The following is a 57,671-nucleotide window of genomic DNA, read 5'->3' as shown; positions in this document are numbered from 1 at the left end:
CGATTTTCTTCAGATCCGGAAGCCGATCGCCGGGTTTTGACCAAGATTGGCATCAATCTCTCTGCATTCCTGCTTGGTGAGGCAATAGTTCGACACGCAGCGTTTGATCGAGCTGTTGAATACGCGCGAACAGGTCAAGGCAAAGTCGAGGATACCGTTTCGCGTCTCAGTAAATTGCCAACGCTGGCCGGCCGGGATCTGCATATCTTCGCGCTGCTGCCAGAGACAGTCGGTTCAAGCCGACATTCAATATTGTTCCATGCACAAGTTTATGGCGGCCCCGTAATTTGCCTGCGTCTTGCCGAGTTCGACGAGCCGCTGAAGGATCTCCCAAAGCCGATCGTTGTCTTGGTCGATTACCAGAAACACAAGATCGAAAAGACGACAGAAGAGGCGTACGAGGCGATGGCATCTGGCGCTGCTGGCGAGACGGAGGAGTGACGAGAAAAGGCGCTCCCTGCCATCTGGGATAGTCATCACGGTCATCGGCGGCATCAGTCGCCGGCGCCAACATCAGCAGCACGCGCAGTAGTGACGCGAACGCGTCGCAGGCAATGAGATCATCAACCACTCAATGAAACGTTCATCGAAAGCGCGATGTTGAAGTGATTTGTGACGCTGTGCGAGTTTCGACGCTGACGAAAGTTCCGCCATTCACCGAAAATCGCTGAGTTTAGCGGGACCCGATGCATGCAATCGGTGGTGCTATAACCTATAGCTATTTCGCCGACACCAGCAGCGCTGCAGGAATTATAGCGCGCTCCTTCCAAGCGTAGCAAGCTTGCGAGGCGAATCCGTCTCTTTCAATCATCGTCAATTTCGTACTTGCCTAGCAAGCGTTGGAAGCTTGTACGCTGCGCGGAGCTGGCACTGTCGCTTACGAGGTCGAAGTGCCTTCGGCTCAGGCGCCGCGCAGGGATAGCCCGACGAACGCGCCCAAGAAACACGACATGAAGGAGATGAAGGGCATGAAAGGCATGTAATCCCGGCGCGATCCAACCAATTCGCAAGAACAAGGACTGAAACGATGAAACATATCACGACGGCCGCATTTACGGTCGCAGTATTGACGCTTGCCTTTGCTCTCGCATGGGCAGGTGCCGGATCAGCCAACCACAGCCATGACGATTTATACGCCGCAGTCGAACCCGGCGATTCCACAAAGTCCGTAAGAGTGGTTCAGATCACGATGGGAGAGGCGGACGGGAAGATGTTCTTCACGCCCTCTAAGGTCGACGTGAAGCTGGGCGAGCAGATCAACTTCGCTCTGCGCAATGCTGGCGAACTCGACCATGAATTCGTCCCTGCTTCCACAGCGGACAATCAAAAGCATGCCGAGGCCATGATGAAGCATCCAAACATGGAGCACGACGATCCGAACGCTAAAAAACTGGCGCCCAAAAAGGCCGATGAGATCATTTGGAAGTTCAGCAAAGCGGGTGAATTTGAGTTTGCGTGCTTGATTCCGGGGCACCGGGAGTCCGGCATGGTCGGCACCGTGACCGTCAAGTGATGCCTATCGCAAACAAGCCAGACATTTCTACTGAAGCAAAGGAAGTCAAATGAAGATCGTGAAAGTCGCCAGCGTACTGGTTTCAATTGTGTTCTCTACGGCGCATGGGCACAAAGCGACGCAATTAGCGGCGAGATTAAGAATATCGATGAGGCGGCTGGGAAGGTCACATCGAAGCATGGTCCTGCAAAGAGCCTCGGAATGGACGAGCCGATGACCATGGTCTACCGCGTGAAGCATCCGGCAGTGCTCAAACAGATCAAGGTTGAGTTCGAGGCCGAGAACGGCGATTCTGGCTACACGGTGACCAAGCTTCAGAAGAAGTGACGACGCGCCGGAGGCGGCATGGCCGCCGCCGGCGTGACCATCGACCATTGTCGCCGTCGATGGCGTTACGCTTGCGTAGGCCGCGCGTAAGTTAGGGAAGTGGCTCGTCCCCTGTCACGTCGGCTCTACCGGAAAACAAGGCGGCCCTGACGCGATCCATTACCCTCGGACGTCCGATCCGTAACCGGTGTCCCGTTGCCTCGCCTCAGTCGTGGCCCCGTAGGTCTGGGGTTGAGCGAAAAGTGTCGGATACGCCTTTCATCAGGACGCCGATCTGACCTGTTCGACTAAGCTTGCGATGAGGTGCATAGTTTCGGTGTGCCAAAACTGTGAATGTGATCCCTCGATCCATCCGCCTCCGATAAAATACTCGGACGCGTTCACATTGGTGATGTCTTTATTGAAGGCAGTGGCCGGATATGGTGTATCGATCGAGAGCAAGTTGATTGAGCCGATGCGGTCGCGCGGCTCAATTGCACCGCTGCATCCGATGCCAGGTTCGCCCTCGCTAAGCGAATGCCAAGTGCACAGAGCTCTATCTGACGATGAGTTTGTTAGCACGATGGGTCCACATATGGGCCCCTTCAACAGCGCGTCAAACTCGCTCTCGAATGCCCTGCAGCCGGCAGCCATCTGCAGCACGCAGAGACTGTCTACGTTGAAGGCCGAGCCGGTCTCGCGATGTGCCGCCAGTACTTTCCGTTCTTGTGGTACCGGCGTCGCTGCCGCCTTGATCGCTGCAGCCAGGAACCGGCCACCGAACGAGTGGCCCAGACAATGCACATAGAACCCGTCCTTGGCCTTAAGTAGTTTGCGTTGAGGCGTGCGTTGGTTATCTCGATCGAGATAGCCGAGCAGCGAAGCTAGGAAGAACTCCGCCTCGCCTTGTGTGGTCATACGCTTTGCTCGATCACGGATTTTCTTGTACCCCGAGAGCGTAGGTAGCGAGCTCGAGGGCCAATGAACCGCGACGAATCCAGGCACAACTGTGCCGAGGGCGCGATAGCGGGCCGATTCACGCTGGAACCAATCCTCGAGATTAGCGAATAACCGCTTGGCTGTGGATACCGAGCGCAACTCGTCGTTTTGCCAGCCGTGCACCCAGACAAAGACGTCGGTAACGCCCTTTGGCAATGAGATCGTGCGCTTCAGAAACCTCTCCAACTCATCTGTCTCGACCGATCGGGCCTCGTCGCGATTAGGGTCACCAATCTCGATGAAGCGGCCGGTCTCGTCGAGGTATAGCATCGCGAACTTGGAGAAGTTCGCGCCGTCCAGCGTCAGATCGGTCATGAAGTAACCTTCTCCGCCCAGCGGATATGACAATCAGCTCCTGCATACAGGCTATAGACCAAGCCAAACGGATTGTTGCGTTTCCACATCTGTCGTGTGAGTTCACGCAGAACCATGCCAGCTCGTGGCGGTGGGTCGGTGCGCTGCAAGAATTCCGTGAAAAAGCGGTTGCCGAACTCGCCGGCGAAGACAGCCGGGACTTCAATCTGTGGTCCGACCACACAGGCGGCGCCTTGTTCGAGAAATTGCGATGCAAAGGAGAAATTTTCGCGTACCAATGTGCCGAGCTGACCACCTCGACAGGCGTTGATGAAGATGAGCGGGCCGCTTGGCTCGAACTTCTTCCTGAGCCGACGGAACCGGGCGACGTTTATTTCGCCATCGGCGAGATGCAAGGTGGGAGCGATTTCCGGGGACTTGGAAGTATTCGCCATATCTGCATGGCAAAGGAAGTAAACCACCTGCTGCTCGAACGGCGTTGCAGATAGTCCCTTTTCAAGCCCGAGGATTGTCGTCCATTCGGCGTAAGTCAACATGTTCGTGCTCGACTGAATAAAGTCGCGATGCCGCTTTATGCAGTTGACCTTAAACTCTGTATCAATGCGCTCATGCAGTGCCGCGCCAAAGTCAAGCTTGCCGTCGCGAGCGTTCAATCTGTCGCTGATTGGGTATTTGTTGGGATACTGCTCGACAACGTGTTGGAACCCCCAGAATCCGGATGGCTCGAAATTGCTGCCGTCGGAGGCAAGTTCGCCCTCCGGGTCAGGGTGCGTGTAAATCATTCGCCATGGAATGTGGAAATGCGTGGTACTGACCGTCAGCATGTTGCTCCCTGTCCGCGCGATCTCACGCAGATTGGCCGCAATTCTATCAAGCTTCCCGTCCTCGCTTCGCTCAAAGATGCTGACGAACAGGTCGTTGCCGGCCAGAGCTAACTTCGCACCAAGTGAGCGAAATGCCTCGTCTTCAACTGGCCTATGCCATTCGTTCTCATAAGGGTGATACGGAATCTGCCCCGCGCCGCTAGGGTGGTCACGCGTGGTCTCCAGGTCTTTGAGCGCCTTCTCCCATGCGCTCCGACACTCTTGGACGACATCAAATAGGCTATCATGACTCAGATTGATGATAGCGGGTTCGCTACGGCGATAACTCTTGTTGATCAGATATATTTCGAAGTAGCGGTCCTTCTGCTGGATATCAACCGCGCCGGCCTTCTCAAGAGCCAGTTCATGGTCGTAGCCCCGCGGCAGGCTGAAACCGTCTGAATTGTCTTCCTTCAGCGTGATCGAGAGGGGTGTTTCGGTCATTGCATGGCCGCCGTGCGTTGTCGCTGCACTTCCGCCACCATGACGGTGAAGCTTAGCGACTGGAGCTGTATCATCTGCTTGGCGAGATAGACTCTGACCGTAAACTCGTTACTGCCGGCTCCTCTTGCCGTAATAGAGAAGTCGACTGTTTCAGTGTCGCCGCGCTTTGGAAGCGTGAGTGGTTGCCAGCTTGGGTCAACATCGCAGTCGAGACAGGAGACTGCGACAATGAGATCTACAGACGCCGTCTCGCCCCAGTCCGGTTCAGGAAAATCGACCGAGGCATCTGCGAGATGCCGAGGGATGCCGATGTTGATTGAGACGCGGAAGGGTTCGTCGACCATCGGCCGCGGATTGCTAATCCAAGCATTGAGGTTGCGCTTCCCCTCGCGGCCGAAGAGTCCCCGGCGCCGTAGGAGGGCTTCTGTATCCGGTGAGCGCCCACGGAAAGCCATATATGCCTCTTCCGGATCGACCGAGCCTCCCGACGAGTAGATCTCGTCGTACAGGCGCTTTGCAATCTCGGGATCGAAGATATTGCCAGCCTCTTCGAAGGCGCCAAATGCGTCGGTATCCATCACCTCAGACCACATGTAGCTGTAGTAGCCGGCGGCGTAATGGTTGCTGGCAAAGATGTGGGAAAACTGGGTTGGCCGATATCGCGGCTCGATTTCTGGAGGCATGCCGATCTTCTCGAGCACCTTCCTCTCGAAAGCACGCACGTTCTGCGCGGCTGATGCAGGCCGGCTATGAAATTCGAGGTCGAGCATCGCTGATGAAATGAACTGGAGCGTCGCAAATCCCTGATCGAATGTGCGTGCACCGGCGAACCGCTGGAGCAAGTCGTCCGGGAGCGGCTCGTCGGTCTGGTAGTGCCGAGCGAATCGCCGTAGGACCTCTGGCTGCTCCAGCCAGTGCTCGTATAGTTGCGAGGGAAGTTCGACGAAGTCGGTGAACACCGAGGTGCCTGACAGCGAGGGGTAGGTCACGTTCGAAAGCATTCCCTGCAGGCCGTGGCCGAACTCGTGGAAGAGAGTGCGGGCGTCATCGGGCGACAGTAGCGAGGGCTGGCCGTCCGCGCCCTTGGAAAAATTGCAAACGTTGACGATGAGAGGTGTGACTTCGCCGTCGAGCTTCTGCTGGTCGCGCAGCGACGTCATCCAGGCGCCGGAGCGCTTTGAGGGACGGGCGTAGTAGTCGCCATAAAAAAGCGCCTTGTGCTTGCCGTCGCGATCCCTGACCTCCCAGACCCGGACGTCCGGATGCCACACAGGCACGTCCTTGCGCTCCTCAAAGGTAATGCCGAAGAGACGCGTGGCGCAGTCGAAGGCGGCAGCGAGGATATTGTGATGAGCTAAGTAGGGCTTGATGGCGGCTTCGTCGAAATTGTCGCGGCGGGACCGCAGCTTTTCCGCATAGTATCGCCAATCCCAAGGGGCGAGATCGAAATTGGCCTCCTTCTTGATCAGTGCTTGCATTTCGTTGCGGTCGGCGAGCGCCCGCGCTTGGGCAGGCTTCCAGACCTGCTCAAGGATGGCTTGCACCGCGTCGGGCGTCTTGGCCATGGAGTCCTCGAGCCGGTAGGCCGCGAAGGTGGGATAGCCCAGGAGATTGGCGCTCTCCTCCCGCAGCTTCAGTATCTCGACGATGGTCGCGTTGTTGTCGTTGGCGTTGCCGTTGTCGCCGCGCGCCGTGAAAGCCTTATAGACCTTCTCACGCAGGTCACGGCGGCCCGAACTCTTCAGGAACGGTTCGACCGAGGAGCGCGACAGCGTGACGATAGGTTTTCCAGCCAAGCCACGGTCTTTCGCCGCGGCTGCGGCGGCCGCGATAAAGTTCTCGGGCAGGCCCTGGCGGTCGGCCTCGCCAAGCTCCATGAACCAATTCTGCTCGTCGCCGAGCAGATGATGGCTGAAGGTTGTACAGTGTTGGGCGAGCTGCTCGTTGATCTCGGCCATTCGCGTCTTGGCTTCGTCGGAGAGGCCGGCGCCGGCGCGGTGGAAGCGGGTGTGGATTCGCTCCAGCAGGCGAAGCTGCTCCGGCGAAAGCTTGAGCACGCTGCGGTTCTCGTACAGCTGGGCGATACGGCCAAACAGCACGGCGTTCATCATGATGGGATTCCAGTGCCGCGCCATGCGCAAGGAGACATCCTTGTCGATCTCCAGGATGGCCGGATTGGAATGCGCCGAGGCCAGGTCGTAGAAAACAGCTGCGACCTTGGTCAAAAGCTTACCGGAGCGCTCCAGCGCCGTGATCGTATTGGCGAAATCCGGCGTTGCCGGATCATGGGCAATGGCCGCGATTTCGGCAGAGTGGTCGGCAAAGGCTTGGTCGAAGGCCGGCGGAAACTGCTCCGGCCTGATTTTGTCGAATGGAGGTGCCCCGAAAGGGGTCTGCCATTGCTGTAGCAGCACATTGTCGTTGACATGTGGGGAGCTGTGCTGAGGGGTTTCCGACATCCAAGATCCCAGTCTGGCGACGTGTAGGTCCGCCAGTTTATACCACAATGGGTTTTGTTGCCGATAGCCGAGGATGTGCGCTGGGACCAGTACGCTTACTGATTGAGGTAGCAGGCGGACCTACGGGTCTGCGGTGCACCGTGGTCATACTCGCGCAGGGAAGATCCTCCAAGATTTCTTTGGGATCAGACATGGATGTCGCATTGGTCGAGTAAATCGTTCGATATCACTTGGCCTACGGGCTTTTAGATAGAATCCTCGTGCTAAGCTGGCTATTTGGCTTAGCGCGCAAGTTGGACTAGCACTTGGTGGAGACCCGCTGCGCCGCAGCTAGCGACCGCGCTTATGCGCCGCGAAGGCCGTGCTGAGCTTCGCTGGAGCCCGACCAGGTGGTTCACGAGGTCTTCGACTTCGCGATCGCGGTAGCTACGGCGGCGTCTACGACCGCCAGGTCGCGGTGAACCCTTCCCACTGCCCGCCCTTGAGGCGTTCGAGAAAGTACCGATTCGCTGGACTTTTCTCCCTCCAGCGTCCCGCTATAGACGCCAAGGGCCAGGAGAATGTCGAGCGGTTGAATTTTCGCCAGGTCGATGACAAACATAGTGTCCTTCCCTCGCTACCGTAAGGCTGATCTGCCAAATGGCGCTCTTGACCCCAGATGACGTATCAGACCCGAGTGATGACGAACTTCAACAGCAGAAAATAGCCTACGAAGACGAAGGTCTTCGCGATCGCTTCCCCGCCGTTCAGATCATCCAGCGGCGATGCCGGCCCCACTCCGGTCGCGTATCGGAACAGCGGCATGGCCAACAGCACCGGGATCACGATCCCGAAGACGAGAACAAGTAGGGGCAATCCGAGTTGGGATTTCGCGAGCGGCTTCAGCCAGGCGGCCTGTGAAGGAACGAAATCGGTCTGCGGCAATGCGGGCGGCACCGTGCCATCGACGATGAACGCCGCAATATGCGGCCACTGGCTTTCCGCAATCGCCGCACTGTGCGTGCCGTTGGCAAAATCGGTTGGCTGCGTGACGTTGGGGTCCTTTCCCGCCTGCTGGAAGCCGTCGAACCCGGCGCCGCCGAGATCGAGCTTCTTCCAGCGTTCGACACTCTTAGGCAACAGCGCGACAACCCAATCGGCGGCAGCTCGAACGTTGTGGATTTTGGTGACGCGGCGGTCCCGCACCAGGCTGATCCAGTCGTAATCCGGTCTGACAACGCTGCCGGCGAAGAACACGTGCTTGAAGTTTGCCGCCGCATAGTCCTTGAGCGCGCGCGCGGCAAGATAGGTTCCGTTGGAATGGCCAACATAGCTGAACTCGGCCTTGGGAAATTGCGCCCTGCAGCCGACGTACTGATCCATCAGCCATTCAACTTTCTGCCGTCTGATCCACGGCAATATGAACGGCAGCATCGCGAAATACCCGTAACTCGGCGTGCGCGCCCGAATGCTGGGCGCGCTGGTGGCCGCGCGTTCGCGAACGGCTTTGGCGATGTGGTGCGTCCAGAAGCCGTCGTCACGGATGCCGTGCATAATGAACACCGCATCCGTGACGGTTGGATCGACCTGCGGAATGTCATCCGCCAGCAATGAAGGGTCGCTCGCGATTTTATCGAGATTTCGCCGGGGCAGTGTTAGCGAATCAATGAACAGCTGGCGCCGCGCGATGCCGTCGGTCGTACCATCAAAGACCGTTGCACGGTCGTGATTGGTGTTGAGCATTTCAACATAGAAGTAGCGCCGGTCGTGCGACGGCGACGACGGGTCATGGCCGTCGACCGAGATATCAACCAGATCCAACGGCGACGTGAAACTGTCTTGCCGGCCGACCAGCTGAACCACGATCGGGTCCTTGGTGCGGGGTACTGGCGGCTCCAAATCGATCCCGGCCTTCCTCTTAGCCCTGATGTCTGCATGCCATCGGCGGTAGGCCAGCCAGTGCAGGCGGGTCTGCACGATGAAGGGCGCGCCAAGGCGCGCGTCAAAGAGGGTCGGGCGCCAGTCGCCAGGCGACAGATGACCGATCAAGCCGAGCAGATTGAGAATAAAGGACGAGTACCAGTCGGTGCGCCCCGTGACCTGCCAGCCGCGGTTGAACGCGCTGATGGTCACCAAGCGGTCGACCAGTGACGCCCACGGCCGCGACTCTGCCCCTTCGAACGTCGCCCCGCGCCGAAAATGCGGCGGATTGTCCGCGGCGGTCAGAAACAGCCGCCGCGCGAATACGCCGCCGAGGCTGAAGCCGACAATGACGATGCGCTTATATGTTCCATGCTGGGCGACGATGCTATTGATCGCACCCAGGAGATCGATGATTATTTTCTCCGCGCGAACGGACCTCAAGCGGTAGGCGTAGGGCAATTGCGGCGCGTAGACGTCGACACCCTGCCTCGCGAAGGCAAATTGTGTCGCTTCGATCACATATTCCATGGTTTTGGGGCTGCCGCCCCAGCCATGCAGGACAACTGCCAACACCTTGGCTGGGCCGTCATTCCACTTCTGCAAACCCTCGATCGTCACCGCTCGCTCCTCACCAGTTCGCATGACACTCGCGAGCTGCTCAACTATTTCAGCGGTTACCGGTGTTCTAGGGTGCTTCGCAGTAAAGTTTATCGCTTCGCGCGGACCTTGGTCCGCTACGAAAGGTTTGCCCGATAAAGCCTACGGCAATTTCTGGTTGACGCAAGTGAGCACGCACCGACCGCAACCGGCGAACTCGCGGTAGCCCAAAAGGGTCGCCGCCGGTCACCTATCGATAGAATCCTCGTACTAAATTGGTTGTCTGAATTGGCGCGGAAGCTAGTCTAGGGCATGCCGAGGTCGCGATCAACATCAGCTCCAAGGCCCGGCTCCCAGAAGCGACCTGACCCAGCGCAGCGCCCATAAGGCCCGCTATTGCAACGCAAACGGAGGTTCGGCGAACTAAGCAGTCAGCCTATACGGTAGCCAAATCGATGGTATGGCCGGCCTGTCTCACCTTGGCCTCGAGGTAGCGAAGGTTGTGCCGCCCGGCAAGAACCCCGGTGGCTCGAACGGCGGCTACTGCAATTCCCAGTCCCTCGAGTTGGGATCGCTTGTCTGGATTGTTGCTGAGAAGAGTAATCCGCGATAGGCCGAGTGCCCTGAGCATATCGGCGGTCGCCGCATAGTCGCGCTCATCCTCTCCGTGCCCCAGGATGCGGTTGGCGCTGAACGTATCTTGTCCCAATTCCTGGAGTCGATAAGCCTCAAGCTTGCGGTAGAGGCCGATCCCGCGCCCCTCTTGGCGCATATAAAGGAGGTAGGCGATACGTCGCCGTGGCAAGCGCCGATATGATGCTCCTTTCAGTGATTCATTTGCGTTGCGCGCGTGAGTTTTCAGCTATCCATACTGAAGATACTTGCCGGCCAACCGGGCGGTCGCGCGAGTATGGAAGTCGTCAAGCAGTACCTCGCAATCTATTACAGTAGCGGGCCAGAGTGGCCTGCCCCCATGACACGCATCGCCAGTCGTGCGCCGGACCTGGATATCTTCGGACAAAGGCTAATCGACCGGGAGGTGGGGTATTGGACCATCACGCCCGAAGGCCTGAAGGTCCTTGATACGCTTGAGCAGCTAGATCGGAGTGCAGCGCAAGGCCAGACCCAACCGCAAGCCGGGCAGCCGGAGTCTGATGAGCGACCGTCTTTGTCAACTACCCCGCCACGACCGATCGCGCGCCCGAACCGACCACGCCGGAAACGATTGAGCACGCGAAAAGGGCGGGCGTGACGGCGTGTTGCGCGCGGCCTTTGACGATGGCGCTACTCTTCGATAGATCGCGAGAGTTCAATTTGGAGATAAAGCCGTGGCAATGGGTACTGTGAAGTGGTTCAACCTGACCAAGGGATACGGCTTCATCCAGCCGGAAGATGGTAGACCTGACGTCTTCGTTCACATCAGCGCGGTCGAGAGGGCCCGGCTACACCGGTCTCGCGGAGGGGGCGCGCGTTAGTTATGAGCTGAAGACCGGTCGTTTGGGCAAGATGAGCGCCGAAGATCTACGCATTGGCTGATAGCACAACGACCGAGGAACCTGCCTTCGAGGAATATGTTGGGAGAACGCCATGACGAAAGACGTTACGTTCGATCCGATCGGGAAGGCTCGCGAACAGCTCAAGCTGCTCGAACGCGTGCCGGAGCCGGGAGAGGCCTTTCATGTCGCAGCAAAGGCGGCAATGCAACGAGCCGGTGTGCCGGACGAGACGATCGAATTTCTGGATCGCGAAGCGCGCGCTCGCTCTGCTGGAAAGTAGGTGCGCGCGGGGCCGGCCTGCCAGAACGGGAATGATATCTGCGTCATCGCGCCTTAGCTGACCCCAAGCGAGCCATAAGCGGGTGGATCGGGCCGGTCCAGCCTTCGAGGCGACGAGGCGCTGGCCGCCCCTATATGCTACACCGAAGCAATGCTGGGCGGCAGGACATTATTCTCTCTGAGATCGTGAACTGCCGGCTTGACAACCGGCGTCTGCAGCGCCTTTCGACGTCCGGTTGATATTGACAGCCTGCGCCGGCCGCTCTGCCAGGCCGCTCTCAATTGGTAAAACCGCTTTTGTCGGCCGGGTTGCTCGGAGTTCGGGCAACGATAGGGCCAAGGCAAGCCTCATGGGCTTGAGGCTGGTTTCGCCACGTCGGGAGACCGCAAAAAGCGCGGGATCCGCCGAGAAAATCGGTGCATAGGGCACGCCAACGCTTATTTCATACGCTATAGCATGTTTAGCCCGAGCTTCCGAAATGCATCATCCTGCCGGGTGCGGCGCACTCCGGCATATACCCAGCGATTGCTTGCGCGAAACGTCCGGAACGACGGCTGCTGAAATCCTGGACGCAGTACGACCTTGCCGCCGAAACGCGCTTGCACCAGGCCCTGGTCAGTGAGATCGATGCCGCAGAGCCCCATCCGACCCTGCTGTCGCTGCACAAGATCACCTCCGCGCTCGGCGTCCAGGTCGCAGAGCTTGTGCTGCCAACGGGCTCCGTGGTCGCGCAAGGGACGAAGCCGGCCTTGCGTGCACGGGGACGGGTGCCAGGAAAAACCGGGGGCGTCCCCCGAAACCGCCCGCGCGCTAACCGGTCCGGCCAGCTCTTGGTGACGGGCCCGCGCCTTCTATGAGGCTGGTCCTGGATCGGGTTTGACGGTCCGCCTGAGTGAAGTTGGCAGGAATGCGTCGATCTCGGCATCCGAAAAAGTCAGATCTTCCTTGTTCTGCAGCGCATCCTGCGCGCGCCCGTACGCAGTACTGCTTGTGTGGGGTGCAATGCGATAGATCTTGTGGAGCTGGGTCTGCAGATCGTCGCGGCGTTGTCGTAGGTCCGCCAGAGCAATTGTCGGATCGCGGCTGTCGGCCAACAGACTGAGATACGCTTCCCTTATGTTCCAGATGTCCGAGGCGGCTTCCCGGTGTTTCTGCGCGGCTTCTCCGGGATCGATGTCCTTGACGTAACTGTTGAGGACGAGCAGCGAAACCGCGAGCAAGGCCGTCGCGTAGGGGTAGACGACCGAATTCCGGTCGAAGACGACGCCGACCGCGCCGCCCGTCGTCAGCGCGGACAGCACGATTTGTCCGAGCTTGATGTGCCCGAGTCGGGACGCACAGCCCTCGGCCATCTTCTGCTGCGTCTTATGGCTGTATGCGCATCGGCCGTAGCACTCTCGGACCTGGCTCTCGAACGCGTAGCGCTCCGGGTCAGCCGGGATAAAGGGAGCCAAATACGTCTCTCCATTTTTGTCGTCGGGACCATTCGTGATTGTCGTCATTGTACTGGATCGCCTCCGTGGCGCGAAGATATGCACTGCGCGCCTTGCATTCGAACAGGCCCGCGCGGTGGACGTGGGAGCCGCTCCCGGGCGCGCGCCAGGCCGTCTTGTTCTGATCCTGTTTTGCGAGATAGTCGAAGAAATCGCGCGCCATGAAATCATGGTACAGGAACGACTTGTCGCGATACTGGTAGGCTTCGATGAACTGGTAGGCCAGCGTGTCGATCAGCATGCCGCTGATCGGCACCGCGCATTGGCGCGCCCAGATGCGCATCATCCGGGACAGATATTTCAGGTTCCGGTTGGTCAAGGAGTTACGTGTGTTGATCGCGGCAATCTCGGCCCTGGGATTGCAGACCTTCCAGCTGCCGCCGTTGTTGGCATTGGGATAGGTCCAGCTATCGCTGTTGTGGTTCTCGAACGCCGGCAGCACCTCGAAGGTCAGATTGTCGTTGAACGAGATCACGACGACCTGGCCGTCGCCGGAAATCTCCGAGGTCGGATACGTCTTCTGCATCGATCGCTTGACGGCCTGGAGCAGGGCGGATTGTCCGTTGCCCTGATGGCCGTTGTACTGGTGGTAGACCGCATTGGGCAGGATGAAGCCGATGTCGAGATCGCTGAGGCCCTTGGCGGCGGTGTCGCGGCCGTAGGAGCCGACATAGAGGCTGTGCGCGGTGTCGGAATTGGTGCTCCAGAAATCGGTGTTGAGCTGGCGGGTGATGCGCTTGTAGCGATACGAGATCGACGTGATCAGCTCGCTCGTGATCTGGTAGGTGTCCCTGAATTTTTGAAAGTCTTCCCCGACGCCCATGAATGCCCTGTTTCCCTAGGCCCGTTGCCGGTCGATGTGGGGAGGAGGTCTTGTCCAGGCAAGCGCGCACTGCCGCGCCGTCCACAGGTTTGGCCCGCCAGTCGAATCCTTGGCCCGGCCAGCGGCCGGTCCGGGGGGATGGCGCGAGGTGGAGGCGGCGGCTGCCGGGCCGCCGCGACCGCCAGTCCTTCCCTCAAGGTGCGGAGCGGGGAGCGCGAACGCGGGGAGGTGCGATGCAGCTGGGCCGGAAAATGGAGCGAATCGCACCCCTCGTTTGCCGGGTCGCGCGTCGCGCTTCTCGGAGCTTCGTCGTTTTTGAAGGGCTTCCGGGAAAAAGAAAGCGCCAAAGAAGGGTAAGCGGACTCCGATCGGCAATCGGGTGCAGTTCCTAACGATGATGGATCCGGACGTGATCGCGGACATCAAGCAGGTGGGGCTCGATGAGCATCGGGCAGCCTGGGACGTGATGGAGCAGGCCGCGAGGGAGTTTCTAAAGCGGCGCAGGAAGCGGCCTTGAGTCAGCCAAGAGGTATGGGCGAAGCGATCTTGATGACGGCGCGCACCACGTTTGCGACCACTCTTGCTGACCGACCTTCAACCAAAAATCCAAGATCCATCGAGTGCCTGGCGAAAACCGTTATGTTCGCGCTACCGGCGTAGGCAAGTTCATTGTCGGCCAGCGCAGCCTTCGCATGAAAGGTTTCATAGCCTTCTCCGACTCCGATCGTGTAGTCGAACGCTTCGATGCCGAGCGTTGCCAAGGTCGCGGCGTTGTTGAGAACAATGCGCGTCGCATCACCAGGTGTGCGGACGATGATTCTCCTCTTCGGCGCTCTGGTTCGGGCGAAAAGCTCCTGCGCGAACTCAAGTCCCTCCTGATTTAGGAACGGCGTCATGATCGTGAAGGTATCCACGGCCTTGTCTGCGACCGCTCGCAGAGCTTCGTTGGTAGAAACAAGTGAAGCGTAGGCCATCCCAGTCTGCGCAAGGGCCGCGGCGATGGCGCTCGGCGGGGGCGGCATGGTCACGATTGCGGTGGCCGTTTCCCGGAACGCATCGTGGGAGCGCATCGCGGCCGCACCTTCCAAGAAGGAAACGACGGCACGCGGTAGAGGGGTCGGTCCGGTCCTCCATCCGGAATCGGATGGCGTCAGCCAACCGCGTCTGACGAAATCGGCAGCGACGCGAGACAGCGTGGCTCTCGGCATAAATCCCAAGCTGGCGTTGTCGATGGTCCCGGCCGGACGATCGGCGATGGCTGCGGCCAACTGGGCGGCTGCCGCGCAGTCGTCGCCCAGTTCGCTGACCAGCGATCTCGACAGCGAGCTTCCGATCGTCGCGTTCATGGCGTGGCGTCCGCCCGCGTTCGCCGTCGCGCCACCTCATAGTAGCCCGTGAGCGCGCGTCCTTCGGTGTCCCAGCGTGGGAAACCGCGGCCGATGAGCACGGAGCGGGAAAGCAGTTCGTTGCGGGTGAGGCAGGCGGTCTCGGGGATGAGCAGGCAATCGGGGCACGCTCCGCCTCGGTGATTGCACACGCTCTCAGATCCGCAGCGGAGACTCGCAGGATCGACCATCCGGTCCAGCACTTCGTTGCCGTATGCAGGGTCACCCCGATCGCGCCACATCGACGACAGGTTGCCTAGGTCCATCGTCATGCCGCGGCGATAGACTAGGAAGGCAAGGTCAGGGACAAAGATGTGCTCGCCGAACGATCCTAGGTCCAATCCGGACATCGACGCAGAAATTCCCAGCAGATGGTGGGCCATCGTGTGCAGCAGCGTGTAGACATAGGGGTATGCCAGCCGGGGGACGCTGCGTTCGCGGCGATACTCGTCGAGGAAACGCGAAAAGCGAACGTCCTCGTCGTTGGCCATTCGTGCAAACTGCTCGATGAGGCGACCTCCCAGACGGACGCCGGGATCGGCTGCCGGCAACTGGATCTGGTTCGCTTCGAGCCATTCGAGCAGGCAGGCTTCGTTCAGGCGGACGTACAACCCCTCATTGGATTGGATGAGGCAGAGCACGGGATGAAGAGCTCGATCCCCGACCGGGACCTTGTCGAACAAGCGCAGCCGCACAGGCATTTCGGCCAATCCGGCCTTGTCCCTCATGACGACGGGGGTCGAGCTGGTGCGCGTGTAGCCGAAAGTGTATTCGCAGACCCGCACGTCGCGGACGAGCCGCATTTCCTCGATGCCCAGCAGGTCTTTACGGAGGCGCACCTGATCGAGCAGTCGCGCGCGCGCGTCCGCATCGAGATCGTCCGGAAACAGGAAGTCGTCGAGGATCGTCACGTCGACCGAGGCACTCTTGCCGTCAGGCATTTGGCGCCCTTGGAGACGCTCTTCGGTAAGGGTCTTGTGTTCGAGCGCCATGCGGACTGGATCAAACCGCCGGACATAGTCGCCCCGTTCGCGGCAGGCTCTATCGATGCCCTCCACGGCCTCGAACTGTCCGGCGAAGACCGTCTCGTTCCACTCGGCTTCTTGCCGAGCGATCATTTCCCGCTGCGCGGCGATGGCCGCGGGATCGATCTGGGGCATTCGCTCGAGTGTCGCTATGAGGTCTCTCACCCGCCGATACATATCCCATTGTGCAGACTGTCCGGCCGCCTCTAGCAGCGCTTCCTTTTCGGCGTCGTCGAGGTTGGTGGGGGGATAGCCGAATTCGGTAGACAGAAATGCGCTCAGGAGCGTCGTTTGCGCCGATCCCAACAGCTGGATGTACCGCTCCTGATCGAACACAAGGAGCCTGTCGCCGTGGACGTAGTAGGCGGCCGAGGCCCGGTAGGAGACGGGCTCCATATTGATCTCGGCCGGCAGCGCCTGATTTTGGGCAAGTAGAGGGCCGAGCTCTTCGAGTGTCGTCAGGTCCCTCTGTTGCATGGGCCTTGGCAGCTTGCAGTTTACGCACTGGAATTCCCAGTTGCCGAGCCGCCCCGGAGGGCGGTGAAGCAAGAAGCGATCGGAGCCGCACGACGTGCAGCGGTCAAGGTCGCGCACCTCACCGTCATACCACGAGCGGTAGTTCGGTGTGATCGGCTCCACGTTTCCGGACCAGTGAGCGTAGACGACGTCCAGCTGCTGCCAGTCGTTGGCGCAGCTGTCGGCGCCGGAGGGGCATGCATTCCGGAACCGGGCAGCTTCATCGGCGAGCCGCTCGACCCGGTCGCTGTGCCGGTGCAGTTTGCAACGAGTGCAGACGAACGAGAGAGGGAAGGGAACGTACCCAACCCTATCCGGCACCTGGAACGCGAGATCGCCGGAGCGTACTCGAACGGCGTCGTCGCTGATGACGCGTCCGTCGACCGCGAGGTTCAAGGGTACGGCATGCCGGAGGTTCGTGCCTCGCCTGGCCCTCGTTGCCCAAGCCTCGAAATATTCTTGGATCTGCTCGGAGATCATGCGCTGGGTGTTGGGGCGCAGCTCGTCTCCAGCCGTCCTATTGCCGGGGCTCGGTAGCGCAAAGCATGCTCCGGAACCCCCCTCGAACGTAAAGAGGCTGTGTGGTGCGTAGGCGGTCGCAAGCTGTCCACGCGACCTCTGCATCGTATCGGGCTTGCTCATGAGTTTTGTCCGGTGTCTGCACCGCTGTCGAGTTCGCTGTAGGCGCCACGCCTTCCGAGCGCGACGCCGCGGTTACGAATCATGGAGATGGCGTCGGTCAACTGTTCTTCCGTGATCGCCTTGTTGGTCTGCGAACGCCGGCTGCCCTCGATCCGTCCCTGAACGTCCACGTCCCGGAGGCTAGTCATCGGCCTCATAAGGTCGGTGTTGGTGGCCTTCCAGAAATCGTTGAGGCTGCCGGTGTAGTTCTTGCTGTCGAGCACCTGCCGAATGCGCTCAACCTCGGAACGGGCGAGATTGCCGTAATATTCTGGATTGGTAGGCGATCCGATCGGAGCTCCGATGCCGATGGCAGCGCCGACGAAGCGGACGCAGTCGTCGAAGTCCTGACGGGAACGCAGCAGCCTGGCTGCGGCCTCCACCGTGGAGGGAAGCGCCACCGGGCCCTTCTGATCGTCGGGCGCGGGAAGGAAGCGTTCGTTGTGCCTCACGCCGGCGAGCCAAGTCTGCACCATGGAAGGAATGGTCCGCTTGATGGCGCGATCAGCCCATCGTTCGACCGCGGGCGGAGAAATCATCCTCTCAAGAAGTCGATGGAAAGATTCATGGACCTCCACGATGAACCGGTCTCGCCGGGTCTGCGGAATGGGAATCAGCAGCGAAAAGCCGACGTGCGTGCGCCCGACGCGCGACGATGCCTGGATGTACTCGGCGATGTCCGAGGGCATGCCGGCGAAAGCCATCGCGTTAAAGAATTCCACGTCCACGCCGTGCGATATCGCCGATGTGGCCACAATTCCTCGCAGCGCCGTCGAGATGTCGTCGGCCATCGGATCGAACTTCGACTCCGCTTTACGGATGACGCCCTGAATGTCCGCGATGTCCACTCCGCCGGAGATCAGCTCCATGGAGAAGTCGGCGAGGGCGTACTGCTCACCCATGGCGGCATGGACTTCCCGCACCTCGGTTTCCAGCGCCGAGAGGATCTGATCGCCACCTTTCTTGTTGGTGACATACGTGAGCTCGATGCGGTGAAGATCGACGAGTTGCGCCAGCCGGTCGTATCGGCCGTCCTGCGCTGCCGATCGGAGAGCCGCAACTCGCCGCTCCGACCATGGCGCCGTCGAGACGCTGGATATCATCTCTTCGGCCGCCCTGGTTTGCTTGGCCGGGTCGGTCGCGCTCAGATCGCGCTGCCATCTCGTTATCGTTGCCGCATGCGCCGCCAGAACGGACAATGTCGTGACGGTGTGAAGCCGGCCGTTGGTCATGAGGCTCGCATAGACACGGCCCCAAGGAGCAGCCAGCTCCAACCCGCGAGGAGTGATCCCAGAAGCAGCCCTAGCTGCCGCTGCGTCGCCCGCCGGATCGAACGCCGCCATTCGGGTGTAGAAACCTTCGTGAAGGGCCGGACCGGGATGCGGAAACTGGACGACCCTGCGCTGGTAAAGTGCGCGCGTGTGTTTGGCGACGTCGGCCGCCGTTGCCGTCGCGCCCACTACGTGAGGAAGGCGGGGCCGACCCGGCGCGGATGGCACCTCCACCACGCGATTTCCCAACAAGAGCGCCAAGCGCGTCAACCATTGAAATAGCGCCGTCTCGAAGATGCCGCCGAACGTGCCGAGGCTCTCCTCGAGAAGGTGCATCTCGTCTTGGACGATCAGGCTCGGAAACGGATCGAAGAAAACCTCTTCCCCGGACCGGAACGAAGGTGCCACTCGTCTGTAGTCCGCCGGCGTCTCGTTCGCTTGGGGGCTGCCAATCATGTGCAGCAGCCCCAAGGGGCCACCTTGCACGTGCCGGGCCATGCCGAACATGCCGGCGACTTTATCGATGGTGCTGACGTTCTGGCCGAGGAGGGCCAGCTTGTCGATCGTCCCGAGCAGCACCGATGGTGCGGCCCGGTAGATGTCCGTGTCGATCATCAGGAACGGGAGCGGTTCGGCTTGGCCCTGCCGGTCGGTCGTCTCCACATTCCATTCGCACCGGGTGTTGAAGCAGACGATGCCCAGTCGATTGTGCCGCTCCGGATAGAACCGCAAGCCCGTGTCGCGCGCCGAGCTGCAGAATGGACAGCGGGGCAGCTTGTTCCAGGCCGCGTTTGCCGTGACGTATTCCCGGTCCGCCTTTTCCTGTCCGTCGAGGATCGCCTGTTCGTCTCGGGCGCGCGGACTGTCGACGACGGGAATGCACCTCATCTCGTCAGACAAGGTGCCCGATCTCGTTTCGGTCGCATTCGGCGTATTTCCGCTGCCTACCCAGAAGCCAACCTCGAACGGTGCGCCGCCCACCCCTTCGCGACGCCGAACCATCTCCGCCTTCGCCAGCAGCCGGGCGAGGCGCTGCGCCTGCTGCACGGTCAAAAGGCGTAGCGGATAGTGCATCATGGCCGTGACGCCGCGCGCCTTTCCGCGCAGGCGATCGATGAAGAGCGCGAAGACAAGCACGCCGAAGAAAGCCTCGGTCTTGCCGCCGCCGGTGGCCATGTAGAGAAGGCTCGCGGCATCTTCATCGAAGGCAGCATCGAACTCGTCCGCGTATGCAGGAACGCGCGAGGCGAAGGTCGGCACGTGGGCGAGTACGAATGCAAGCTGGAATAGACGCCAACCGGGCCTCTGATCCTGCGAAGAAGGGTTTGCTCTCGCAAAGGTCCGGTTAAGGAGTAGCCAAGCTCGGTACGGAATCGCGGCTTGAGACCCTGCGTCGCTGCGCCAAGCCTGCTGCGATCGAGCGACGAGGCGGATCCCTTTTCTGATCCGATCCGCCTCGCGGCGCCAGGCCTGCAGATCGTCTTCGAACCTCGTCCGTTGCGCAGCCTCGTCCGCTTCCGTCCCCTGCTCGCCCGGTTGAGTGATGGCAGTGGTTCTTGCCACCCGATCGATCCAGCGGTCCATCTCGGCTGAGAGCGCCTCGAGCGAAACGATTTCGGTGTCGGCGGAGGAGAGGGCCTCGTATTGAGTGACAACGTCCGAAATCTCGGTTGCCTTGGTGCGCGGCAACACGAAGCGTGGCATCCAGGTGGTACGAAGCCTACGATGTCCCTCGAAGGTGCCGAGATCTTCGACACCTCCATTGACGCCGATCGCCGGCATCGTCATGAAGCCGGCCAGATGATAACTGCGGCGGAAGCGCTCTAGGCGCATCGGACCCAAGGCGTCGACAGGAATGTCGACCGCGAGAGCAACGCCGAAAAGCCCGGACTCCTGCGCGGAGTCGTTCTCCTGCAGGTTTTCCAGCGCGATCCGCACGGAGAAGGCTCCATCGACCAGCGGGTCTGGCAGGGCCTGAGCGAGTACCTGGATATCGAAATCCGGTAAGAGGTCAGCCTCGGACGTAGGTCGCGCGCGCGCATCGGTAAGGAAGCGCTCCCAGTTCTCCCGCGACCAGAACGCCTCGGATGGAGGATTCAATTTCCGCCAGGCGTTCGCCTTGCCTTCCTCCGTTGCCAGCCAGCTTCGATAGGAAGTCTTGATCGCGGTCTCGAGCACCTGCTTGTACGCCAGCGAAGCGGTGGTCCAAGCCGCCGGGTCGCACGGAAGCGGCAGCGTCAGTGGGGCCAGAGGTACCGCCAATCTGATCCACTTCTGCGGCACGTCGTACCGCTGCGACATTGCGCTCGGAATCCGAAGTCGTTCCGCGCCCGTCGGAGCGAGAGGGTCGGTGGCTCCAGTATCAGGCTGTGCATCGTCGATCTCCGGATTGTCGCCGATCGGGGGAGGGGGAGCCCCGCGAGGCAGCGCGACGCCCATCGCCAAATGGACCTCGCGGGATATCTGCGATCGAATGCGAAAGCGCTCGCTGGAAGACGCACCTTGGGGGATCTCGGCCTTAGCCCTCTGGCGGATTTGATCCCTGATCTGCGTCTTGGCGGCCTGGCTGAATCCGGGCGGCGGTATGAGCCATCCGTTGCGCGCGAAGAGCTCGTCGGTCGTCGGCAGCGCGCGCACATAGCAGCTAAAAACCGGTTGGATGGCGAGAGCGCCCGTGGTGCGCAGCAGAATCCGGAAGTCGAGGCCGTGCGTAGCGATCCGTATGTCGCTGGACTCATCGTCGCCGTTCTCGTCGAGGCGGGGCAGAATGAAACCGCTTGAAAGCTTTCGTGCGGGGCGGTCGCCTACGACGATCCTGCCGAATTCGCCGTCGCCGCTGACGGCTTGACGTGTGCGCTCCAGCACCGCATCGCAGACCGCCTCCTTCAGCTCTTGTCGGTCGTCGGCAGACATGCCGGCCACAGCGGTCGGTTCAGCCATTGTCGCCCTCGAACGCTACCTTGTTGACGTCCTCGACCACGTCGACCGCCTCCATGACCTGCTGCCACAGTCCTTGCATCGACTTCCAGATGCCTGCGGATTCCGGATCCAGCACGAACTGGACGACGCGCTGATTGAACAAATGGCCTTCCTGAGCCCGATACGAACGGGCGGGAAGCACGGCGAACCTCCAGTAGAGCGACGACAGGCTCTCCTCGACGCCGACCGCCTCCATGAAAAGGCGAAATCTAGGCCAATCGCGTGCGGCCCCCGGTGCACGGCTGCCCTCCACTGTCGTCCGGGCGACATCCGCCTTCAGCCAGCGCTTGATGTTATTGATCTCGTCTCCGGTCGACGGGTCAATGGCGTGCATCTTGGCAAGCACGTTGCGCGCCTTGCTGGTCGTAGAATCGCCCGGCGTCTTCGCATAGATGTCCGCGATGTGGCTGTGATACGCCGCAAGCTGCTGTTGGCTCTTTCTCGAACCGGCGATCGCCATACGCAACGGCTCGCGGATGGAGGCGTCCAGCACTAGGATCCGCTGACCGGGTTGAACTTCTCGAGCCTGTATCCGCTCGAAGGGACGGAGCTCACCTGGCGAGAGAAGCAGAATTTCGCCGCCGGGACGATAGTCCAGACGCAGACCGCTCTGCATGGTTAGCTGGATCACCTCGCCGCGATAGGCTTCATCAGCCTGGGTGAGATCCACCTCGCGTTCTTTGATCACGCTGACCACGCTGAACTCAGCTTCGGCATGATCCAGCGACTCGTCCGATCCCCCCCGCTTTAAGGCGGAGACGAGCAGCTTTGCTCGAGGTGCGAAGGACTGGAAGGCGGATATGGACTCGATCGACGACAACTCCGCCGAAAGCAACGCGCTACCGGCGGCGTCGCCGATAAGGTAGCAAGACTTCAGTTGGCTCTTCGTCGTAAGAAGCGCTTGCACAGCTTCCGGCGTCGGGCCCACCACGATCAGGCGCTCCGGAGAGACCACCGCCAAGTGAGTTGCCAGGCTCCGGTGATCGACGACCGTACAGCGATAGCCGACGGCGCGATCGGACGCCATGAACACCTCGGCGACGCGACGGTCGGCGAGCGATACGGTAGTTCTCGACGAGTCCATCTCCGGGTTGGCGAGTAATTCCGCCAACTTAGCGGCCACCGGTGTGTCCTTCTCCCAATCAGCTACCTTAGCCTCGATCTTCTGAACGGCTCCCTTGATATCGCCGGCGAAGACCGGATGCAGGTCGCCGGCGGCGATCAGGTCCGAAAGGACCATTTTGGGGCGAAACAGCGCCCGTAGCGCCGCATCGAATTCGCCGTCTTCGTCGTAGATGATGTCGGCGATGTCCCTGGCGTCCGTCAACCCGAGTGGAAGGGAGGCGCAGCGCCTGACGAAGGCGAGCACGCGAGAAACGGACTCGGCGGCACGCGGCGCTCCTTCGTCCCGCATCCGGCGTCCCAGAGCGACTAGTTCCTTCCGTAGAGGCGCGAGAGAGGCATCCTTGATGTCGGCTTGGAACGAGATCGGAGGCAGCTCGGTCGGCATACCGGGTGCTTCCCCGAGCAACGTCGGGCTTTCCAGGTACAGTCCGATCTGCAGGGCCTTCACCTTCGGCCGTCGCATCTCGGCATGACTCTTTAGCAGCCGGAAGGCCCGCCGATGGATGAACGACTCCTCCGCCAGGACGAGGACCCCAGGCCTCCTGCCTTCGACGCCGTCGAGGGCGGTCAATAGGGCGTCGAGTCTCCGTTCCCAATCGTCCTCGATTTCCGACCGTCCGATGCGCGTCAGGTCGGCGACGATCAGGTCAAGTCCATGCCGGCGGATGCGTTCGGACCCGAGATAGCGCGTCAATCCCTCCGCTGCCTGCACGGGAGGCAGACCTAGCAGCGCGAACGGCGTGCGGGTCGGGTCTCCGATGGCGCCTACGTGCTCGACCAAACCTGCATTCGGTTCGCCCATCGACGTGTACTTTCGCACGCGCCGTAGGACTTGATCGGGAGTCACCTGATATGCGCTGGCGCCCTTTTTCCGGTCAGGAGCGAAGACTGACGTGGTTTCCAGGAGCGTCGGGCTCCGGACTACAATGGATTTGATGCTTGCAACTCGCGCAGCGCTGGGGCGGCTCTTCACCAGATCCTTGAGGCGCATCTCGAGCAAGCAGAGCGACTGGTGCGCAAGCGTACCAGCCTGCCAGTCGCTCTTTTTCGGGTCGTTGTAGGCGGCGAGCGATGCGCGGCCGATGTCGTCCGGGGAAACCAAGATCGAGCGCGCTGCCCGGAGAGCTCCCTCGCGCCAAGGCCAATAGCCGACTGTGGCATGGGCTAGGTGCCCAGATGCGCGCGCCTCCCGGAGGAAAATGCAGGCAGGTACGAAGCCGCCGCCGGGCCTCGAAGGCCATGCGATGATCGCTTTGTCGGCCGCGTCCTTAACGGTCTCGAAAGCGGCCTCGATGAGCGGTCTGCCGGCATCTACTGACATCCAGTTGGCCGGATCGGCGGTCGTGGAGTATCCGACAGGCGTGGCTGTAGAAATGCCAGGTCGCAGCAGCTGCGTGGCCGGGGCGGGTGCGCGAGCGGATTGCAGCAGAACGCGGGCGCGTTCGGCTTGCGCGCGCGACTGTTCCTGCCTAGCGAGCGGGTTAAGGTCCCGGTTGGTGCGCCCGAACCTGTCGTTGTGGTTCCTGGCTTTCATGCTGCCCTACGATTTGATGAAGGGCCCTCTGTCATCGAGTAGGCGAGCTCCACCGCGCTCTCGAAGTCGTTCGTTTTCTTGATGGCGCTTCGCAGATGTTTGGGGACTGGCAGCGGCAGATTGCGCAGTGCAGCGATGGAAACGCTCGATGTGCCGCCCACCCTTCGGAAGCGCTTGTCGACCGCATCAGTGTTCAACAGCCTTACCAGCAGTGAGAGGTTGGCACGGCCATCAGGAACCAACGCGATGGTGTGGTTTTCGCAAACGAACCCCTTATGCTTCTTCAGAACCTTGCGGGGAACGGCGGCGGCCACAAGCCGGCGCGGCTGCCGACTGTTCGTCGTGCGCTGTAGCAGGACGGACGGCTTGCGTATTATCCCGGAGTTCTCCTTTTCGAAGACGACAAAATCCGTGCCTTCGTCGTCTTTGCTGCGCGGCAGACAGGCCTTTCCAGGTTTGATGTTCGTGCCCCAGAACAGCGGGAACGCTTTTCCTACCTTCTTCCCCCGCTGCAGACGCTCGGTCTCGCGATTCCAAACGAAGGATCCGGCTTTCGGTGTCACACCGTAATCCTTGAGGCGACCGAGGCAGGAGTCGAAGCCGGTGCCTGTTCCCGGCAGGATCCAGGGGGCCGCCAGGCCCGCGTCGCTCGTCGTCACGACTCCGTCTTCCGCGAACTTCCAATCCCGGTCGAGGCGCCCAACTTTTGGGGCAAACGGCTTTGTCGCCGAACGCGAGGCTTCCTTGATCCGGAAGATTGAAACGCATGCGTCCTGCTGGACATCGTGGAAGACGTCTTTGCGTTCGAGAACGTCGATACGCAGTACGTCTGCCCGCGTACGGATGTTCTCACGCAGCTTCTCGAACAAGGGACCTGAAATGAAGCTCGACGGCGTCACAGTTGCGACAAGGCCGCCCGGCTTCGCCATCCGGAAAGCAAGGTCCGTGAATAGCGCATAGCGATTGACGTGACCCGGCGCGCAGAAGGCGCGCCATTCCAGAGGGATCTCGTTGCCGAGGCCAAGAATCCGGCCGTAGGGCGGATTCACGAAGACTCCATCATATCTTGCGATCTCGCCAACGATCAGGGAATCCCCAGTGCGAATTAGTCTGCTCTTGCCGCACTGAGACCCAAGCCGATCTTTCACTAGAGCCTCGCCCAAAAGGGCAAGATGGGGATCGATCTCGATGCCGGTGATCCTGGACTTTATGTCCCCGGCGCCGCACCCCAGCTCCGTCATCCGACCTGCCAGGCTGGACACGAACGCGGCGCCGCCGGCGGCGGGGTCGATGATCCGCGCCGTCGTCAGATCGAGGCCGGCCGTCTCCGCCTGACGTATGAGGTGACGGACGATCGCTGGCGGCGTGAAATAGGTTGCCTTCTCCCGCCTAGCGGAGGTGCTCATCAGTAGCGTGTAAAAGGTGCTGATCCAGTAATGACGGTCGTCCACGTCGAGTTTGCTCAACTCGTCGCGCAGAACCGTCGTGGCCCGACCATATCGGATCGACGCCTGTTGTGCGCTGCCCTCCAGAAGCGATAGCGTGAGAGCGAGGCGGGTACGCGCTTGCAGACGGTCAATCGAGGCGAACGCCGTTTCAATTTCTGAAATAGTGGTCCGGATGAGCGCCCGAATCCTCTCGGGCGCCGCGTCTCGCGCCAAAAGATGCGCAACTTCCGCGACCATCATCTCCCCCAGCCGAATCGCATTTTAGCCTCGCCAGCCCTAGACAAGCAAAGGTTTTACACAATTTACGGTGCACCTCTCTGGGGAACCAGATGAATCCTTGAGCTCAACCCAGCAAGCCTGCAGGCGCAATACCTGCAGCTGGATAGGAATGTGTCAATTGGGCGAACGATCAGATCCACGGATCTGATGCCATGTGCGAGAAGATGCGCGGCAGCCGACAAGCCCTTGCATGACGAATTTTCCCTTGGAAGGCGCATAGTCACTGCGGGCAACGCTCACCGAGCAGGTTGTTGATCACTGCATTGTTGGAGGAAACCTCGTCGCGCTATGTCAGAAATGACCCCCCTCGACTCCTTCGTGCTCGCACTTGCGCGCGAGAAAAAATCAGCCGGAAAAACCGAGCGGCATCAGCGGTCTATGAAATCGAGTCACTCTTAAAGGCGGAAATCGAGTCACTCTTATAGAGGAATCGAGTCACTCTTTCGGCGTCCGCACAGCCCTTGAAAATACTGGTGGGCCCGGCAGGACTCGAACCTGCAACCAGACCGTTATGAGCGGCCGGCTCTGACCATTGAGCTACGGGCCCGCCGCGACGTGGCTGCCAACGTGATACTCTGGCCAACACTCCGGGGAACACCATGTCGTTTGGGCATTACTTGCCGCAGGAGCTTATCGAAATAAACCCGTTGCAAACTTGCGGCCCTCGCGACGACTCTTCGTTATCATCTGTAACCTGATTTATCCAATCCGAAAGTGACTAGTTGGAAACTCGTGCGCTGGAGCAGCTAGTTACGACCAAGATGGAGTGGACGGCTCGGGCTGTACGCGCGGAAGGCTGGAGCGGGTGCCCGCCTGGTTTCGCCACTGTTTCGTGATTTCGCCGCATTGGTTCACTGATCAGCCAAGCCATACTGTCGCCGGCATGAAGGAATCCTTCAAAAACGCTGCTCAAATGCGTGTTTTCGAGCGCCCTGAGGCAGGCATCGCAGTAATCAATACCAGACATCGTCTATGTATGGAGCAAGCCGCGAGCGGGATCAGGCAAGCGGCTCTCCTGGTCGACAAGCCATTTGGAGAACGAGAGTCATTTAAGAATATGACGACTTTACGGGGTAATCGGCGATTTCACACAACACAATCAGCTGACACGGTGCGCACTCTTAAAGACGCCAGCTGCGAAATCTCTGTTGCTGCTCGACTTTAAAAAACGGCGCTCTACGAATCATGACGATGCTCGATGAAAACTTGGCTCGCATTCGTACTCACCGCAACAATATACACCGGTGTCGACGGCTGCTAAGGACGAGATTGTCGGATTTAGAACGCGCACTCATCGAGAGGCGCCTTGCAGACGAGCAGGCCGCGTTCAACTCTCTTTTTGCCAAGACCTTCCCGCTCATATTTTCACTTCCGAAAGATCTGGCCGATTCTCGGAACGCGCAAGGTGGCCAAGGTTGGGGGCACGCGTAAAATACTGAACAAAACTTTGGGCCGCACTCGAGTAAGTTAGACCCATTTGGTCAATCGCCGTTGGTGAAGAAAACGGTGCTGGGCGGTACGCATTTGGAGCCGCCGACCCCCGCACTGTTCACCGCTGCTTGCTTCTTTGTCCGAGTATCACCGGGGAGATTGGTGATTGAGGCGAAGTCGTATTACGTCGAACGGCGTCGGAGCCACGCCACTCAATTTTTGTCGCAACGTTAGTTGGACAACAAGAGGCTGGGATAAGCATTTGTCCGGGCCATGAAATCGCGAATTGCAGGATATCTAGCAGTCAACTGATTCGGTGTGGGTACAAGCGTTTCGGCCCCGTAATCAAGTTGCATCAGTTCGAGATAAAGTTGCCGATAGCGCTCGATCCTTATTGCCTTGCGATCGGGGTTAAAAAAGCTTGCTGGCTCTGGCTCGATAGGCACAAAGCCCAAGAGAAGCGAAGATCTCACCTTCTGCCCATCATCGGAAGCCGGCCTTGTATATGCGGCGGCTGGGGCCGGATCATCGATAAAGCTCGCGCCTAAGACGCGTTGCAGCAGATATATCCTCCTAGCCGAACGTTGGATGCTCTTTTTTTGATAGGGATCCTCAAGTGGTATGCAATGCGGGTTCTCCGCCTCGATCAGAATTCTGCGGGCGCCCATCTTCTGCGTGAATTTGGCGAAGAGTTGCTTCATCCTCTGGATGGGCACTCTTCCCCGATCGTTCGCGCGGATGGCAATGTATGGAACATACATCGACTGTGGCACCTTCGAATTTAGTCGAACCAAGCCAGCCCCAATTGCGCGTTGACTGCGAATGAGCAAGAAATAGCGAGCGATGCCAGGTCTGTGAAATAGCTCCTAGTCTATCGTCAGCCTCTAAGTCCGCTCCGTCAGTGAATGCCTCCCTGAGAATTGATCTTGCGCAGCGATACTGAGTTACTGACTCGACCGACACAAGGATATCGGATCCTCCGTCGTGATCGTCGGCTGACGCACTTCGTTTGTCGCACGTGTAGTTTGTCAGGTCGCGCGGCGGTGTTTGAGTAGACATGAGAGTCCAATTAAAAGATCGACATTGAGATAAGCTGCGCCCCCTCAGTCGTGCTCCTCTCGCGCATGGAGACGTTGTATCGTTGTGGGCACTTCAGCCACGAGACTCTAAGTTGGCTCAGAGCTTCACGGGGAAGCCATAAACATGAGTTTTCGAGGTGCGACCCAGCTGCGGACCACATTGAGCGGGCGGCCCCTCCGCGATAAGCCCAACGCTTCGGGGTCGCCCTGCATCACCGGGTGGTCGGGAGGGACGGTGATGATGGCCATGACAAAGCAAGCATTATGCCGGACCAGAATCGAGCGACTGGATACGGTCAGCGCGAGATGTGTTCGAGAAGGTGAGCGGTGCTGTGTCGATTTGCTCAATTTGTCTTCAAGGCGACAATCGAGTGGACTGTTCTGAACTTCAGCGAAGCATTGCGAGCTTGTCGATCGCTGCGCGGGCGTTCATAGGGGTACAGTTTTTAGCAACGGTGACGACGACTGTGCGGATGAACGTTGCGAAGCGCGCCCGACCCCGTGCCGGCGTGAATCGTCCCGATCGGATCGTCCGTGGCCCGGACTTTGACGAGCTCAGGGTTTGACGGCCTCGCACCTTGCCGATCGGCCGGGCGCAAACTTAAGTATGGCGACCAGACCCGAGTGCGGCGAAACCATCCCTGGTGCTCAGCGCGATCAGATTGCACGCGCGGCACCGCAGCTTGCGCGCGTCCTCGATCAGCACCACTCTGGTGGCGGCGATTTCGATGATTAATGCGTTTGTCACGGTCCGTTCGCCGCTTGGGCGGCATAGACCGACAAATCTTCACGACGTCTGGGCGGGATAGGCTGAGATCTGCGCTGCGACCACGTCCGCGCACAATCCGAGATCATGGATCGAGTGATGCCTGCCACAGAAGATCAGTTATTCACGACGTGTCGGACTGCGATGCGATCAATAGCTGTCCATTAGCGAACAGCGCCAAAACCTGCCTGTCGTTCCAAGCGAATAGGTGTATCTTGGGTCCGCAATCTCGCGTGTCGTGAGAGTGCCTGCACAGCCGAAAACGGAAACTACGTCTGCGTAATGTGAGCCCAGCTGTACAGCAGCTAGCTCCAGCTCTGTGACGCCGCAATGCTCGGCAGGGAGCGACCGATCGTCAACTGACCTGTAATTCTCATCCAGGTCATCAGGCGCAGGCGGATCGCCGATAACCCCAGTGGACGGAGCGCTAGCATGTGCTGGTCGAGGCCAGCTCGAGAGCTGGACCGCCTGCATGAGCAGCCATCCGGACGCGGTGATCATCATGACCCGCAGGATCGTTTGCCGATTGATGAGATGGCCGGTCATTGCGAACGGTTGAGATACCTTCATCGAATACATTCGTTGGAAGGTTCAAGGTAAGTAGGCGTCAGAGGCGCTCGCCAATCGTGATGACGCCATGTGCAGGAGTGAGATTCACTGATAGGTAGGACATGATGACGAGCCTAGCGCGATCGCAGTGGTCTCAAAATTTGGCCTAGTCAGGTGGTAATGGATGGGGCGGACTCTATGTCATCTAGACGGACACGGCGGTCCGCCCCTACATCACGGCGACGGCTCCGTAATGGTATTGCACATCAAGCAAGCTCTATGCCGAACTGAGAACCCCAGAACTTGCTGGTGCATCGAACTTGAAAATGATCCGAAGATAGTCAGTCGTATGCAGCGTCAATTCAAGATCTTGCGCGCGTTGTCTGCAAGAGAGGCTCTGCAAATTGCGACGCTTCAGTGAATCATTTTCTGTCTCTGCTGCGCTCTTAATGGCTGCCTTGCCATAGTGTGCCTGGTGAGCGCGTTACTTTCCGAGCGGCATATGAGTGCGAAACGGCTTGCGGTCTCACCCCGCTCGCAGGTACCCCTGCCGCGAGCGTTCTAACTGAGACCTGAAGAGTTGCCTGGCCGCACTGATTGCGGTCTGCATCGCGCGCCTAGGCGAGGCATCCTGCTCCACTCTATTTGGGCGCTTTGCTGGCCTGTCTGGGTGGAGGCGGCGAAACTCTAACTTACCCCGAAGGGAGGGCTGTCAAGCAAGTGACCAAACTCTGCTGAGCCAAGAGGGCTCCGCGGGGTGTCTCCTAAACCACGTCGCGATTTCCTTCTCTCAATAGAGCGATCTCTGGTCCTCGTTATTTTAAGTCCCTATTCGAAAGAGGTTGAATCGAGCGTGGCGTCAGGTTGTAAGCAGGATGCGAGAACGTCGGCCACTCGAACATTACAAATGAAAAATCAATGTCTCGCTCCACGTCTTGCGGAATGCTCGGCGGGCAACATTTTAGGATTAACGACAGGAGGTGACCGACGCAAGTCGGCGCTCTGGGCGGCCGCGTTCGTTTTCGCGTCTACATTTGTCGCCGAGCCACACGCTGCGCAAGCTGAGCCCGCTAGCGACAGTCTGAATTGGTTGTCCCGCACGAAATCAAACGGCGCCTCCGCAGTCGCCGTCAAAAGGTCGATCTCTCCGTTTTGGGACACGTGGATCAGAGCCGACATGACTGTGGCGCACGAGCCCACCACGACGTGGATTTGCTAGCGGAGAAAGCGGCTAACGGCGGCAACGTGCCGCAATCCTCTGGTATTTCCTGGGCTGCAGCCACCGTCCCCGGCCCAGGCTCCTTTTGGGACAAAACGCGGTGGATCCGCGCTTTGATTCGGGCGAGCAGAGTAGCAAGATCGCAACTTCGCTCATCAGGTCGGTGCCGCTGCAGAGCGATTATTCGCCGGCATTGCAGATTGAAGGCGGTCTGATCCAGAAGGGGCAGATGCCGCTCCTCGGGATGCTCGGGCAAGGGTCGCGCAATTATGAGACTCATCACTCGGCCAAAGTGACAATCACGGTATCGGCACGAGCTTTGTCGTTGGCCAAGCCATGTCGACCACCGACGACAAATGGCTGCGTAGCTTTGGGGCCGAGCAGACGCTCTTCAAGGGGGGGCACGATCTCCATCGACATCGGAGAGACCGCACAGATCCTCAATGAGGACGTTTCGTCAAGCGGCGGGCATAGCGTTCGGCAGGAAGCAGACCTCGCCATAGCATTCGGCGGTTAAATGGCGAGGTTTCGTTGATGGCTAGAGAACCTGCGGGAACGCGGAGCTATTGCCATTCGACGTGTCGTGAGTCCTGGCGGCTTCCAGACATTCCTTGGTGAGGTTCTCGACAATCTGAGGCGCGAAAGTGCCAGCCATTGCCGAACTGGCGCGGACGAAAGTGCAGCGACCAGCGTTTGTTAAGCTACCCCAGGATCCAAGCCGGGATTCACACAGCTCGCGGACGGCGAATCCTTGCTCACAATTGTCGGTGGATCCGATTGATGTGGCGACGGTGCGCCCGCGAGCGGGCGTGGCTCCGCCGAGATTGATGATGGTTCTTCGGGAGCCGTGACTCAGTACCGAAGTTGTTGTCGTGCACTTCAGCTCTATGATAAGCAGGGATTGGACCAGCTTTGAAAGGATTGCGTTATGAGTCTGACGCAGAGATTTGAGTTTCGGCAGTCGCTGGTGATAACGCCGCAGTTGATGCAGGCGATCAAGATGCTGCAATTGTCTAATCTAGATCTCACGACCTTCGTCGAGGAAGAGCTAGAACGCAATCCGCTGCTCGAGCCCGTTGATGACAATGAGCGCGCAACCAGTGATGTTTCTGACGAAACCAGATTATTTAGGGACCGCGAGGAAAGCGGAGGCGAGGACCATGAGCCCTTGGGCGTGACCGCCGAAACGTTTGACATCGGCCAGGAAGAATGGCCGAACTCTGATATCGGCAGCCGTGTTGAGATCGAACACAACGTTGTTTCTGAAGAAGCTGCCGAGGCGGGCGTTCGCAACACCCAGGATGCACCCACGAGCGTATACCCTGAATGGGGCGGCGGCGCCTCCGGTGACGAGGACTACAATCTCGAAGCCTTCGTCGCGGCAGAGACGACACTTTCCGACCATCTCGCCGAGCAGCTCGTGGTCGCGTTCACCGCGCCGGCGCAGCGCATGATCGGGCAGTATCTGATCGATCTCGTCGACGAGGCCGGCTATCTGCCGCCCGATCTTGGCGGGGCTGCCGAGCGGCTTGGCGCAACGCAAAGGGACGTCGAGGACGTTCTTACCGTGCTACAAAAATTCGACCCGCCCGGCGTCTGCGCACGTAGCTTAAGCGAATGTCTGGCGATCCAGCTTCGCGAGCTTGACCGCTACGATCCCGCGATGCAGGCGCTCGTCGAGCATCTCGATCTCCTCGCCAAGCGCGACATCGCGAGCTTGCGCGAACTCTGCGGCGTCGACGACGAGGATATCGCCGACATGATCGGCGAGATTCGCCGCCTTAACCCGAAGCCCGGCATGAAGTTCGGCTCCGCGCGCCTGCAGACCATGGTGGCGGACGTCTATGTGCGTTCGGGTCCCGACGGCGGCTGGCATGTCGAGCTCAACAGCGACACCTTGCCGCGTGTGCTCGTGAACCAGACCTATTACACCGAGCTGTCAAAGAGGATCGGCAAGGACGGCGACAAATCCTATTTCGCCGATGCCTTGCAGAACGCGACCTGGCTGGTGCGCGCACTCGATCAGCGCGCCCGCACCATCCTGAAGGTCGCGACCGAGATCGTGCGCCAGCAGGACGGCTTCTTCACCCATGGTGTCGCACACTTGAGGCCGCTCAACCTGAAAGCGGTAGCCGAGGCTATCGAGATGCATGAATCGACGGTCTCGCGCGTCAGCGCCAACAAATACATCGCGACGAATCGCGGCACGTTCGAGCTGAAGTATTTCTTCAGCGCACCGATTGCATCGGCCGATGGGGGCGAGGCGCATTCCGCTGAAGCCGTCCGCCACCACATCAAGCAGCTGATCGATACGGAGGAGCCATCCGCAACCCTGTCCGACGACACGATTGTCGAACGGTTGCGTGCGTCCGGTATTGAAATCGCCCGGCGCACGGTTGCTAAGTACCGCGAAGCCATGCGCATTCCCTCTTCGGTACAACGTCGTCGCGACAAGCAGAGCACCCTTGATAACGTCCTCTCCATCGCCCTGTCCGATCGTTCCCGCAACACCGAGCCGGCCTGATTGCGCTCAAAGCTAAAGGATGATCCGGACCTGAAGGCCCGCGTTAGCGCAAAGTGTGAAGCGGTTTTCCGGAAAGATCATGCGCAGACAACAACCTAAAGCGCGATGACGATTCTCCTCATCTCATCACGCTTTAGGCATCGATTAAGCGAGCCGTTGCCTCAGCTGCGAGACCTATGGGTGTATCGAGACTATTACGGGCCGTCAGCCAGGCTTTCGTGACTGGAGACAACTGGGATAGTCACATGATACCTGCCTATGGACAATCTCGTCGGGTGCATCAGCCGCATCTTTTGGTCAATGGTGCACGAGGACGAGCCGTGCACGGAACGAGTTTTGACAGAAGCTGAGATGAGGGATTTCTAAAAAAGTGGCATTCCAAGATCGCGTTTCGTGCGCCCGGAGAGAAGTGGAAAAGCGAGCTGAAAACAAACCCCGGCATTGCTGCCGGGGTTTCGTATTTCTGTTGAAAGCGTAGGACCTAGAAGTCCATGCCGCCCATGCCGCCGCCCGGGGGCAGGGCGGGGCCGGCAGCGGCCTTCTTCGGCAGCTCGGCGACCATGGCCTCGGTGGTGATCAGCAGCGCCGCCACGGAGGAGGCGTTCTGGATCGCGGTGCGGACCACCTTGGTCGGGTCGATGATGCCCTTCGAGACCAGGTTGCCGTACTCGCCGGCCTGTGAGTCGAAGCCATAGGCGTACTGATCCTTCTCCAGGATCTTGCCGACGATCACCGAGCCGTCTTCACCGGCGTTGATCACGATCTGGCGGGCCGGCCAGGACAGCGCCTTGCGCACGATCTCGACGCCGGTCTTCTGGTCGTCGTTCTTGGTGCGAAGGTTCTTAAGCTGCTCGGTCGCGCGGAGCAGGGCGACGCCGCCGCCCGGCAGGATGCCTTCCTCGACAGCCGCGCGGGTCGCATGCATCGCGTCATCAACGCGATCCTTGCGCTCCTTCACCTCGACCTCGGTCGCGCCGCCGACGCGGATCACCGCGACGCCGCCAGCGAGCTTGGCGAGACGCTCCTGGAGCTTCTCACGGTCGTAGTCCGAGGTGGTTTCCTCGATCTGCGCCTTGATCTGGGCCACGCGCGCCTCGATGTCGGCCTTCTTGCCGGCGCCGTTGACGATCGTGGTGTTCTCCTTATCGATTATCACCTTCTTGGCGCGGCCAAGCATGTTGAGCGTGACGTTCTCGAGCTTGATGCCGAGATCTTCTGAGATCGCCTGGCCGCCGGTCAGGACCGCGATGTCCTGCAGCATGGCCTTGCGGCGATCGCCGAAGCCCGGAGCCTTGACGGCCGCGACCTTCAGGCCGCCGCGCAGACGGTTCACGACCAGGGTCGCGAGCGCTTCGCCCTCGACGTCCTCGGCGACGATGACCAGGGGCTTGCCGCTCTGCACCACGGCCTCCAGCAGCGGCAGCAGCTCGTTTAGCGAGGAGAGCTTTTTCTCGTTGATGAGGATGTAGGCGTCGTCCATCTCAACGCGCATCTTGTCGGCGTTGGTGACGAAGTAGGGCGAAATGTAGCCGCGGTCGAACTGCATGCCCTCCACGACGTCGAGCTCGGTCTCGAGCGACTTGGCTTCCTCGACGGTGATGACACCCTCGTTGCCGACCTTCTTCATGGCGTCGGCAAGGAATTCGCCGATCTCCGCGTCGCCGTTGGCGGAAATCGTGGCGACCTGGGCGATCTCTTCGTTCGAGGTGACCTTCTTGGAGTTCTTCTGGAGGTCCGCGACGACGGCGTCGACGGCGAGGTCGATACCGCGCTTGAGATCCATCGGGTTCATGCCGGCGGCAACCGCTTTGGCGCCTTCCCGGACGATCGCAGCCGCGAGCACGGTGGCGGTGGTGGTGCCGTCGCCGGCCGCGTCAGCGGATTTGGAAGCGACTTCGCGCACCATCTGTGCGCCCATATTCTCGAACTTGTCGTCGAGCTCGATCTCTTTGGCGACGGTGACGCCGTCCTTGGTGATGCGGGGGGCGCCGAACGACTTGTCGAGCACGACGTTACGACCCTTCGGGCCGAGCGTGACGTTCACGGCATTGGCGAGGACGTCGACGCCGCGCAGCATGCGGTCGCGGGCGTCGACGCCGAATTTCACTTCTTTGGATGACATATTAGTTTCCCTGAGTTGTGTCATCTCACCCTTGGCGCCTGGCAGGCGTTCCTCAGAGGTGAGCGATGCGAGCGGGTTGAATTAAGCGACCTTCTTTTTGGCCGACACGTCGGTGAGAACGCCCATGATGTCGCTTTCCTTCATGATCAAGAGCTCCCGGCCGTCGATCTTAACCTCAGTGCCTGACCACTTGCCGAACAGCACACGATCACCGACGCCCAGATCGATCGCGATCAGCTTGCCGCTCTCGTCGCGGCCACCGGGGCCAACGGCGATCACTTCGCCCTGGGATGGCTTTTCCTTGGCGGTATCGGGAATGATGATGCCGCCAGCGGTCTTCTCTTCTGCGTCGATACGCTTGACCACGACGCGATCATGAAGTGGACGAAAGTGCATGCAGTCCTCCTAAAACATTTGCAGGAGTTGAGGATCTCAACCTTGTTAGCAGTCTGTGCCCGCGAGTGCTAACGCAGGCGCAGCTGAAATAGGATGGGGTATTTGTGGGAGCAAGGGCTGCCAGCAAAAAATCAGCTCTCATAAGCGAGTCTATTTGAATCATTAGCGTTGCTAACTGGCTCGCGCGCAATGAGCGCAGTGTGACTGTTCGGCCGAGGTCTGCGTCGATGTCGCGACGGATGATCTAGGCCTGGAAGAATCCCCAGAGATTAGTGCCTCGAGATTCTAAGTCATCGCTAATGCCATCCATCTGATTGACTGCTGGGATACCGGCTCCGACTGAAGCGAACGCTAGCGCTGATGAACGCGCTGGTAACAGGAGTTCGCCGTGGCTTGCTTCAGTGGACCGGATTCTCGTCGAGTTACCGCCATGTCCGCAACAGCGAGGGAGCGTGTACAGGTTCGATGATGCCCCCTCATTCTGACGATCTAGGAAATAAGCGCCTTATCTATCTTGCTCAATCGCTAACTTTGGCAGTTGACAACAGCTGGATGAAAGCGACGAGCCGCCGGCGGCGGCCTCTTCGGAGCTGAACGAAATGCGCGGGTTCGAACACAGGCATCACCGAGGGGAGACAAACCGCGTTATTGCGGAGCGGAAGCCTGGTGCAAATCCCGGCAAAAGCGGATCGACACGTCCCCTAGCTTCGTACCTCGGCCGAGCGGCCGCGCGAGGGAACTGATTCAACGCCAACACTCACGCAAAGCTCAATCGCACTTCATCTACTCTGCGGGGCGATGATGATCATATACGCATACGTTTCGCGTCCTACGATTGCAACTAGATCCGCGTCCGGGAGGCAAAGAGATGCAAGCGACCGCAGGTTCGCAGCACCTTCTTAAGACCGGTCGCGAGAAGAGTGGAGTGAGGGGCGGCACCGACGACTGGAAATACGCCGAGTCCGCCCCCGCATCACCCTTGGGAGCGGAGGTGACGCGACTTTGAAGGTAGCAAACAATCCGATCATGCAGCTACTGCAACTATCTCACACCAGGATGGCACGCATACGGGTTGAATCGGCCGCGACGTTAGGTTGTATGCTGCGGAGCCCTTGATTGTCCGTCCTGGCTATGCGCAGAAAACCCTGACTGTTGACGACGAGCGGAAGCGACGGACAAAGAAAATTGCAGACAAGCCGAAAGATGCGAGGCTAACATCGATCAGAAACAATAATTCGATTTCGTCGTTAGTAGGACCGCTCAAGGCGACCAACCCAGGTCTTCAATCTCGATAGTGCGTCAGCCGCCCTCTTTTCTGCTCCTAGGCTTCTCTTCTCGTTGGATAGAATTCATCCATGCTGCTCGATCGCAATGACCGCGCCAGATTGGTCAGGCGATCGGGACCCATCTCTTCCAAAACGCGGTTGCGTTCATGCCGGAGCCCTCGTCTGGTCTGAACTTGACTGAGCTCGTTAGCCTGAGTTCGGTCGGAGCGAAATTCAGGCCGCAACGAATCTAGTTCTCGTCCTTGTCTGTACAGATCCGACTGCGTCAGCCGCTCGATCATTGTTCGACGTCTGACAGCGCGGCACAAGTGTGTGAGATCCAAAACACTTGCGTGCTGTCGCGCCTTCTCGGCTCCTTTGCGAAGCGCGATAAGGCGCTGACAGCTCGCGGGGGATGCTGGCACGACCCTTGCTCCCTCTCACCGTAGGCCAATCGAGGCCAGTTGGAAGGAGCTGACCATGAGCAGCACGACAGGATCTTGGGCTTACGGAGAGAAAGCGCCCATGCCAAGTCAAGAGCAGACCAAAACGAAAGAAGTTCGTGGCTCTTCGAGCCGCGGCGGCTTTGGAGCTATGCCGCAGAATGCAAGAGCTGCAGCAAAAACCGCTAAGGGGCGCTGACGAAATCGGGCGCACGACTGCCCGGTTATGCAGGGCCGAAAGTGCGGTACCGCTGACCTCGCCCTGCCCCTTGACGGCAGGGCGAGGAGGCGTCGCTGCTTTGGCCATTTATAGGAGCTGGCAACCGCAGTTGCTCATTGCATCGCCTAGAATGAATGGGTTGGATGGGAATTGACGGGCCATTTGCGATAAAATGGAGCCCTCCAAAATACAAGATCAGGTGGATTTTGCTGCCTTTATGTCGCGAGTAAGCCACACCGATCTGTACAGGTACGAAACAGGCGGCCGTCAGATCTTCGTTTTCAACTCTCCTGAATTGGTTCGGCCCTTTTATGAAGACACTGATTGTGACGATATAAGCGAGCACCGCTACAGAAAAATTGTGAATGCATATGCTCCATCTGCGTTCCCACTGTTTTAAAACTGAAAGCAATTTCCGCCGGTCATGTGAAGCCGTACGATACAATTCTAGCTGAGCTAAGTCAGAGCGCAGCTGGCTTTCAAGAGCGTGTTCCGCCATTCGTCGCAGATCAAAGCACGATCGAGATCTCACATGAGATCAAACGCTGGATGCTGATCTTGATGGCCAAATTGCTTTACAATTTCGATATCTCCCGCCACGCCGACGAGTTCATCGTGAGAGAAAGTTTTATAGAGGAGTGGCTAGCGAATGTAGAACACGCCGATTGCTGGCCAAGAGGAGGAGAATCGACAGCGCGATCGAAGAGAATGAAAAGAGTTTCATAACGTTGCATTTCATAACGTTGCACTTGAAATCTCAAAGATCAAGTTCACTCATTACGACGAGAAACCCAAAATGCCGGGAGACCTGGTCGCGTATGCGATGATCCGTACGCTGATAAACGCTTTCCACGCATCCGCGACCTCCATAGCCTGGACCTTGATGCTTATTTCGGGAAGCAGTGTCGAAGAGGCCCTGTTTGAAGAAGCGGCGGCAGTCGGACCCGAGTTCGATTTTCGGAATTTTGGATCAGCTTCCAAGCTCCGGACGGCCTTGACGGAAAGCTTACGACTCTATCGTCCCGCGTGGATGCAAGGCAGACACGTACGGACGACTCACATCGTGGCCGAGATGAACATTCCTCAGGGCAGCGCAGTCATGGTTTGCGCGTACTCGCTGCATCGCAATGCAAAATATTGGAATCGTCCTGGGGAGTTTCTGCCGGAAAGGTTTAATGAACGCTCGACCTACGACGCCCGATGCTACCTGCCCTTCGGCGGAGGACACCATCTGCCCCGCATCTGGACTGTCAATTCCAATTTGAAATTGATTCTTGCTTACATGATCTGGCGGTTTCGCTTCACAGTGCATGGAATCGCATGTAAGCCTCGCGGGCTAATTGGGCTGAGATTGCATCCAGGTCTTTGGCTCAAGCTTAGGCCTCGACAGTGAACATCCGCTTTGAGCGGCGGGTGAAGCTTTGGTGCACGTCATGGATTTTCATGAGTGCACCGCCGTCGACGCGATCAACCTACTTGTCACGTCAAAGTGACCGCGAAATGGCTGCTAAACTTGCTGGAATCTCGCAGTCGTGCCTGTTTTAGGACTGATTGCTCTGGGAGCGGCCAAGCCCCTCAGGCGGGTGTGCCGCCTGACCTTGATAGCGCAATGGTCAAACACTTGATCAAGCTAGCCGTGGCAAACGGTTTAGCAAGAAAGCAAATCCCGCCAGCCTCGATTGCTCGAGCGCGGACCGCATCGTCTGGGAAGGCCGTGATGAAGATGAACGGCATGCGATGACCGAGGCTTCGCATATGCCTCAGCAGGTCAATTCCGCTCATCAACGACATTTGGACGTCGGTAATCACACAGGACGTCTCTGTCAATTCCGCAGCGCTCAGGAACTCCTCCGCGGAGGCAAAGGCGTGGACCAAGTATCCGTACGATGCCAGAAGGTTGCTCGTGGCGCCGCGAACGGATGGATCGTCGTCGATGACTGAAATGACGGAATGCTTGGGCAAACTGTTTGCTCGAGATCCGGGAAACTGCTCGCCGCGGTTGCGGCCGGCGTTGGAAAGTGAGGGCTCGAAGCAGAATTGAAAAGCATACTTAGGTTTGTACGTTCCCCTTTGGTCGAGAAATCCCGAGAGCTTCACTTATTCTTATGAGGTCAGCCAGCGACTTCGCGCCCATTTTGCGCATGACCTGGCCGCGATAGATTTTGACGGTAATCTCTGCCAGCCCGAGCTCGCCCGCCACCTGCTTGTTCAGCAGGCCGGAGGCGACCAGGGCCAGAACATCGCGCTCGCGTGGGGTCAGACTTTCGAGCCGGGATCGTAGGTCAGAGACTTTTTTTTCGAGATCGCGCCGCTTGCGATCTCGTTCGATCGCGGCCCGCACCGCATCGAGCAGATCCTGCTCGCGTACCGGCTTGGTCAGGAAGTCGACCGCACCGCTCTTCATAGCCTGGACGGTCATGGGAATATCGCCATAACCTGTGATAAAGATGATCGGCGTGTGGATGTTGGCCTCAGCAAGTTCGGACTGCAGATCGAGGCCGCTCGATCCTGGTAGGCGGATGTCGAGAACGAGGCAGCTCGGTACCTCGGGCGGGTTCGCCTGCAAAACCTCCGCGGCAGAGCCAACAGCCTTGACCTTAAGCCCTACTGATTCAAACAGATTTGTAAGAGCCTTGCGCATCGAAGCGTCGTCGTCGACAATCAAGACGATCGGTTCATCGGTATCTGTGCGCGACTGCGGTGTTTGCGAAAACTCGCTCATGATGCACCCTCCTGGTGCACGCGAAGGTTCATGTGAAATGTCACGCTGCATCCCCTTTAAAAGTGCACCAAGCGCGTAAAAGCCGCCAAGAATGCTGGTGCGGCCAAATTATCCAATTTCGCTATCTGGGTCAGTATTGATCGCAAAACTGCCCATTTTGCGACTATATGGGCGATTCGGTTGCGGCAAAAGGACTACAAGCCCCGACCCGGCCCGTGTTGTGCGCGATCGAAGGCCTTGCTGCTCTGCCGCACGCCGCCTGAGGGCCTCACTGCGCCGGCGGTTGGAGGGGCCAATTCCGTATCCCCGACCGGACTGCGGAGGGGGGCTCGACATTTCTTGCCAGAGATGCCGGTGGACAGAGAGGACGTCCACCTTCCACGGGCTTAGCGTCTTGCGTTCTCGCCGTTTGCGCACGCGACTGTCGCCTCACCAGGCTCTCATGAAACGAGCCGCGTAGGGTCGGCCATCCCGTCTCGATCCCTCGCACCAAGAGGTGTCCCTCCCAAAAGGCGTTCTGAGCCAAGGTCTCATTGCGTTCAGCGAGCAGATTCGGATCTTCCCTTCGGGGAGGCGCATTCGTCCTTAACGACCTCGGTCGGCACTTGGGGCTCCCCCAAGGAATGCAGCGCTGCCTTCGGTTGAGCGTTGCCTAGCGCCGCGCCCACCTCCTGGACCACCATTCTCCCGGCTGAGTAGCAGTCCCCGCGTCAAGCCCGGCAAGGGGCAGGTCACATTCCGCATTTTTTGCTGATGCCCGCAGAGAGCCGCGTAAGGCAGGGACGGATAATCTTGCAACACGTCTCCTTTGGCTTGGGTGGAATGGGACGAATGGTGGACTTTCCGCAACGGCCTGAGGGCCGGCGTCAGTGAGGCTCGCGGCCGTTCTTCGCGGAGAATCCAGTGACCAAAAAAGTATCTCCTATTCTCGGTCGGGCGATTTGCATCGGCTAGATAGACTATCGTCCGGACCAGAGGTTGGCGTCAGGACAGAGTCTGACGTGGGTCTCCTTCGCGAAAAACGCTGGCGCGTCTGCAGGGGGAGATCAGCTTAAGCAATGACTTAAGCGCGACGACGCCTATCCCAATCTCATCACGTGTGTGTACCGGGCCCCTCCAAGATCCGACGCATGAAGATTAGTGATTCCAAGCCATTCGATCAGCTTGCAGCGCACCTTGAATACATAAAAATCCGAGTGATCCAAATCGAAGAAAGGCCAGCCTTCGAGCCCGCATGGGCGGTTTGTCTCACCGACTTTCGGAATCGAGAAGAAGCATTGCTGATCCTGGTTGTCCGATTTGCGACCTGCTGTCAGGGCCAGAACACGTCCGGCTAGCAGATAGCCTTGTAATTCAACGTTCTCGGGTTGGCATAAGCTTTGTATGGCAGGACTTAGTGAGGACAGCCGCTCGAAGGACTCCCAAGTGTGACGAGGATATCAGATGCCGGTGTGCGTGGGCCGCAACTTCGGGATCCTCAACGTCGGCAGCACCTGGCCCGGCGCTCCTGCGGGATGTTGCCAGCAAGGTTGAGCACGTCGAAATCGAGTTTGCTCCATGACGAGCCAGTGATCCCGATCTCTGTATGCGGGCCATCAACCGCATACTTACAGAAAGTGAGGTGGCGCGCTGGTGCAGACCTAGCTGCTCTCGCCGGTCGGGAGCTGCGGACGAGCACCGAACCTATCGGTGGCGCTGACGCCTGCCGTTTCTGAAGGGACTGGGCAAGACTCTGACAATGCATCGTTCGGCAGCGGTCCCGGCTCGAGGCAGCGGATACTCCTTTCCTAAAGCAGAGATGATAGGGCCGGCGAATTAAACCGGCCAGCGGTGTTGTATGGATAAACGAGTGAAAAAAGAAGTGCTGGACTTCCAGCACAAGCGCACGACACCGTTGGATTATCATCAGCTCGTTATCGAGTTTGCTGAACTTGCGAAGCTCGCATGGCCAATGGTGCTGACGCAGCTTGGGCAAGTCGTGATGATGACGACCGATCTCGCGCTGATAGGAGGCCTCGGTCCCGAGGCGCTTGCTGCGGCAGCACTGGGTGTCGTGATCTTCCTCATCGGTTTCACACTCGGCGTCGGTTTGCTGGCCCCGATCGCGCCGCTGGCAGCGCAGGCGTTCGGAGCGAAAAACCTGGCCGCGCTCAGACGCACGGTGCGCATGGGACTTTGGGCGGCCCTGCTGCTATCGCTTCCGATCATTGCCTTTGCGCTAAACGGAGAACGAGCACTCCTCACTTTCGGTCAAGCGCCCGAGGTGGCGCGCCTCGCGCAGCAATACCTGCTCGGACTAGCCTTTGGCGTGGTGCCGGCCCTGGGTTTTCACGGGTTTCGCAACTTCATGGCTGCGGTCCACCGGCCGCAGCCGGTTTTGTGGATTACGATTGGGTCCATTCCTCTCAATGCGCTCATGGCTTATTTGCTCATCTATGGGAAGCTTGGCCTGCCGCCACTTGGGCTTTTCGGGGCCGGCCTTGCGAGCAGCTTCGTGAACTTTACGATGTTCTTGGTCGTGTTGTGGTTCGCAACAATGCGCTCCCCTTTCCGCGACTATCACGTGCTGGCGCGTCTGCGGCAATTCGATTGGCCGTTCATGAAGCGTTTAATCGCGATGGGAATTCCGGTCTCATTCATTGTTTTGCTGCAAGGCGGACTGTTTTTGGCCGCGGGGCTCCTGGCCGGCCTCGTCAGCATTAGAGCGCTTACTGCCCATCAGATCGCCCTTCAGGTCGACACGGTCCTATTCGTGGTTCCAGTAGGCATAAGCACGGCGGCGGCCGTGCGCGTCGGTCACGCCGTAGGTCGCCAGGACGGTCCGGGCGTCAAAAGAGCTGGGATCATTGCTATACTCCTTGGCATTATGGCTGCTGCGGTACTGACTATCGCGGTTGTCGCCGTACGGTTTGAAATCGTCGGCCTGTTTGTGGACGATACGACTGAGGGTGCCGACGCGACGACAGACTTGGCGGCCAACCTCCTTTTGGTCGGCGCGAGCTTCTTTATCAGTGATGCCGCTCAGCACATTGCGGCGGGCGGCTTGCGTGGACTGAAGGACACTCGCATCCCGCTTCTTTTCGCCTGCGTAGCTAATTGGTTAATCGGCTTCACCCTTAGTTACGTGCTCGGTTTGAAGATTGGACTTGGTGCGATTGGTATCTGGATTGGTTTGTCAGTTGGGACGACCATCTATGCGTCTTTTCTCGTGACGCGTTTCCTGCTGCTGGCGAGCCGGTTTGCTCCGCGGTGTCCCGCAACCTCGTAAGTCAGGCATATGGTCAAGCAGAATTCCCAGAACCAGCAACGGGTTTTGGCTTCTCCGCTACCCAAAAGACCCTCCGGTTCGAAATATGATTCTGGTTTCTGACAATCTTGTCGTGCGAGCCTAGTTTCGTGCACGCGGAACGGTCCTTGTTCAGTGACATTCGATATCAATCGGGCAGCGGCACATTGAGCACCGAGGCATGGACTCGCCGAGATTAGTTTGACCGATCGGTCGGTATGCCTCGGCAAGCGCGCGCGCGCCTCGTCGCCTTTCGGTTGGAGGACTTTGATCCCTCGCGGTCACACCATCTGCTTTGTTCCGGAGCCGGTCACCCGTAGCGGGTGCACTTTCGCTTTCTCTTGGGGCCCAGTCGGTCCGGCGTCGCCAAGGTACGCCTGCCGTGCAACGAGCGCCTTCGTCTGTACGCGCCGAAGTTATTCTTGCCTTGCATATTCACCAAACACATGCGCCCGCTGTACGGCTGCCGTCGCAGCCGGTCAGATCTGCGCATAGCTCAGCAGGGGTCCGAGAGTGAAAGGGCAGTGCCTTCGAGGTGACGGGTTCATAGCCGCGAGAGAGTCTCGCCGGCGCCCGTTCTCGGAGATTAGCGATGTCCAAACGGCATCCTCGCAGCGGGACCGGGCAGAACCGGGCAGGCCTTTATGACGAAATTACCGATAAGATCATTGCCGAGCTCGAGGCCGGCCGAGTTCCATGGGTGCAGCCTTGGGGGACAGCGGCGGCAAAGGCCCCGCTTGCCATGCCGAACAATGCCTCGACCAAGCGGCACTACAGCGGCATCAATGTCCTGATCCTTTGGGGCGCGGTCATCGAGCGTGGCTTCGCTGGTCAGAGCTGGCTCACCTTCCGCCAGGCGCTCTCGCTCGGCGGTCATGTGCGAAAGGGCGAGCGTGGTACGACAGTGCTTTATGCTGACCGCTTCGTACCGAATGATGAAAAGCGCCGAGCTGCAGAGACCGGTGAGGAAGCGCTGTCGATTCCCTTCTTGAAGCGTTTTACAGTCTTTAATGCGGATCAGTGCGACGGCCTGCCTTCGGAAATCGCGGCTACTGCGCCTCCTCGGCAGCAGGGAATGATCGAGCCAGCTGTCGAAGCCCTGATCAAGTCGACTGGCATTGAGTTCCGCATGGGCGGTGATCGTGCCTTCTATGTGCCGACAGAAGACTATGTGCAGGTGCCGCCGCCGCAGGCCTACTTCGAGCCGATCAATTGGCATCGCACGGCGCTCCACGAGCTTGGCCACGCAAGCGGTCATTCTTCACGGCTCAACCGCGATCTCAGTGGCTCTTTTGGCACCAGGAAGTACGCGTTTGAGGAGTTGATAGCGGAGCTGTCCGCCGCGTTCTCCTGTGCCTCGCTCGGAATCGTTCCGACAGTACGGCATGCCGACTACGTCGCCTCCTGGTTGGAAGTTCTGCGGGAGGACAATCGCGCGATCGTTCGTGCCGCAAGCCAGGCTAGCAAGGCCGCGGACTATATCCTCGGCTATTTGCCCGATGCGGTGATCGCCGAGACGATGGAGGGAGCTGAGGCCCCCTGAACCGCTTGTCTCAGGCTTCTCATGCAGAGCAAGAAGGATTGCCAGATATCTGCGACGGGTCGGAAGCCGAAAGAGGTCCTCGGCCGCCCGTCGTGGAGAAACGAACAGCTCAATGAACGACTCAATCGTCTTCGCGCGACATTCCTTCAAACTGGTGTTGAGCCGGTCAGGCTTGAATGAATGCGGGGTAAAATCGAGCAACTCACATTGCTTAACGTGCCAATGCCGAAATCTCTCAAACGTTCGACGGGCCTGAAAGCCATTTAGGTTCTCGCGGCGCCACCTTCCTGGATTGCGGCCGATCATAAGATCAAAACATTGAGCTGACAGGAAAGCTAGTCCGATAGAGGCCGCGACATGCGTTCCACTCCACGCGCTACGCTCGCATTTTGATCAAGAAGTCGTTGACCTGCCCCCTCCAACGAACTCAGATTGTTGCTCAGCTTTTGGACGTTGTCCACGACCTGGGCGGCCGATGAGCCAGAGGCGCGCGACGCATCGTTGAATACGTCTATATCTCGGGATGCCTCGCCCGTATCCGACCCTTCCTTCCCTCCGCCGACGGGACGTGACTGAACTGTTCGTAGGCCAGTTCTGATACATCGCATTCTTTGGGGCAGGCGGTCACACCATCGACGATCAAGTGGCGGTCACTTTAAAGCAGCCTCGCGGCCCGCGATGCGCATGATCCAGTCGGTGCCCCTTCTAAAAATCGGTTGCCCGCCCATTCCGTCGCACAACAGGTACTATTCGATAGCCACGCTACTTCAGTTCACGGAACCAGCCGGACCCGGTTGGACCTGCTTGCTGGAGCTCGCAGGATAGAGTTGGTACGCAATGCGCGTATGCGCGACAATGCAAATGCAGCCTACTTGCGATCTTAGAGAAGAGGCCGCCAAATGGCGGCCCATGAAAGTCAGATTTCGCGCTAGGTCAAAAAATTCACATGAAAAAACCAGCCCCGGGTAAAACAGATAGCGATGCAAAACAGATCTGCGGTGCGAAAAAGCTACGACATTTTGCCGACGGACAGCAATATCATTTGTTCTGCGCCTACCGACACAGACAGGGGCTGGAGCGAAGCCTCCCGGTCAGGAAGGGATAGCGGCGGTGTTCAAAACCGCTTGCGACCTGGCAGGAACACCCAATCCCAATCCCGACGCTCTCTGAATGTCGTACCCTTGACGAGAGTTTGATCAGGATTCGGTCGGCGGATCAGAAACTCTATGGGAGCAGCAATGGTCATGCGCGCTGTGTAAAGGGCCGCCTCGCACGAGCATGATCAGTCCGCGGCCAGGACAGAGGATCGGAAGTTAAAGGTCAACTTTTTGTACTAACGGGGCGTGCTCATAGATGTCGCTTCGTTCTAATACGACCGTCATTGTGCAGCCGCAGCAAATGTCATGATTGGCCGAAAGCAGATAACTCCTCTTCAAGGCGCAGCTTTGGTACAGGACCTTACCCGTCTCTGGGACTGGTGACATGGATGAAGTGCACCAGCTCAGCACGGGCGTCGAACTCAAGATCTGCTAAAACCATGATGACAGCTTCCGCACCGCTGCTTGCACGCCGTATGTGTCACGTGTCGCGGTGTATCTTGGTGCCAGCCCTTGCCCGGGGGCGCAGAAGCAGACGGATACGGTGAATAGTGGCACTACGTCCGCCCCTACCGCAATAGCCGATCAAACGTGTATCCCCCTTCCTCCCAGAGCTATGATACCTGCAATCATTGCTGGCGAGGCAGCAATTGGCCAGATGATGGTTGAGCCCCGCACGCCCGAACGGGATGAGATAAGCGCGACATTATAAACAATGGGTAAGAAAAATTGCCGCTGCTGAAATTGGTGGGACCCGCCCGAGGCCGTCAATGCGGCGATGACTAAGAAGCTCATCGCCGGGCCGAGCCAACCGAAGACCAGAATGCGTCTCAAGTCGGGCATCCTCGTCAGCATCTTCAGCAATCTCGCCTGCGTTGATTACGAACAGTAAAGTTATGCCAACTCCGCGACGGGCGTTTTCGGCGGATTCGGCGAGAGTTGTTGTCGGGTTGATGTCCGCTTCTGCCCGTAACCGCCAAACCGGAGTTGGCCATGATGAGCGTTGCGATCGGTCGAACTTCTATGATTCAAACTGATGCGCAATGAATCCGCCGATTATGAATTGGCTGCCATCAAGCCGGTGCGACCGAGTAAGCCGCTGGCGTTCCCCTGGTGAACCTAACGAAACGAAACTCCGCGACATACAATTCGGTGCGCGAGGTCGGTCGGGAGAATGGGACAGAGCCGTCCAGAACATCGCCGACGTCCTGGTGTATTTTGAAGGAGCACTCACGCGTCGCGTTTCAGACAACGTGTCTGGATCTGAACCACGCGAGATTATCACGAACAAAATGGCGAGATTTTCTTCAGTCCCGTCGCACTGACGGCGCGAGCCGCGCCGCCTCACGACTGGTACGGCGCTTGCTTAACGAGAGACGGAGCCACGTCTTCATTGCTCGCGGTCAAATACATTCGCCTATGATGACCCAAGGGCATCGATTCTTCAAGGAGGGACTGAAAACATGTCCGGTATTGCTGCTGCGTTTCTATGCTCCTCAAGCAATTCACGGGCAACGGTTTATGATCAGCTTAAGCACATGGTTCCGAAACTTGCCCTTCGTGGGCAGGCGGGAATCGGCGTCGCAACTTTTATGCATAAGGAGGGTGTTCGCTACGCTAGCGCGCTTCAGACATCGTGCGATTCGGTGCTCATCGAGAACGGTGAAGACGATCCGAATTTTATACCCCATGTTGCAATCGCTCATATCCATAGCAAACGCCGCGGGATCAGCGGTGGCGACCTTCAGCCAATTCATATAAATGCGGGCACTAGCCGCCATTTGTCAATTTCTATGGATGGAGCTTTGGTCAACGGCGGAGAACTCAGGGGAGAATTGCTCGCGCAGGGCCGTAGGTTAAGCGGCAACACAGACGCTGAGCTCTTGCTGAAGTGGATTGAATGCTCTTGTCAAAGAGACTTCTGGCGGCACGGCCTACCCGTCAACTACGAAAAAATCTTTCGGGAGATTGATGGGCGGTTTGATGGCGCAATTAGCGCCCTTATTCTAGACGGAGAGGGGAATCTCATTGCGTATCGTAATCGACGTGGTTTGCGACCACTGGAAGCAATGCAAACGGTTGACGGGTGCTTGCTCTTTGCTTCGGAAAATTGTGCCTTTTCCGGCCTAGAGGGTAAGAACGAACGGATCTTGCCGGGGCACATCAAGTTTGTAGACGGGAAAACGGGGCATTGCGTTGAAGGTCCCGTGAGCAACCGGCGATACAAAGCCAAACTCTGCGCCTACGAAACTCTCTACTTAGGAAATCCGAACACATCGATCGAAGGCCAATCACATCTCGAAACCCGTTACAACATCGGGTTCGCCCTTGGTGGCATTGTTGCGAAGCGACTGCAAAAAGAACCGAGCTCGGCACCCATTATTGTTTCCTCCATGCCGCATACTGGGGGGCCGTACGCCGACGGCCTGTTTGCATCTCTTGCCGACTACGGCGTGTTCGCCCAGCGTCAGGAAGTCGCCGCAACAAAAACTCTTCAGCGAACTCTCATTGGCACATTCAGCGACCGAAGGTCTCGCATTGCTCAAAAGTACCGCGCCTTGGGAAATAGCCTTGCGAATAGCACGATAATAATGGTCGATGAGGCCCTCATTCGTGGGGACACGAGCGAGGCTGTCACGAGTATGCTGCTTACGGCGGGAGCCAAGGCCGTACATTGGGTGTTTGGATCGCCCCCTATAGTGGCTCCGAACTACTACGGCATGGGTATCGATACGCTAGATGAATTGGCATTTTGGCGGATATGGAAAGAATTGTCGCCCGAACAGCGCAAGCAGGCACTTCGCTTCCACAGAATGGAGCTGCAAGTTCTCCAGACCATCGAAAGTAGCATTGCGGCATCTATCAACGCAGCCACGATAACATATCTGCCTTTCCTGCTCCTAAGATCTTTGCTGCCCCGGACGCAAAGCGGCTTCGATTTGTCCCCGTTTACGTTCGAGATGCCAACCCCTGCAGGCCAAAAGCGGGCCGAGAGAAGCTTGCGCGAATTAATGGCCGATGTTCGATGCTCCGAATCGCCCCCCTCTTGTGATCAGACGATGAAAGCCGTTCTGAGTCTTTGATTGTCGGCTCAAGGATGCGCAGCACGGCGTGGTCCGAGGCGATCGAGAACTGAGAAATGACGAGACCGACGCTTGGCGGCAGCCCAGGTTCTTGGCTTAAATCAATCTGGGATTATCGCGGCGCGGTCCAGGCCGACAAAGCGACATCGGCTCCGTTCATGAAAGGCGCGATGTCTGTGGATGTGCTTCTGCGAAGGCGGCTCATCCGGCAACTCCATGTGAGACGATGCTTGCTTCCAAATAGCATGCAACGCTCGTTGTCAATCTATCGCATTTTACCTCAGTTTCTTGGATCGCCCTCACTGCATGACAGCGCTTTACAAGCGAACCTCGCGCGCCTTGAGGTGAAATCGCATAGCACACTTCACCCTGCCATACGTAGGGGCCCTTTGGGGCGGTAGACCAATCCGTATCTTTTTATCTTTGTCGCGCCATGGATGCCCGGCTGACATTTCAATGTTGAGAGCCTGACAACGTGTCGCGGCCCATTGCAGTGCGTCGACCGGCATGCGTGCGTGTTTCTTTCACGTTGCGCAAGGAAGAAGATATTTTACACGTGGCACGCCGATTGCTGGAATGTTAAAGGGCTGCCAACTGCAAGCTGGTCGTAGCGGCAGGTCCCAAGGGAGCAGGCGGCAGTGGAGAGCGAGCTTATGTTTTCCGAGTTTGAAAACCAGTCAATTATCCAGGAAGTCAAGAGGCTCAGTCTTCCGCACTCTCGGATCAAATACCTTGCCCGGCTAGCTATGCACAAGCCGGAGAGGATGTGATTCTGGAAGGAATATTTGCTGCGAGACTCTGCAAGAGCCAAAGGTCCTGGGAAAGTGCTTTCTACGTCGAGATCGGCGCCAATCACCCCATCTCTACCTCGAGTGCCTATCTTATGTACCAGAAAGGCGCGCGTGGTGTTCTGGTCGCACCCAATCCTGAATTGGGGGCACTGATCCGAAGGGCGTGACCGAGAACGTTCTCATTCCGGCAGTTGTCTTGCCTGCTCCGCAGGCGTTCGCCACGCTCTTCATCGGAAGCGCCCATAAGCGTTCCTCTGTGGATGAAGCACATGTCAAAAGTTTCGGCGACTTCGATGGCTTGGGAGGTATACGCGACCGCATCGAAGTGAGCGCTGTCGGCATCAACGATGCTATTGATCCCCTATGCAGCCAAAATCGACTTTTTATCGATCGATTGCGAAGGACTGGATCACGATCTGATCAAAGCCAACGACTGCGAGCGGATCAGACCCGCTGTCATTCAGTGCGAGCCGAGTGAGCACTTTCTTGAGGGCAACAGGGCACGGATCATCAATCTGATGGAATGTAGGTCTTACCGGCTTACTGCAATGACAGACATCAACGTCATCTTCGAGCGAGTGACTTGATGCAGCTGTATCGCCAAACCCCAACACCTCCCGGATAGTGTCGCCGCAACATCCGACTCGTCGGGCATTATGCGCGGACAGCCGATCAGAAGGTTTCGCAGTTTCGGCTGATGCATGCTCGGCCTTCTTGCGGGGCGATTGCTGGATTAGGCGAAGCAGGATCGCGCTGGCGGCGACCATGGTCAAAGAGGAGCGCTCTTGAACCATGCGCAGCCGGTACTTGGGCCTCGAATGCCCCGTATGCATTCGGCTTGATCGCGCCAGCCCTGGCGGCCATGATCTCCCTTTGTAGACCGGATAACGATTTGGGTTCGATAATGGGGCGTGAACGCCCGGATGGACCCTTCCTCCCGACCTTTGATCTGCGCGCTGTTCGATTGCCATTTCAGGGCGACGTCCCGCATAATCGTCGTCTTCGCCCGCGGGTGTTGAGTGGACCAAGCACCCGTCCAGTGTGTGTCGATGCCTGATGTGGAGCGCCTATTACCGAGCTCCTCAGGCACAGATCTGAGGCGGTCGGGGAACGTCGGCTGCGGCAAAGCCGCTGCTGGGATCTTGTGAGCGCCAAGCCAAATGGGCGAACTAGTCGACAACGAGCAACAGGCGCAATCGGCTGCCATCGTATGAAGAGAGCTCGATGCCAGCGGAGTTGATGAGGGCGGTCCGAAGAGGATCGCACGAACTGCGCGCGATCACAGCTAGCCCGTCTGACTTCCATTTATCTGCTGGCGTCAGCTTGTGGACAGCTAAGCTGTCTAAGGGGGGATAAGGTCGAATGACCTGCAAGCAACGCAACACGTATGATCCAAAGGAGCAGGGTCGCTATGTACGGTCGAATTAACGATTGGTCCGGTAGTTCCTCGTATGAAAACTACCATGCTGAACACTCAGATTCCGAAAACCAAGACTTTTCGGATGCATTCTCTCGGATGCGATTGGAGGATGCAGCTGGTAGCTCATCTTCGCGTTATTCTCTCTCTTCAAGTCCGCCTGTGGTCGAGATTGACAGAACGACATTCAGGACAGAAGTGAGGAACTTTCATGGCGAGGAAATCAACCGAATCGCCGACAATCCACACGAGTACTCCCAATTCGTATCGGATAGAGCCAGGCGCACATCGGAGGTTGCCAAGGAGTATAGTATCAGAAGAGACTCCGATGATGCCAAATATTACAGCTACCAATTGGGAAATAGGAGCGTAGGGCTCCAAAGAACGGAGGCCGGATTCAGCATGACTGACTTCGAAAGCAACAGTTGGCGAGAACAGTTCCCAGGGGCAGATAGGGTCACCTCAATTGTCGATTTCCAGGTTGCTCATCCGCTGGTCACGAACGCTGGCGATATTCTGCTCGAGCATCAAATTCGGCAAGACGGCGAACGGCCTTTGGTGAACTGGCGTCCTGCCAATCCGGAAGCGAAAGCCCGGGCACAGAGCATGGGGTTCGTTGAAGTCGATAAGGACGACATGGTGCTCGATGCAGCCAGGTCCGGAAAGTGGAGAATCAACGACGACGGTAAATGGCAGCGTGCAACTAGTTCTCAGCGTTATCTATCTAAAGTGGTTGAAAGTGATGATGAGGTTGCACAATCGTCTGATTCGGATGGTGACTTCATGTAACGCGGATCTGCAACCACTCTTTCGAGATGGTCGGCTTACAGTCGAGGGTTGAGCCGAGCGAAACCGATCACCTCGACTGAATGAGGTGCACTTTAAAGACAGCAACGCGGTGCTTATGAGCTGCGGGCGATGAATACGTCAACAAAGCCCCGGCTTCAGGTCGGGGCTTTTCATTAGCACCTGGAAAGGAAGAATCATTCGCGCGGCAGGCGGCATTATGGCGGTTGCTCCAGGAGTGCTGTGCGTCAATGTTCAAAATCAGAGCGGTTATGATTTCTCGGTTTGATGAGGTAATCTGATGGCTACGAGCGTCTTCGGTCGCTTCGGTTGAACACACCAAAAAGATGTCACCGATATCGTACTAGTGGGTAACGCTACGAAAACTTCACGTCCAGCGCAGGCATTTTAAGGCGGACGGCACTAGATGCTGCCTGCTACTGGCGCGATTCAGGCATTGCGATTAGGACCGTTTGGCTGGGCGGCTGGTAGTGTCCTACTGTGTAACGGTTGCCCGCCTCAGCAAGCACGATCGACAGCTCGAGGTGGCCGCGCAGCATAGGATTGTTGGCAGCCATTGCGGGAGCTCGCCGATATAACGCTCGTGCCTCACGGTGGCGCCCCTCGTCATCGAGTACAACCCCCGTTCGCGCATTCAACACGGGCAGGACTGCGGGGACTGACAAGTAGAACTTGTCAAGCACCTCAAGTGCCTCATCCGAGCGCTTGTGAGCCAGCAGGGCTCAGGAGAGGGAGCGCAAGCACGGCGCCTCGTTGCTGCTTCAGCGTTTCGCTCAAAGTCTCCCGGCTATCACCGGCTGGAGAGCGGAAGCAATGCGTTCGTGCATAGCAGGATCGACCTCGTTGCTGCCTAGTGGATCTGGAGCGGGCATTTGTTGCGGTAAAAAAGCGGTCTTAGGCGAACCTCTGAGTAGCAGAAAGGTAAGTGTAGCAAGGATGGCTGAGTACATCGTCGAACCAAAGGAGAACGATTCGCCGTCCGACTTAACTCATGCAACTTAAACTACGATTTCGCGACCACCTGCTGTGCTTTGTTAGCTGGCTGCGGCGATCGGGTCACGACGCTCTCCTGAGGGGGTGTTATGTTTTGAAGCTTCGAGCTTGACCGATCCAATCGGCTGGACCGTAAAATCCGGAGCGAGATCTTGATACGACAGGACAGGCAGGTCGATGCCGTTGCGGATCAGAAAGCCCCGGAGGAAACGCCGGATATCCATTGAACCCAGAATGACGGGTTGGTTCTGACCACGTGCAACGCTCGAATTGATCTTGCGGAACTGCGAAAGCAACATCTCGCTCTCGCGATCCTCCAAAACCAGATAAGGCCCCACAGCGGTGTCGCGCACTGCACCGCGCACGAGATCCTCGGTTTGACGCTCAACAATAAAGGCGGCCACCACACGGTGGGCGTTGGCATAGCGATGACAGATCTGCCGCTTCAGACCGGAGCGAACATATTCGGTGAGCAGGACGACATTTTGTTCGCGCTCGCTCCATTCCGCCAGCGCCTCAAGGACTAGACGAGTGTTGCGAATGGGGATTCCCTCGTCCAGTAAGCGGCGCAGGACATCGGCGATCCGAGGCACCGGGGTCGTGCGCAGCACCTCCTTCACAAGATCGGCATATTCCTGCTCCATGCGGCCGAGCAATTGTCGGGTCTCCTGAATGCCCACCAGGCGCTGTGCATAGCGGGTGAGGGTCGACTGCACGCGCAAGGCGATCACCTCGCTCGCACGGTGATGCCCTATTCCGGCTGCTCTAAGAGCCGGCGCATGACCTTGTTCAATCCAGACCCGATTTGTCTCTAAGTCTTTGCGAAAAGGGATACCGCTTAATTCAATGTTCGCGACGTCATCGTTGAGCAGGAGTTGTATCGGGTCAACAAAATCTCGCCCGACAGGTACTCCCTCAACATCTACCCTGAACTCCGATTCCGCTAAGTGCTTGTCGGCTTGGACGGGAATGCGGGGAATTGTGATACCAAGATCAGATGAGACGAGTGCCGAAATCTGCCCGATAGACTGCTCGAGTTCCTCCTTATTGATCCCATGTGAGAGATTTGGTGCGAGGAATAGCGCGATCGGCAGTGCCTCTGTAGGGACGGCTTGCTTTGGAGCCTGTAGTGGAGCTGGAGGCGAACCGGTGGTACTAACGCCTGCCTTGGCCGCGGCCTGCTCGCCGGCTACACCAACATTGACAAAGCTTGCTGCACCGAAGAGCGCGGCAAGCATGATGAACGGAGGCAAAGGGAAGCCCGGCACGAGCCCCATCACAATCAAGACGCCAGCGGCCAACCGGAGCGCTTGTGTGCTGGCCGTCAGTTGGCTGACGATATCGGCACCGAGCTTCAACTTGGAAGGACCATTGACGCGGGTGACAATGGTTGCTGCTGTAATTGATAGCAGCAGAGCCGGAATCTGCGAAATTAGCGCGTCACCGATGGTTAAGATCGTATATTGATGGAGTGCCTCCTCAAGGGGCATGCCCTTGGAGAGCAAGCCGATTGTAATGCCGCCCAGCATGTTAATGCCGATGACTATGAGCCCGGCAATAGCGTCGCCCTTCACGAATTTCATAGCGCCGTCCATGGCACCGTGAAGTTGGCTTTCTTGCTCCAGTGCGGCCCGCCGGCGGCGAGCTTCGTGCTGATCGATGTGCCCGTTGCGCAGTTCCGCGTCGATTGCCATTTGCTTGCCGGGCAGCGCGTCGAGCGTGAAACGCGCCGACACTTCTGCGACCCGTTCGGCGCCCTTGGCGAGAACCATGAACTGCACCATGGTCACAATTAGGAATATGACCAATCCGACAGCGATATTGCCTGATATGACGAAGTCGCCGAACGTATGAATGATGCTGCCGGCATCGCCCTCAGCGAGGATCAACCGCGTCGTTGCGACTGTAAGAGCCAGACGAAAGACGGTGGAGATAAGGATGACACCCGGCAAGGACGAAAAATCAAGTGGCGTCTTGAGATGAAGTGCTACCATCAGCAGCAGTACGGCAAAACCGAGGTTGAACCCGATCAGCATGTCGATTACCACGATCGGGATCGGCATGATCATCATTCCGATCGCCAGAAGAAGCATCAAGGCGACCATCAAATCCGGGTTAGCCGGCGCGCGCACAATGAGAGTACGTAGTATGTTGGCCATGAGAAGCCGACTATCGTTTGTTTGGAGCTGCGCTGCTCCGCAATGAAACATAGGTCTTGAAGATTGCTCGAGCCTCGGCCATGCGACCGGCGTTACGCAGCGCGTGGCTGCGCAAGACCATCAAAGGCAGACGCGAAGACGGCTGATCGTCAAGTTTGTCTAGCCTATCCAAAGCAGCAAGTGCTTCGTCACCCTGACCCTCAGAGATGAGAGCGTAGACCAGAATGCGGAGTAGCTCGACGTCCTGAGAATGTTCGTGAGCTACTATTCGCAAGAGAGCCAGGCTCTGTGCGCTCTGACCGCATGCAAGATGGACATAGGAAAGCGCGCAGAGCAAATCACGCTCGGTCCTAGAGATTGGCAAGACCTCACCGGCGTTTGCAACTGGCGGCGGTGGTGTGAGGTGTTGCTCTCCGTCAAGCTTGGCCATCGCTAGCCTTTGATCAAGCCGTTGTGATTCTGCTGGAGCAGGAGTAGCCGCCCCAACTCCAGCTGCAAAATCTCGATGTCTTCCCTTGGCACCGAGCCATCTGCCGCGGCCGATAGCGTATCCGCCAAACGCTCCAGAAGAACGCCCTGCTTCTCTGGGCGCAGAACATCCGAGTGACGTAGGCGGGGCGCGACGAAGGAGAGCAGGTTGTTCGCGAGATTGGGGCCGTTAAAGCAGGCAATTTCTGGACCTGGCTCGATCTCACTGATCCGGGTGCCCGCCTGATTGACATTGGTGCGTGAAACCGGATCGACTGAGTTAAGCTGCAGCGCTGTCTCAATCGTAGCGCCAACAGCCACATCTTGCTGGTCCGTATCCCGCAAAATAGTGTGGCTTCTCCCGCCATTTGCATGCGATAGCTCGATTTCGCTGGCCTCGGCTTTAGGAGTGGTTAGCGTGGTGGCAGGTGTCTGATTGTCAACGTTCGCCCCCTGGAACGAGGCCCAAGGCTCTACCAATTGCTGGGGCAGCCTAGTCATGACACTTTCCTTCTTCGCCGCGGCTGAAACTCTAATAGGGGAGAGCAACAAGCCGGCCATTCCGGCTCAGGAGCACACGTCGTTCCCCAATGTCATTGACGGTCCATCCGTTATTCAACAGCGCGCCCACGAAATACTTTTGACCGGCGATGACCATATATGGATCACTCCCGCGCCAAACGGCCTCGACAGCAATTGAGGACGGCGTCTTTTCCTCCTTGGCGGCTACCGCATTGATGAGAACATATGCGCCCTTACGATCGTGATCGAACCGTTCCTGGATTTCCCGCCATTTAGGGATGGAGGCGGGCGTCACGCTACCATCGGCAGCGACAACACCTGGTTCGGATCTGACTTTGATATTGAAAAGGCCCGCTTTATCAACTTCCTCTTGCAGCCATTGAGCAGCTGAATCGGTTGTCAATGCATCAGCGACGTTAGATGCCAGCTTGGGTGCAACTTCCACGGCAGGGGGCGAGTCGGTTTTCAAGGCAACAGCGCCGTCCGTCTGGACCAAACTGGTTGAGACTGCCCCGACCGCGACAGAGCTGATCAGGATCGAGACGAATGCGGCGGTCGATCCGAGCCATCGGCCGATAGAGCCAGCTTGTCTACAATCCGGTATCGACCAGCGTATGGACATGTCCCCCGCGTGCAGGACGGCCGGGAGAGGGACGACAATGTGATCGTTCGCAGAAGTATTCTCGTGTCCCTCGACCATGACGCCCCCGGTAAGAGGCTCAATTTCGATCGAGTTACGATTGGGGGTGATACGAAAGTGATGGCGTTCGAGGCCTTGTTCAATGAAGACCAAATCAGCATCCAGGCCACTGCCAATCACAGTAGACACCATACCCACTTTGCCGGTTAGCCCCGAGTAAAGCCCCGACAGCACTTCGAAATGCGTGGAATTTGGTTCGTTCACGGTCGAAAGCCTCCCAAGAGCGAAGGCAGCCGTACGGCAAAGCCGTACGGCTTATCGCAACTTCATCGATTCCGCAGGAGCGAGAGGTGGGGCGACAGCGTCGTCCCACCCCATCCGTTACTGCACTCGCTC

33 protein-coding genes, 1 tRNA gene and 2 pseudogenes (1 of these 36 only partly in view) are annotated in these 57,671 nt (G+C 58.5%); 12 read left to right on the top strand and 24 right to left on the bottom strand.

Features of this window, described 5'->3' with window-relative positions; translation table 11 throughout:
• The 3 genes from QA645_RS40780 to QA645_RS40770 all read left to right on the top strand — a co-directional run.
• Positions 1–441, top strand: the 3' portion of a protein-coding gene (locus QA645_RS40780) for a hypothetical protein (RefSeq protein WP_283046624.1). The gene continues 810 nt to the left of window position 1, outside the view; 441 of the gene's 1,251 nt are visible here — the last part of the coding sequence; the start codon falls outside the window, past its left edge; its stop codon occupies positions 439–441.
• Between the two features lie 586 nt (positions 442–1,027).
• A complete protein-coding gene (locus QA645_RS40775; RefSeq protein WP_283046623.1) occupies positions 1,028–1,513 on the top strand; it encodes a cupredoxin family protein in 486 nt (161 codons plus the stop codon).
• A gap of 30 nt (positions 1,514–1,543) precedes the next feature.
• Positions 1,544–1,840, top strand: a complete 297-nt coding sequence (locus tag QA645_RS40770; protein WP_349253198.1) for a copper-binding protein — start codon at positions 1,544–1,546, stop codon at positions 1,838–1,840.
• A gap of 261 nt (positions 1,841–2,101) precedes the next feature.
• Here QA645_RS40770 and QA645_RS40765 read toward each other — a convergent pair whose 3' ends face one another.
• From QA645_RS40765 to QA645_RS40740, 6 genes and pseudogenes are all read right to left on the bottom strand, one after another.
• Complete coding sequence (locus QA645_RS40765; protein WP_283046622.1) at positions 2,102–3,133, bottom strand: hypothetical protein; 1,032 nt, start codon at positions 3,131–3,133, stop codon at positions 2,102–2,104.
• Entirely contained in the window at positions 3,130–4,440 is a 1,311-nt protein-coding gene (locus QA645_RS40760; RefSeq protein WP_283046620.1) for a CHAT domain-containing protein, read from the bottom strand. The genes QA645_RS40765 and QA645_RS40760 overlap by 4 nt, the downstream gene beginning before the upstream one ends.
• A 398-nt stretch (positions 4,441–4,838) precedes the next feature.
• A pseudogene (locus QA645_RS40755) lies at positions 4,839–6,899 on the bottom strand (M3 family metallopeptidase); the annotation flags it as partial.
• A gap of 394 nt (positions 6,900–7,293) precedes the next feature.
• Positions 7,294–7,500 (bottom strand): hypothetical protein, encoded by a 207-nt coding sequence (locus QA645_RS40750; protein ID WP_038976012.1) that lies wholly within the window; start codon positions 7,498–7,500, stop codon positions 7,294–7,296.
• Positions 7,501–7,565: 65 nt separating this feature from the next.
• On the bottom strand, positions 7,566–9,419 hold the full coding sequence (locus tag QA645_RS40745) for an alpha/beta fold hydrolase (protein WP_283046616.1): 1,854 nt from the start codon (positions 9,417–9,419) through the stop codon (positions 7,566–7,568).
• 415 nt (positions 9,420–9,834) lie between these two features.
• Positions 9,835–10,203, bottom strand: a complete 369-nt coding sequence (locus QA645_RS40740) for a hypothetical protein (protein WP_283046615.1) — start codon at positions 10,201–10,203, stop codon at positions 9,835–9,837.
• A 523-nt stretch (positions 10,204–10,726) separates the two neighbouring features.
• On the opposite strand from QA645_RS40740, the pseudogene QA645_RS40735 reads away from it, so the two are divergent.
• Together QA645_RS40735 and QA645_RS40730 are read left to right on the top strand one after the other, a co-directional pair.
• Positions 10,727–10,934, top strand: a pseudogene (locus QA645_RS40735) (cold-shock protein).
• Between the two features lie 51 nt (positions 10,935–10,985).
• Positions 10,986–11,174: a hypothetical protein gene (locus tag QA645_RS40730; protein WP_283046614.1), complete on the top strand. Its 189-nt coding sequence runs from the start codon at positions 10,986–10,988 to the stop codon at positions 11,172–11,174.
• An 851-nt stretch (positions 11,175–12,025) separates the two neighbouring features.
• On the opposite strand, the gene QA645_RS40725 is transcribed toward QA645_RS40730, so the two are convergent.
• The 9 genes from QA645_RS40725 to QA645_RS40685 all read right to left on the bottom strand — a co-directional run bounded on the left by QA645_RS40725 (position 12,026) and on the right by QA645_RS40685 (position 27,865).
• A complete protein-coding gene (locus tag QA645_RS40725; RefSeq protein ID WP_283046612.1) occupies positions 12,026–12,628 on the bottom strand; it encodes an SLATT domain-containing protein in 603 nt (200 codons plus the stop codon).
• Positions 12,606–13,490 carry a nucleotidyltransferase gene (locus QA645_RS40720; protein ID WP_283046611.1) on the bottom strand — a complete coding sequence of 295 codons (885 nt, stop codon included), beginning with the start codon at positions 13,488–13,490 and terminating at the stop codon, positions 12,606–12,608. The genes QA645_RS40725 and QA645_RS40720 overlap by 23 nt, the downstream gene beginning before the upstream one ends.
• Positions 13,491–14,008: 518 nt before the next feature.
• On the bottom strand, positions 14,009–14,836 hold the full coding sequence (locus QA645_RS40715; protein ID WP_283046610.1) for a phospholipase D-like domain-containing protein: 828 nt from the start codon (positions 14,834–14,836) through the stop codon (positions 14,009–14,011).
• Positions 14,833–17,058, bottom strand: coding sequence for a hypothetical protein (locus QA645_RS40710; RefSeq protein WP_283046609.1), 2,226 nt, complete (start codon positions 17,056–17,058; stop codon positions 14,833–14,835). Before QA645_RS40710 ends, QA645_RS40715 begins: the two co-directional genes overlap by 4 nt.
• On the bottom strand, positions 17,055–21,308 hold the full coding sequence (locus QA645_RS40705) for a DEAD/DEAH box helicase family protein (RefSeq protein ID WP_283046608.1): 4,254 nt from the start codon (positions 21,306–21,308) through the stop codon (positions 17,055–17,057). The genes QA645_RS40710 and QA645_RS40705 overlap by 4 nt, the downstream gene beginning before the upstream one ends.
• The gene (locus QA645_RS40700; protein ID WP_283046607.1) at positions 21,301–24,006 is read right to left on the bottom strand and encodes a hypothetical protein; all 2,706 of its coding nucleotides are present in this window, start codon (positions 24,004–24,006) and stop codon (positions 21,301–21,303) included. Before QA645_RS40700 ends, QA645_RS40705 begins: the two co-directional genes overlap by 8 nt.
• On the bottom strand, positions 24,003–25,694 hold the full coding sequence (locus QA645_RS40695; RefSeq protein ID WP_283046606.1) for an N-6 DNA methylase: 1,692 nt from the start codon (positions 25,692–25,694) through the stop codon (positions 24,003–24,005). Before QA645_RS40695 ends, QA645_RS40700 begins: the two co-directional genes overlap by 4 nt.
• Before the next feature lie 510 nt (positions 25,695–26,204).
• Positions 26,205–26,280, bottom strand: a tRNA-Ile gene (locus tag QA645_RS40690).
• A gap of 1,114 nt (positions 26,281–27,394) precedes the next feature.
• A complete protein-coding gene (locus QA645_RS40685) occupies positions 27,395–27,865 on the bottom strand; it encodes a hypothetical protein (protein WP_283046605.1) in 471 nt (156 codons plus the stop codon).
• A gap of 3,012 nt (positions 27,866–30,877) precedes the next feature.
• On the opposite strand from QA645_RS40685, the gene QA645_RS40680 reads away from it, so the two are divergent.
• Both QA645_RS40680 and rpoN read left to right on the top strand, forming a co-directional pair.
• The gene (locus tag QA645_RS40680; protein WP_283046604.1) at positions 30,878–31,294 is read left to right on the top strand and encodes a hypothetical protein; all 417 of its coding nucleotides are present in this window, start codon (positions 30,878–30,880) and stop codon (positions 31,292–31,294) included.
• A gap of 411 nt (positions 31,295–31,705) precedes the next feature.
• Complete coding sequence (gene rpoN, locus QA645_RS40675; protein ID WP_283046603.1) at positions 31,706–33,301, top strand: RNA polymerase factor sigma-54; 1,596 nt, start codon at positions 31,706–31,708, stop codon at positions 33,299–33,301.
• 481 nt (positions 33,302–33,782) lie between these two features.
• On the opposite strand, the gene groL is transcribed toward rpoN, so the two are convergent.
• Both groL and QA645_RS40665 read right to left on the bottom strand, forming a co-directional pair.
• On the bottom strand, positions 33,783–35,423 hold the full coding sequence (gene groL / locus QA645_RS40670) for a chaperonin GroEL (protein WP_283046602.1): 1,641 nt from the start codon (positions 35,421–35,423) through the stop codon (positions 33,783–33,785).
• 81 nt (positions 35,424–35,504) lie between these two features.
• Positions 35,505–35,819: a co-chaperone GroES gene (locus QA645_RS40665; protein WP_283046601.1), complete on the bottom strand. Its 315-nt coding sequence runs from the start codon at positions 35,817–35,819 to the stop codon at positions 35,505–35,507.
• A 2,724-nt stretch (positions 35,820–38,543) separates the two neighbouring features.
• Between QA645_RS40665 and QA645_RS40660 the strand changes: the two genes are divergently transcribed.
• Positions 38,544–39,140 (top strand): cytochrome P450, encoded by a 597-nt coding sequence (locus tag QA645_RS40660; RefSeq protein ID WP_283046600.1) that lies wholly within the window; start codon positions 38,544–38,546, stop codon positions 39,138–39,140.
• 182 nt (positions 39,141–39,322) lie between these two features.
• Here QA645_RS40660 and QA645_RS40655 read toward each other — a convergent pair whose 3' ends face one another.
• Positions 39,323–39,709 carry a response regulator gene (locus QA645_RS40655; RefSeq protein ID WP_283053591.1) on the bottom strand — a complete coding sequence of 129 codons (387 nt, stop codon included), beginning with the start codon at positions 39,707–39,709 and terminating at the stop codon, positions 39,323–39,325.
• 88 nt (positions 39,710–39,797) lie between these two features.
• Positions 39,798–40,469, bottom strand: coding sequence for a response regulator transcription factor (locus QA645_RS40650; RefSeq protein ID WP_283046599.1), 672 nt, complete (start codon positions 40,467–40,469; stop codon positions 39,798–39,800).
• A 1,849-nt stretch (positions 40,470–42,318) separates the two neighbouring features.
• Here QA645_RS40650 and QA645_RS40645 point away from each other — a divergent pair.
• Both QA645_RS40645 and QA645_RS40640 read left to right on the top strand, forming a co-directional pair.
• Positions 42,319–43,737 carry an MATE family efflux transporter gene (locus tag QA645_RS40645; RefSeq protein WP_283046598.1) on the top strand — a complete coding sequence of 473 codons (1,419 nt, stop codon included), beginning with the start codon at positions 42,319–42,321 and terminating at the stop codon, positions 43,735–43,737.
• 610 nt (positions 43,738–44,347) lie between these two features.
• Positions 44,348–45,298, top strand: a complete 951-nt coding sequence (locus QA645_RS40640; protein ID WP_283046597.1) for a zincin-like metallopeptidase domain-containing protein — start codon at positions 44,348–44,350, stop codon at positions 45,296–45,298.
• Positions 45,299–46,980: 1,682 nt separating this feature from the next.
• Here QA645_RS40640 and QA645_RS40635 read toward each other — a convergent pair.
• Entirely contained in the window at positions 46,981–47,229 is a 249-nt protein-coding gene (locus QA645_RS40635; protein ID WP_283046596.1) for a hypothetical protein, read from the bottom strand.
• A gap of 629 nt (positions 47,230–47,858) precedes the next feature.
• Here QA645_RS40635 and QA645_RS40630 point away from each other — a divergent pair.
• Positions 47,859–49,478, top strand: coding sequence for a hypothetical protein (locus QA645_RS40630; RefSeq protein WP_283046595.1), 1,620 nt, complete (start codon positions 47,859–47,861; stop codon positions 49,476–49,478).
• A 1,174-nt stretch (positions 49,479–50,652) separates the two neighbouring features.
• On the opposite strand, the gene QA645_RS40625 is transcribed toward QA645_RS40630, so the two are convergent.
• Positions 50,653–51,042: a hypothetical protein gene (locus tag QA645_RS40625; RefSeq protein ID WP_283046594.1), complete on the bottom strand. Its 390-nt coding sequence runs from the start codon at positions 51,040–51,042 to the stop codon at positions 50,653–50,655.
• Positions 51,043–52,088: 1,046 nt separating this feature from the next.
• Here QA645_RS40625 and QA645_RS40620 point away from each other — a divergent pair.
• Entirely contained in the window at positions 52,089–52,475 is a 387-nt protein-coding gene (locus QA645_RS40620; RefSeq protein WP_283046593.1) for a hypothetical protein, read from the top strand.
• Positions 52,476–53,527: 1,052 nt separating this feature from the next.
• On the opposite strand, the gene sctV is transcribed toward QA645_RS40620, so the two are convergent.
• The 3 genes from sctV to QA645_RS40605 form a co-directional block, all read right to left on the bottom strand.
• The gene (gene sctV, locus QA645_RS40615; RefSeq protein WP_283046592.1) at positions 53,528–55,645 is read right to left on the bottom strand and encodes a type III secretion system export apparatus subunit SctV; all 2,118 of its coding nucleotides are present in this window, start codon (positions 55,643–55,645) and stop codon (positions 53,528–53,530) included.
• A 432-nt stretch (positions 55,646–56,077) separates the two neighbouring features.
• Complete coding sequence (locus QA645_RS40610; protein ID WP_283046591.1) at positions 56,078–56,614, bottom strand: hypothetical protein; 537 nt, start codon at positions 56,612–56,614, stop codon at positions 56,078–56,080.
• A gap of 31 nt (positions 56,615–56,645) precedes the next feature.
• On the bottom strand, positions 56,646–57,539 hold the full coding sequence (locus tag QA645_RS40605) for an FHA domain-containing protein (RefSeq protein ID WP_283046590.1): 894 nt from the start codon (positions 57,537–57,539) through the stop codon (positions 56,646–56,648).
• Positions 57,540–57,671: the final 132 nt, after the last annotated feature.

Origin of the sequence: Bradyrhizobium sp. CIAT3101 (assembly GCF_029714945.1) — a bacterium.
GTDB lineage: Bacteria > Pseudomonadota > Alphaproteobacteria > Rhizobiales > Xanthobacteraceae > Bradyrhizobium.
This window is presented reverse-complemented; position numbering and strand designations above follow the sequence as displayed.

Excerpts from the sequence above, each read along its gene's own strand:
- QA645_RS40760 (WP_283046620.1), bottom strand. The coding sequence starts at position 4,440 with ATGACCGAAACACCCCTCTCGATCACGCTGAAGGAAGACAATTCAGAC.
- QA645_RS40640 (WP_283046597.1), top strand. The coding sequence starts at position 44,348 with ATGTCCAAACGGCATCCTCGCAGCGGGACCGGGCAGAACCGGGCAGGC.
- groL (WP_283046602.1), bottom strand. The coding sequence starts at position 35,423 with ATGTCATCCAAAGAAGTGAAATTCGGCGTCGACGCCCGCGACCGCATG.
- QA645_RS40610 (WP_283046591.1), bottom strand. The coding sequence starts at position 56,614 with ATGACTAGGCTGCCCCAGCAATTGGTAGAGCCTTGGGCCTCGTTCCAG.
- QA645_RS40715 (WP_283046610.1), bottom strand. The coding sequence starts at position 14,836 with ATGAACGCGACGATCGGAAGCTCGCTGTCGAGATCGCTGGTCAGCGAA.
- QA645_RS40720 (WP_283046611.1), bottom strand. The coding sequence starts at position 13,490 with ATGGGCGTCGGGGAAGACTTTCAAAAATTCAGGGACACCTACCAGATC.
- QA645_RS40660 (WP_283046600.1), top strand. The coding sequence starts at position 38,544 with ATGCCGGGAGACCTGGTCGCGTATGCGATGATCCGTACGCTGATAAAC.
- QA645_RS40630 (WP_283046595.1), top strand. The coding sequence starts at position 47,859 with ATGTCCGGTATTGCTGCTGCGTTTCTATGCTCCTCAAGCAATTCACGG.
- sctV (WP_283046592.1), bottom strand. The coding sequence starts at position 55,645 with ATGGCCAACATACTACGTACTCTCATTGTGCGCGCGCCGGCTAACCCG.
- QA645_RS40650 (WP_283046599.1), bottom strand. The coding sequence starts at position 40,469 with ATGAGCGAGTTTTCGCAAACACCGCAGTCGCGCACAGATACCGATGAA.
- QA645_RS40730 (WP_283046614.1), top strand. The coding sequence starts at position 10,986 with ATGACGAAAGACGTTACGTTCGATCCGATCGGGAAGGCTCGCGAACAG.
- QA645_RS40700 (WP_283046607.1), bottom strand. The coding sequence starts at position 24,006 with ATGAAAGCCAGGAACCACAACGACAGGTTCGGGCGCACCAACCGGGAC.
- QA645_RS40620 (WP_283046593.1), top strand. The coding sequence starts at position 52,089 with ATGACTGACTTCGAAAGCAACAGTTGGCGAGAACAGTTCCCAGGGGCA.
- QA645_RS40750 (WP_038976012.1), bottom strand. The coding sequence starts at position 7,500 with ATGTTTGTCATCGACCTGGCGAAAATTCAACCGCTCGACATTCTCCTG.
- QA645_RS40705 (WP_283046608.1), bottom strand. The coding sequence starts at position 21,308 with ATGGCTGAACCGACCGCTGTGGCCGGCATGTCTGCCGACGACCGACAA.
- QA645_RS40685 (WP_283046605.1), bottom strand. The coding sequence starts at position 27,865 with ATGAAGCAACTCTTCGCCAAATTCACGCAGAAGATGGGCGCCCGCAGA.
- rpoN (WP_283046603.1), top strand. The coding sequence starts at position 31,706 with ATGAGTCTGACGCAGAGATTTGAGTTTCGGCAGTCGCTGGTGATAACG.
- QA645_RS40695 (WP_283046606.1), bottom strand. The coding sequence starts at position 25,694 with ATGATGGTCGCGGAAGTTGCGCATCTTTTGGCGCGAGACGCGGCGCCC.
- QA645_RS40775 (WP_283046623.1), top strand. The coding sequence starts at position 1,028 with ATGAAACATATCACGACGGCCGCATTTACGGTCGCAGTATTGACGCTT.
- QA645_RS40765 (WP_283046622.1), bottom strand. The coding sequence starts at position 3,133 with ATGACCGATCTGACGCTGGACGGCGCGAACTTCTCCAAGTTCGCGATG.
- QA645_RS40665 (WP_283046601.1), bottom strand. The coding sequence starts at position 35,819 with ATGCACTTTCGTCCACTTCATGATCGCGTCGTGGTCAAGCGTATCGAC.
- QA645_RS40710 (WP_283046609.1), bottom strand. The coding sequence starts at position 17,058 with ATGAGCAAGCCCGATACGATGCAGAGGTCGCGTGGACAGCTTGCGACC.